The sequence below is a fragment of the Neobacillus novalis NBRC 102450 genome, from assembly GCF_001591805.1.
In the GTDB taxonomy this organism is placed as follows: Bacteria; Bacillota; Bacilli; order Bacillales; family Cytobacillaceae; genus Neobacillus; species Neobacillus novalis.
Genome location: NZ_BCVP01000012.1, coordinates 228,254 through 280,800 on the forward strand (window position 1 = coordinate 228,254; position 52,547 = coordinate 280,800).

General features: G+C 40.3%; 62 protein-coding genes and 1 other annotated feature (1 of these 63 cut by a window edge). Of the genes, 16 read left to right on the forward strand and 46 right to left on the reverse strand.

The annotated features are described in order from the left end of the window. The 12 genes from ccsB to BANVL01_RS11525 all read right to left on the reverse strand — a co-directional run. A protein-coding gene (ccsB, locus tag BANVL01_RS11470) for a c-type cytochrome biogenesis protein CcsB (protein WP_066089421.1) crosses the window boundary here: on the reverse strand, positions 1-900 show its 5' portion. Its footprint begins 288 nt before the window's first position; the window shows 900 of its 1,188 coding nt (coding positions 1-900); its start codon is at positions 898-900; its stop codon lies beyond the left edge, outside the window. Then, a complete protein-coding gene (resB, locus tag BANVL01_RS11475; RefSeq protein ID WP_066089423.1) occupies positions 901-2,523 on the reverse strand; it encodes a cytochrome c biogenesis protein ResB in 1,623 nt (540 codons plus the stop codon). Between the two features lie 21 nt (positions 2,524-2,544). Continuing rightward, positions 2,545-3,069: a thiol-disulfide oxidoreductase ResA gene (gene resA, locus BANVL01_RS11480; protein WP_066089426.1), complete on the reverse strand. Its 525-nt coding sequence runs from the start codon at positions 3,067-3,069 to the stop codon at positions 2,545-2,547. A 98-nt stretch (positions 3,070-3,167) separates the two neighbouring features. Continuing rightward, on the reverse strand, positions 3,168-3,905 hold the full coding sequence (rluB, locus tag BANVL01_RS11485) for a 23S rRNA pseudouridine(2605) synthase RluB (protein ID WP_066089429.1): 738 nt from the start codon (positions 3,903-3,905) through the stop codon (positions 3,168-3,170). A 216-nt stretch (positions 3,906-4,121) separates the two neighbouring features. Continuing rightward, positions 4,122-4,658, reverse strand: coding sequence for a spore maturation protein (locus BANVL01_RS11490; RefSeq protein ID WP_066089433.1), 537 nt, complete (start codon positions 4,656-4,658; stop codon positions 4,122-4,124). Between the two features lie 6 nt (positions 4,659-4,664). Continuing rightward, positions 4,665-5,252 carry a nucleoside recognition domain-containing protein gene (locus BANVL01_RS11495; RefSeq protein WP_066089436.1) on the reverse strand — a complete coding sequence of 196 codons (588 nt, stop codon included), beginning with the start codon at positions 5,250-5,252 and terminating at the stop codon, positions 4,665-4,667. Then, complete coding sequence (locus BANVL01_RS11500) at positions 5,245-6,390, reverse strand: D-alanyl-D-alanine carboxypeptidase family protein (protein WP_156482262.1); 1,146 nt, start codon at positions 6,388-6,390, stop codon at positions 5,245-5,247. Before BANVL01_RS11500 ends, BANVL01_RS11495 begins: the two co-directional genes overlap by 8 nt. Before the next feature lie 162 nt (positions 6,391-6,552). Further along, entirely contained in the window at positions 6,553-7,449 is an 897-nt protein-coding gene (locus BANVL01_RS11505; RefSeq protein WP_066089439.1) for a superoxide dismutase, read from the reverse strand. A gap of 128 nt (positions 7,450-7,577) precedes the next feature. Next, the gene (locus tag BANVL01_RS11510; protein WP_066089443.1) at positions 7,578-8,066 is read right to left on the reverse strand and encodes a YpuI family protein; all 489 of its coding nucleotides are present in this window, start codon (positions 8,064-8,066) and stop codon (positions 7,578-7,580) included. Positions 8,067-8,125: 59 nt separating this feature from the next. Beyond that, positions 8,126-8,545 carry a hypothetical protein gene (locus tag BANVL01_RS11515; protein ID WP_066089446.1) on the reverse strand — a complete coding sequence of 140 codons (420 nt, stop codon included), beginning with the start codon at positions 8,543-8,545 and terminating at the stop codon, positions 8,126-8,128. A gap of 104 nt (positions 8,546-8,649) precedes the next feature. Next, entirely contained in the window at positions 8,650-9,237 is a 588-nt protein-coding gene (scpB, locus tag BANVL01_RS11520) for an SMC-Scp complex subunit ScpB (protein WP_066089449.1), read from the reverse strand. 18 nt (positions 9,238-9,255) lie between these two features. Continuing rightward, positions 9,256-9,996 (reverse strand): segregation/condensation protein A, encoded by a 741-nt coding sequence (locus BANVL01_RS11525; protein WP_066089452.1) that lies wholly within the window; start codon positions 9,994-9,996, stop codon positions 9,256-9,258. A 208-nt stretch (positions 9,997-10,204) separates the two neighbouring features. Here BANVL01_RS11525 and BANVL01_RS26735 point away from each other — a divergent pair, with 208 nt between their 5' ends. Further along, positions 10,205-10,291 (forward strand): YjcZ family sporulation protein, encoded by an 87-nt coding sequence (locus BANVL01_RS26735; protein WP_101650965.1) that lies wholly within the window; start codon positions 10,205-10,207, stop codon positions 10,289-10,291. A 174-nt stretch (positions 10,292-10,465) separates the two neighbouring features. Beyond that, the gene (locus BANVL01_RS11530; RefSeq protein ID WP_066089455.1) at positions 10,466-10,975 is read left to right on the forward strand and encodes a DUF309 domain-containing protein; all 510 of its coding nucleotides are present in this window, start codon (positions 10,466-10,468) and stop codon (positions 10,973-10,975) included. A 126-nt stretch (positions 10,976-11,101) separates the two neighbouring features. On the opposite strand, the gene BANVL01_RS11535 is transcribed toward BANVL01_RS11530, so the two are convergent. Then, a complete protein-coding gene (locus BANVL01_RS11535) occupies positions 11,102-11,452 on the reverse strand; it encodes a GNAT family N-acetyltransferase (protein ID WP_066089459.1) in 351 nt (116 codons plus the stop codon). A 483-nt stretch (positions 11,453-11,935) separates the two neighbouring features. On the opposite strand from BANVL01_RS11535, the gene BANVL01_RS11540 reads away from it, so the two are divergent. Next, positions 11,936-12,799 carry a DUF1002 domain-containing protein gene (locus BANVL01_RS11540; RefSeq protein WP_066089462.1) on the forward strand — a complete coding sequence of 288 codons (864 nt, stop codon included), beginning with the start codon at positions 11,936-11,938 and terminating at the stop codon, positions 12,797-12,799. 38 nt (positions 12,800-12,837) lie between these two features. On the opposite strand, the gene lysA is transcribed toward BANVL01_RS11540, so the two are convergent. From lysA to BANVL01_RS11630, 18 genes are all read right to left on the reverse strand, one after another. Next, positions 12,838-14,142, reverse strand: coding sequence for a diaminopimelate decarboxylase (lysA, locus tag BANVL01_RS11545; RefSeq protein WP_066089465.1), 1,305 nt, complete (start codon positions 14,140-14,142; stop codon positions 12,838-12,840). A 153-nt stretch (positions 14,143-14,295) separates the two neighbouring features. Then, complete coding sequence (locus BANVL01_RS11550; protein WP_066089468.1) at positions 14,296-15,777, reverse strand: spore germination protein; 1,482 nt, start codon at positions 15,775-15,777, stop codon at positions 14,296-14,298. Then, on the reverse strand, positions 15,728-16,339 hold the full coding sequence (gene spoVAEA, locus BANVL01_RS11555) for a stage V sporulation protein SpoVABEA (RefSeq protein ID WP_066089471.1): 612 nt from the start codon (positions 16,337-16,339) through the stop codon (positions 15,728-15,730). The genes BANVL01_RS11550 and spoVAEA overlap by 50 nt, the downstream gene beginning before the upstream one ends. Before the next feature lie 90 nt (positions 16,340-16,429). Next, positions 16,430-16,855 (reverse strand): stage V sporulation protein AB, encoded by a 426-nt coding sequence (locus BANVL01_RS11560; RefSeq protein WP_066089473.1) that lies wholly within the window; start codon positions 16,853-16,855, stop codon positions 16,430-16,432. Further along, complete coding sequence (locus BANVL01_RS11565; RefSeq protein ID WP_066096727.1) at positions 16,842-17,465, reverse strand: stage V sporulation protein AA; 624 nt, start codon at positions 17,463-17,465, stop codon at positions 16,842-16,844. Before BANVL01_RS11565 ends, BANVL01_RS11560 begins: the two co-directional genes overlap by 14 nt. Positions 17,466-17,558: 93 nt before the next feature. Then, positions 17,559-18,317 carry an RNA polymerase sporulation sigma factor SigF gene (sigF, locus tag BANVL01_RS11570; protein ID WP_066089476.1) on the reverse strand — a complete coding sequence of 253 codons (759 nt, stop codon included), beginning with the start codon at positions 18,315-18,317 and terminating at the stop codon, positions 17,559-17,561. 12 nt (positions 18,318-18,329) lie between these two features. Beyond that, positions 18,330-18,770 (reverse strand): anti-sigma F factor, encoded by a 441-nt coding sequence (spoIIAB, locus tag BANVL01_RS11575; protein ID WP_066089479.1) that lies wholly within the window; start codon positions 18,768-18,770, stop codon positions 18,330-18,332. After that, positions 18,771-19,121, reverse strand: a complete 351-nt coding sequence (spoIIAA, locus tag BANVL01_RS11580) for an anti-sigma F factor antagonist (RefSeq protein WP_066089483.1) — start codon at positions 19,119-19,121, stop codon at positions 18,771-18,773. It lies immediately after the preceding gene. A gap of 136 nt (positions 19,122-19,257) precedes the next feature. Further along, a complete protein-coding gene (locus BANVL01_RS11585) occupies positions 19,258-20,433 on the reverse strand; it encodes a D-alanyl-D-alanine carboxypeptidase family protein (RefSeq protein ID WP_066089486.1) in 1,176 nt (391 codons plus the stop codon). A 147-nt stretch (positions 20,434-20,580) separates the two neighbouring features. Then, entirely contained in the window at positions 20,581-21,885 is a 1,305-nt protein-coding gene (locus tag BANVL01_RS11590) for a pyrimidine-nucleoside phosphorylase (RefSeq protein ID WP_066089488.1), read from the reverse strand. A 33-nt stretch (positions 21,886-21,918) separates the two neighbouring features. Then, complete coding sequence (locus tag BANVL01_RS11595) at positions 21,919-22,740, reverse strand: purine-nucleoside phosphorylase (protein ID WP_066089491.1); 822 nt, start codon at positions 22,738-22,740, stop codon at positions 21,919-21,921. Between the two features lie 2 nt (positions 22,741-22,742). Beyond that, complete coding sequence (deoB, locus tag BANVL01_RS11600; protein ID WP_066089494.1) at positions 22,743-23,933, reverse strand: phosphopentomutase; 1,191 nt, start codon at positions 23,931-23,933, stop codon at positions 22,743-22,745. Positions 23,934-24,216: 283 nt separating this feature from the next. After that, positions 24,217-25,110, reverse strand: coding sequence for a site-specific tyrosine recombinase XerD (xerD, locus tag BANVL01_RS11605; protein WP_066089497.1), 894 nt, complete (start codon positions 25,108-25,110; stop codon positions 24,217-24,219). A gap of 5 nt (positions 25,111-25,115) precedes the next feature. Next, positions 25,116-25,343 carry a YqzK family protein gene (locus BANVL01_RS11610; protein WP_066089500.1) on the reverse strand — a complete coding sequence of 76 codons (228 nt, stop codon included), beginning with the start codon at positions 25,341-25,343 and terminating at the stop codon, positions 25,116-25,118. Positions 25,344-25,479: 136 nt separating this feature from the next. Further along, positions 25,480-25,944 carry a ferric iron uptake transcriptional regulator gene (gene fur / locus BANVL01_RS11615; RefSeq protein ID WP_066089503.1) on the reverse strand — a complete coding sequence of 155 codons (465 nt, stop codon included), beginning with the start codon at positions 25,942-25,944 and terminating at the stop codon, positions 25,480-25,482. Positions 25,945-26,052: 108 nt separating this feature from the next. Then, a complete protein-coding gene (gene spoIIM / locus BANVL01_RS11620; protein WP_066089507.1) occupies positions 26,053-26,700 on the reverse strand; it encodes a stage II sporulation protein M in 648 nt (215 codons plus the stop codon). 130 nt (positions 26,701-26,830) lie between these two features. Beyond that, a complete protein-coding gene (locus BANVL01_RS11625; RefSeq protein WP_066089510.1) occupies positions 26,831-27,994 on the reverse strand; it encodes an endonuclease Q family protein in 1,164 nt (387 codons plus the stop codon). Then, positions 27,991-28,545: an NUDIX hydrolase gene (locus BANVL01_RS11630; protein ID WP_066089513.1), complete on the reverse strand. Its 555-nt coding sequence runs from the start codon at positions 28,543-28,545 to the stop codon at positions 27,991-27,993. Before BANVL01_RS11630 ends, BANVL01_RS11625 begins: the two co-directional genes overlap by 4 nt. 71 nt (positions 28,546-28,616) lie before the next feature. On the opposite strand from BANVL01_RS11630, the gene mciZ reads away from it, so the two are divergent. Then, entirely contained in the window at positions 28,617-28,748 is a 132-nt protein-coding gene (mciZ, locus tag BANVL01_RS26740; RefSeq protein WP_082804957.1) for a Z-ring formation inhibitor MciZ, read from the forward strand. Positions 28,749-28,812: 64 nt separating this feature from the next. Next, positions 28,813-29,724 (forward strand): aldo/keto reductase, encoded by a 912-nt coding sequence (locus BANVL01_RS11635; RefSeq protein WP_066089516.1) that lies wholly within the window; start codon positions 28,813-28,815, stop codon positions 29,722-29,724. 25 nt (positions 29,725-29,749) lie between these two features. Here BANVL01_RS11635 and BANVL01_RS11640 read toward each other — a convergent pair whose 3' ends face one another. The 4 genes from BANVL01_RS11640 to BANVL01_RS11655 form a co-directional block, all read right to left on the reverse strand. After that, complete coding sequence (locus BANVL01_RS11640) at positions 29,750-30,004, reverse strand: YqkE family protein (protein WP_024030424.1); 255 nt, start codon at positions 30,002-30,004, stop codon at positions 29,750-29,752. Positions 30,005-30,106: 102 nt separating this feature from the next. Next, positions 30,107-30,775, reverse strand: coding sequence for a CoA transferase subunit B (locus BANVL01_RS11645; RefSeq protein WP_066089519.1), 669 nt, complete (start codon positions 30,773-30,775; stop codon positions 30,107-30,109). A 23-nt stretch (positions 30,776-30,798) separates the two neighbouring features. Further along, a complete protein-coding gene (locus BANVL01_RS11650) occupies positions 30,799-31,488 on the reverse strand; it encodes a CoA transferase subunit A (RefSeq protein WP_066089522.1) in 690 nt (229 codons plus the stop codon). A 29-nt stretch (positions 31,489-31,517) separates the two neighbouring features. Then, entirely contained in the window at positions 31,518-32,705 is a 1,188-nt protein-coding gene (locus tag BANVL01_RS11655; RefSeq protein ID WP_066089524.1) for an acetyl-CoA C-acetyltransferase, read from the reverse strand. A 147-nt stretch (positions 32,706-32,852) separates the two neighbouring features. Here BANVL01_RS11655 and BANVL01_RS11660 point away from each other — a divergent pair, with 147 nt between their 5' ends. The 3 genes from BANVL01_RS11660 (at position 32,853) to BANVL01_RS11665 (ending at position 35,018) form a co-directional block, all read left to right on the forward strand. After that, a complete protein-coding gene (locus BANVL01_RS11660) occupies positions 32,853-33,746 on the forward strand; it encodes a hydroxymethylglutaryl-CoA lyase (RefSeq protein ID WP_425311833.1) in 894 nt (297 codons plus the stop codon). A gap of 87 nt (positions 33,747-33,833) precedes the next feature. After that, positions 33,834-33,974: a hypothetical protein gene (locus BANVL01_RS27770; protein WP_169803169.1), complete on the forward strand. Its 141-nt coding sequence runs from the start codon at positions 33,834-33,836 to the stop codon at positions 33,972-33,974. Between the two features lie 123 nt (positions 33,975-34,097). Continuing rightward, a complete protein-coding gene (locus BANVL01_RS11665; protein ID WP_066089530.1) occupies positions 34,098-35,018 on the forward strand; it encodes an alpha/beta hydrolase in 921 nt (306 codons plus the stop codon). Between the two features lie 22 nt (positions 35,019-35,040). Here the strand turns inward: BANVL01_RS11665 and BANVL01_RS11670 are convergent, their stop codons facing one another. Next, entirely contained in the window at positions 35,041-35,373 is a 333-nt protein-coding gene (locus BANVL01_RS11670) for an iron-sulfur cluster biosynthesis family protein (protein WP_066089533.1), read from the reverse strand. A gap of 149 nt (positions 35,374-35,522) precedes the next feature. Between BANVL01_RS11670 and BANVL01_RS11675 the strand changes: the two genes are divergently transcribed. Further along, positions 35,523-35,729, forward strand: coding sequence for a CDGSH iron-sulfur domain-containing protein (locus BANVL01_RS11675; RefSeq protein WP_066089536.1), 207 nt, complete (start codon positions 35,523-35,525; stop codon positions 35,727-35,729). An 88-nt stretch (positions 35,730-35,817) separates the two neighbouring features. Here the strand turns inward: BANVL01_RS11675 and BANVL01_RS11680 are convergent, their stop codons facing one another. Then, positions 35,818-36,153 carry a YolD-like family protein gene (locus tag BANVL01_RS11680; protein ID WP_066089539.1) on the reverse strand — a complete coding sequence of 112 codons (336 nt, stop codon included), beginning with the start codon at positions 36,151-36,153 and terminating at the stop codon, positions 35,818-35,820. A 14-nt stretch (positions 36,154-36,167) separates the two neighbouring features. After that, entirely contained in the window at positions 36,168-37,427 is a 1,260-nt protein-coding gene (locus BANVL01_RS11685; RefSeq protein ID WP_066089542.1) for a Y-family DNA polymerase, read from the reverse strand. 149 nt (positions 37,428-37,576) lie between these two features. Between BANVL01_RS11685 and BANVL01_RS11690 the strand changes: the two genes are divergently transcribed. Further along, positions 37,577-37,768 (forward strand): YqzH family protein, encoded by a 192-nt coding sequence (locus BANVL01_RS11690; RefSeq protein ID WP_066096732.1) that lies wholly within the window; start codon positions 37,577-37,579, stop codon positions 37,766-37,768. Between the two features lie 68 nt (positions 37,769-37,836). Here the strand turns inward: BANVL01_RS11690 and BANVL01_RS11695 are convergent, their stop codons facing one another. Both BANVL01_RS11695 and BANVL01_RS11700 read right to left on the reverse strand, forming a co-directional pair. Further along, positions 37,837-38,634, reverse strand: a complete 798-nt coding sequence (locus tag BANVL01_RS11695; RefSeq protein WP_066089545.1) for an SDR family NAD(P)-dependent oxidoreductase — start codon at positions 38,632-38,634, stop codon at positions 37,837-37,839. 33 nt (positions 38,635-38,667) lie between these two features. Next, positions 38,668-39,630, reverse strand: a complete 963-nt coding sequence (locus BANVL01_RS11700; protein ID WP_066089548.1) for an MBL fold metallo-hydrolase — start codon at positions 39,628-39,630, stop codon at positions 38,668-38,670. 203 nt (positions 39,631-39,833) lie between these two features. Then, positions 39,834-40,060, forward strand: a binding site (T-box leader). 46 nt (positions 40,061-40,106) lie between these two features. Here BANVL01_RS11700 and proC point away from each other — a divergent pair. Both proC and BANVL01_RS11710 read left to right on the forward strand, forming a co-directional pair. Continuing rightward, on the forward strand, positions 40,107-40,949 hold the full coding sequence (gene proC, locus BANVL01_RS11705) for a pyrroline-5-carboxylate reductase (protein WP_066089551.1): 843 nt from the start codon (positions 40,107-40,109) through the stop codon (positions 40,947-40,949). Positions 40,950-41,024: 75 nt separating this feature from the next. Beyond that, complete coding sequence (locus BANVL01_RS11710; protein WP_066089554.1) at positions 41,025-42,173, forward strand: glycosyltransferase family 2 protein; 1,149 nt, start codon at positions 41,025-41,027, stop codon at positions 42,171-42,173. A 162-nt stretch (positions 42,174-42,335) separates the two neighbouring features. Here BANVL01_RS11710 and BANVL01_RS11715 read toward each other — a convergent pair whose 3' ends face one another. Beyond that, a complete protein-coding gene (locus BANVL01_RS11715; RefSeq protein ID WP_066089557.1) occupies positions 42,336-42,983 on the reverse strand; it encodes a DUF1232 domain-containing protein in 648 nt (215 codons plus the stop codon). Between the two features lie 674 nt (positions 42,984-43,657). Beyond that, the gene (gene ytaF / locus BANVL01_RS11720) at positions 43,658-44,290 is read right to left on the reverse strand and encodes a sporulation membrane protein YtaF (RefSeq protein ID WP_066089560.1); all 633 of its coding nucleotides are present in this window, start codon (positions 44,288-44,290) and stop codon (positions 43,658-43,660) included. Positions 44,291-44,410: 120 nt separating this feature from the next. Between ytaF and BANVL01_RS11725 the strand changes: the two genes are divergently transcribed. The 3 genes from BANVL01_RS11725 to namA all read left to right on the forward strand — a co-directional run bounded on the left by BANVL01_RS11725 (position 44,411) and on the right by namA (position 46,611). Continuing rightward, positions 44,411-45,073 (forward strand): DUF1232 domain-containing protein, encoded by a 663-nt coding sequence (locus BANVL01_RS11725; RefSeq protein WP_066089563.1) that lies wholly within the window; start codon positions 44,411-44,413, stop codon positions 45,071-45,073. Between the two features lie 199 nt (positions 45,074-45,272). Beyond that, a complete protein-coding gene (locus tag BANVL01_RS26745) occupies positions 45,273-45,443 on the forward strand; it encodes a DUF3973 domain-containing protein (RefSeq protein WP_082804958.1) in 171 nt (56 codons plus the stop codon). Between the two features lie 148 nt (positions 45,444-45,591). Then, positions 45,592-46,611 (forward strand): NADPH dehydrogenase NamA, encoded by a 1,020-nt coding sequence (gene namA, locus BANVL01_RS11730; RefSeq protein ID WP_066089566.1) that lies wholly within the window; start codon positions 45,592-45,594, stop codon positions 46,609-46,611. Between the two features lie 75 nt (positions 46,612-46,686). Here namA and BANVL01_RS11735 read toward each other — a convergent pair whose 3' ends face one another. Together BANVL01_RS11735 and rnz are read right to left on the reverse strand one after the other, a co-directional pair. Next, positions 46,687-46,992 carry a coiled-coil domain-containing protein gene (locus BANVL01_RS11735; protein ID WP_066089570.1) on the reverse strand — a complete coding sequence of 102 codons (306 nt, stop codon included), beginning with the start codon at positions 46,990-46,992 and terminating at the stop codon, positions 46,687-46,689. Positions 46,993-47,081: 89 nt separating this feature from the next. Beyond that, positions 47,082-48,005, reverse strand: coding sequence for a ribonuclease Z (rnz, locus tag BANVL01_RS11740; RefSeq protein ID WP_066096733.1), 924 nt, complete (start codon positions 48,003-48,005; stop codon positions 47,082-47,084). A 210-nt stretch (positions 48,006-48,215) separates the two neighbouring features. Between rnz and zwf the strand changes: the two genes are divergently transcribed. Beyond that, a complete protein-coding gene (zwf, locus tag BANVL01_RS11745; RefSeq protein ID WP_169803170.1) occupies positions 48,216-49,697 on the forward strand; it encodes a glucose-6-phosphate dehydrogenase in 1,482 nt (493 codons plus the stop codon). Between the two features lie 44 nt (positions 49,698-49,741). On the opposite strand, the gene BANVL01_RS11750 is transcribed toward zwf, so the two are convergent. Further along, positions 49,742-51,019, reverse strand: a complete 1,278-nt coding sequence (locus tag BANVL01_RS11750; RefSeq protein WP_066089573.1) for a DNA polymerase IV — start codon at positions 51,017-51,019, stop codon at positions 49,742-49,744. A 118-nt stretch (positions 51,020-51,137) separates the two neighbouring features. Further along, a complete protein-coding gene (locus BANVL01_RS11755; RefSeq protein WP_066089576.1) occupies positions 51,138-51,518 on the reverse strand; it encodes a hypothetical protein in 381 nt (126 codons plus the stop codon). Positions 51,519-52,547: the final 1,029 nt, after the last annotated feature.

The following is a 52,547-nucleotide window of genomic DNA, read 5'->3' on the forward strand; positions in this document are numbered from 1 at the left end:
ACTAATTTCATCAACAAAGTCGAGATTAATGTTTTTCACGAGCGGTTTTAGTCCTGCGGCAATTCGCTTCCGTAAGACTAATCTAATTAAGCCGTATAGGACTAAACCGGCCATTAATGACCAAATAACGGTATTTAATTTTTTGGCATTTATGATTGCCGGCATTTCGACTAGGGGTTTAAAGCCCTCTTTAGTCAGTAATTCTCCCTCATGTGGTCCGGTTATGGCAGGCATGGTGTATTCCATAACATTTACCTTCCCATGTTTATCTGTCCAATTAAATGTTTCATGATATCCTGATGCTGAAAATATTGTTGAAACAGCAACAAATCCTAGTACGGCTATTAACGAAAACATCACTGCTTCCAGCCAAAAGGTTCGCTTGCTCGATTTTGTTTGATCAATCGCCTTGACGAGATAAATCACACCGGCTGCAAAACTAATTGCCAAGATGGCTTCTCCAATTGCTACCGTTGTAACATGAATATGGAGCCAATAACTTTGTAACGCTGGAATCAATGGAGAAATATCTTTTGGGAACATACTAGCATAGGCGATAACTAAAAGGGCCACAGGCATTGTAAATAATCCAAGCAAAGAAGTCCGATAAATAAAATAAATAACAATGAACGCACCTACAAGCGCCATCCCAAAAAACGTTGTAAACTCAAACATATTACTTACTGGAGCGTGTCCTGATGCAATCCATCTAGTAACAAAATACCCTAGCTGCGCAATAAAACCAACAATTGTTAAAGCTACAGCAATAACACCCCATTTGTTAGTTCCTTTATTTTCATTAAGCTCCTTCTTTGATTTTATCGCTCCCCCATAGAATGGGGTTGCAACTAAATAAAGAATAAAAGCAATAAACAGTAAATTACTACTTAATGATGCCAACTAAATCCCCTCCTTGTCCGTCTTTTCACTTTGCTGCTGATCTTCTGGGATGTTTAGTTTTGTATCCCTTAGAACCTTTTCAATCTCTTGTTTAAGGCCATACCAATTTTTGTTCGTGTGTGCCGAAATCCAGACCTGCCCATCTTTTTGTTGGATCCAAATCCGGCGATGGTTCCAGTAGGCGCCTTGGATAACACCAATCATGAACAGGATTCCACCCAAAATAATCGCCCATAACGTTGAATCCTTGCGAACGATAAATCCTGAGGTATTTTTGGTTTCAATCCCCTTAAATGCCATCTTATACGTATTATCGCCAAACGGCTCAATTGTCTGCTTGATGGCAACAAAACTCGTTTCACCCTCTGGCTTTTCCGGTGAAATCATCTGAAAGACAAAAGCTGGATTATTGGGTACTCGCGTTTTCGTTGTCGGCTCGCCGTCCTTGGCGAATTCAAAGTCTGGAAAATAATTAAGAATTTTCACTGCATAGCCATTTCCAAGATCATACGTTTCTTTTGGATCTTGAAGATCAATTTCCAGTTCACCAACAGATTGGTTGGTGTTTTTATTCGCCAAGAAAAAGCTCATTGATTTTAGCTCACTTCTAAATGAGGCTTGAAAGATCGAATAGCCTTCAAAGTCGAGCGGGTGATTTACACGAACCTTATATTCCTTTACCTTCTCAAGCTTTGGCTTTTCCCCAGGCAGGTTATCGCTAACCCGTTTATAAAGGACAACATTTGATTGGTAATTTTTCACCACATCACCGGCACGTTCTAGGGCTTTTTCAAAGGTTTTATTTTGGTCTTTATCATAGTGCTGCAAAATAAATTGATTGTTTTGCAGATAAAATGTTTCTCCCGTTTCTGGGACAGCAGCGGTTTCCCCCTCTTTCACCCATAAGTTCTCATTAACAAACATTCCCGGTATAAAACGAAGCATGCCCCCGAACAAGAAAATGATTAAACCAACATGGTTTATGTACGGGCCCCAGCGGGAAAATCGGCCTTTTTCCGCCAATAAATCGCCATTTTCTTCGCGAACATGGTAACGTCTTTCCTTTAAATGTTCCTTCACTAAATGTAAGTCTTTATCATTTATTTCGGTATTGATTCCAAATAGACGCTGGCGCTTGAGGAATCCAACATGCCTGGTTACTCTTTGTACTTTTAACGCCTTATATAAAGGGACAACGCGGTCAAGACTACAAATGACGAGCGAAATTCCAATCATTGCTATTAATAATAAATACCACCATGAGCCATATAAATCATGAAATCCCAGCCGGTAATATAATTCCCCAAACCAACCGTACTCTTGTTTGTAGTACACTTCCGGCGGCAGATCAATATACATTTTCTGCGGAAGGACGGTTCCTAGGATTGATGCAAGTAAAGTAAGGACAATCAGCCAGACCCCAACCTTTACAGACGAAAAGAAATTCCAGATTTTATCAACAATCGTTTTATTATAGGTTTGTGAGCGGCGTGCACTGCCTTCATAGCGCATATCCAGTAATTGATCTTTGTTTTCCCGCTCATCCAATATCTTACCGCACGCTTCGCATAACACGGTTCCATGTGGATTCACGTGCCCGCATTCACATTTCACATCTTTCATTCCAAAAAACTCCCTGCACCCTTATGGTTTTATTTTCTCCATAAATTCCCTAATTGTGTTTTCAGTCAGCTCGCCTTTATGATATTTAACCACTTTGCCATTTTTATCAATTAAAAATGTTGCTGGCAACGGTTCAATACCATACACATTCATGACATCCTTATTGGTATCAATCATAATTGGGAAATCAAGCTTGAGGCGGTCTGAAAATTGATTCACGGCGAGTGCGGATTCATCGATATCAACCGTTAATACCTGAACTCCTTTGTCTTTATATTGATGGTATTGATTATTGATATAGGGCATTTCCTTTTTACAAGGAGGACACCATGTTCCCCAAAAATTCAAGAATACGCCCTGTCCCCGGTAGTCTGAAAGACGATGCTTGTTTCCCTGCATATCAACCAGGGCAAAATCAGGCGCCATTTCACCAATTGCCACTTTTTGTTTATTATCTTTTGTAAAATTCGCATAAAGCGTATAGGCAACGGCAGCACCTAATACAAGCAAAATGATTGTTCTTATTACTAATCGCCGTTTTTTCATACAGAACCCCCCAGTAAATCAGCTGTCACAGTTTGTCTAAATTATATCATTTTACAATATCTATATAGTGTTTATGAGAGAAACTAATTGTGACGATTCTATGAATTTTTTTTAGATCTATCTATTGCTAACGCCCTAAGCTGCTTAACCTCATGCGGAGTTAGTTCCCTTGCCTCGCCAGCTTTTAAACCGCTCAATGTCAAAAATCCATATCGTTCACGCTTTAATTTCACCACTTCATGACCTATCGCTTCAAACATCCTTCTAACCTGCCGATTCCTGCCCTCATGAATACTAATCTCAACAATTGCCGTTTGTTTTTTCTTATCTCCTGAAAGCATTTTCACTTTGGCTGGTGCTGTTTTCCCGTCCTCCAGCCGAATTCCTTTTTCTAGTTTTCTTAGGCTCTCCCGTAAAGGAATTCCCTTGACTTTGGCAACATAGAGTTTTTCAACTTCATTGCTAGGGTGCGTCAGTAAATTGGCAAATTCCCCATCATTCGTTAACAGCAATAATCCTGATGTATCATAATCCAGGCGTCCAACAGGGAAAATTCTTTCTTGATAGTTTGAAAAGAAATCTGTAACGACCTTCCGCCCTTTATCGTCGCTGACACTTGAAATGACCCCTCTTGGTTTATATAAAAGAAAATAGACCGGTTCTTCTTTCTCAATTTGGATTTCATTTACTTCAATCTTATCGGAAGAAGTAACCTTCACACCCAGTTCCGTAACGACCTTGCCATTAACCTTTACTCTGCCTTCTTTTATCAGTTCCTCAGCTTTTCTTCTGGATGCAATCCCAGCTTGAGCAATCACTTTTTGCAATCTTTCCATTTAGTTCACCTCAAAATTTTTCCGAATATGCAAGTTGACTTTTTTTCACGCTGCTTTATAAATAGGAATATCCCCTATTTACCCTCAAAGCCTTTTCATCTTACTATTCTAATGAATTATGACACAAATTCTCCACTTTTCAAAGTAACGGGATTTTTATTCATAAAGAAAAAAGTAAGCTCTCTAATTTAAAGAACTTACTTTCTTGTTTTCTATTTATTTTGTTCCAAATACTAGTGCCACCACGACAATGGCGGCAACTATTCCGACTAAATCAGCAAGCAGCCCGACTTTAAGGGCGTCGCCCATTTTTTTGATTCCAACTGCTCCAAAGTAGACGGTTAATACATAAAAGGTCGTATCCGTACTTCCTTGTAATACCGATGCCAGCCGGCCAATAAACGAGTCCGGATGATGGACGGCAATTAAATCACTTGTCATTCCAAGTGCGGCTGTTCCAGAAATTGGCCTAATGATTAACAATGGGACAATTTCTGCCGGCACTGATAGCGAATTCATTAGGGGGCGAATCCAATTCATTAAGGCGTCCAATGCACCAGAGGCACGAAAGATGGAGATTGCAACCATCATTCCCACTAGAAACGGAATGATCGATACCGCTATTTTTATTCCCTCTTTTCCACCTTCAACAAAGCTTTCATAGGTTGGGACTTGTTTAAATGTTCCATATAATAGAATAAATCCGATTAATAAAGGGATAAAAGTTAATGAAATTACCGAGATTAGCTGCATACTTTATCATCCTTTACGGCTTCTGCGATAATAAAAATAACGGTCTATCAGAATCGCCCCTATTGCCGATATAATCGTGGCAATGATGGTTGGGACGACAATTTCGGTAGGCGAAGCTGAATTATAGTTCATGCGAATCGCAATGACAGTAGTAGGAATAATCGTTATGCTCGCAGTATTTATTGCCAAAAAGGTGACCATCGACCTGCTCGCAGAATTTTTTCCGCCATTTAGTTTCTTCAGTTCCTCCATTGCTTTAATACCAAGTGGTGTAGCCGCATTTCCCAATCCAAACATATTTGAAATCATATTCGATAAAATATAGCCCATCGCCGGGTGGTTTGTTGGGACTTCAGGAAAGATGATTTTTACTAGCGGGCGAAATAATTTAGACAGTCGTTCAAGCAGGCCTGACTCCTCAGCAATCCGCATCATTCCCAGCCAGAAGACAAGAACACTAATTAAACCGATACAAAGTGTGACTGCTTCCTTCGCGCCATCAAATATGGCCTTGTTCACTTCCTCCATTGTTCCATTGAACAGCCCAAAGATAATCCCCACTATCGCCAAAAACGCCCAGATATAATTAACCATTGACGTTCACACCGATAACTGCTAGGAAAATGTTCTTAAAAAAATGAAACAATCCTTTCTTCTTTTCAGGCTCGTTTTCATAGTAAATCGGGGTTTCCTCGACCACCCTGCCATCTAAATAAACGGCTGCCTTGCCAACAATTGTTTCGGCTTTCTTAGAAGAAGACCACTTTTTCTCGGCCTTAGATACCTTATATTTTACTGAAAACAAGTCTGTTTCAGCGCTTGTCGCAGGGTAGACAATTGATTTTTTCACGTACAAATGATTTTCATAGTCATTGTTTTTGCCTATATCAATTTTCCCCTTCGAGACTACTTCAAACATGTCGAAGCCTTTAAACCCATTTTCGTACATGGAAATATGATCATTCCAGTCATCAGGCCCATTTAAGGTTACCGCAATCAGACTCATATCTCCTTTTGTCGCGGTTGTGACTAGCGTTCTTTTCGCACGTTTGGTAAACCCTGTCTTCCCTCCAGTGCAATATTTGTATTTTGACAGCAGGCGATTTTTGTTTTTCCACTCGCGGTCCCAATTTTCCGTTGGATTCGGTGCATGATATTCCTTAGTGCCGGAAATCTTTTGAAAGGTCTTATCTTTCATGGCATAGCGCATCAGGATGGCCATATCATAGGCGGTTGAATAATGATTTTCATGATCATCAAGTCCATGAGGATTAGCAAAATGGGTATTGTACATCCCAATTTCCTTTGCCTTTTGATTCATTAAATAGGCAAAGCCATCGACACTTCCGCCGACGGATTCGGCAATCGCTACAGCCGTATCATTTCCAGACCTTAGCATCAAGCCATATACGAGATCGTTTAGCTTGATTTTTTCCCCTGGTTTTAAATAAACGGATGACCCTTCTGCACGAGTTGCTTTTTCACTTACCTTAACAGTTTGATTCATTTTCCCCGATTCAATTGCGAGAATGGCGGTCATGATTTTTGTTATACTGGCAATTCTCCTTTTTGTGTGGGCATCTTTCTCAAACAAGACGCGGCCAGATTGCTGTTCGATTAGGACAGCACTAGCAGCACTTACTCCAAGGGAAGCATCCACCTTTTGAGGAATGTTTGCAATGAATAGTGAGACCATGAGGAAAAAAATTATTGACTTTGAAATCATTCTCATCAGATTTACCTCGTCCCCTTCTTTACTGATTTATCCTTGTACAATTTTATGCGGGACAAGGTCTAATATGCCTAAAAATAAAAGCGGAAGCGCCCGTTTAGCGGCAAGAAAAATGAAAGCATCCGACGGCTGTCGCATGCTTAAATTAGGAGCTATCCATTATTAAAGTGCCGGCCATTTAATGTCGGCTGCTTTTTCAAACCTCATTTCAACATCATGCCAATTAACAATATTCCACCATTTGTCCACGTATTCAGCCCTGTTATTTTTGTATTGGAGATAATAGGCATGCTCCCAAACATCGAGGACAAGAAGCGGGATCGTGTCCCACTGGGTCAGGAGCATATGCCGTTCCGATTGTAATACCTCTAAATGTCTTGCCCTTGATGACCAAACTAAAAGGGCCCAGCCGACACCTTCAACTTGTTTAGCCGCTTCTGAAAATTGGTTTCTAAAAGCGGAGAAGCTGCCAAAATATTGGTCTATTTCTTCTTTAAGGAGGCCACTAGGCATTCCACCGCCATTTGGGCTCATGTTTTTCCAAAAAATCGTATGAAGATAATGCCCTGACCCGTGAAAGGCAAGCTCTCTAGACCAATGCTTTATCAATGAAAAATCATTTGTCTCCCTTGCTTTCTTTAGCTTAAGTTCAGCTTTATTTAACCCATCAACATAGGCCTGGTGGTGCTTCTCGTGATGCAGTTTCATTATTTCTTCTGATATATAGGGCTCTAATCCATTAGAGGAGTAAGGAAGCTCTGGGAGCGAATGACCACCTGGTGGAATATGTTTTTCAACTACCCAAATGGCTCCAATCCCTTTTTCTTGTTTTCTTTTAAAATAATCTTCCAAATGTTCATGGATATGCTCAGCTTTTGTTTGAAGGAATAGGAGCTCCTCATTTGATAAGTCGCGGTCTGTGCTTTCAATCAGTTCGGCAAAATCATCAAGCTTTTCCCAAAGCTCAGAGTCTTGGCTAACCTTCTCAGAATTTAAAAACTGTTTCATTTGCTCATTCCATTCAAATAGATCATGGACATATCGACTAAACCGATCCATCTTACCCCCCCATACCGTTGCTGTTTTACCGCTTGAATTTGGTAGTCTACCTAAATGGTATGATAGCTAAGATTTTTTAAGAACGGATAAAAGGCTGCCCCGTTAAAAAGGACAGCCATTTCGAAAGATTATTTTGTTTGAATCATTTTTGTCCGGTAATCTGTTTCATAATACTCAAGTTCTTCTCTAATCCGCTGGAATTCACCTTCAAGACTATTTAGCAGACGGGCTATGCTAGCCGGGACATTTCGATAAAACTTAATGGAATTCCTGCCTGTGTAGGCGGACCTACTGTCTTCAAACCAGGCATCATTCTTTGGTGAGAAAAACTCTTCAATACATTGATGATAAATTTTGTACAGCGTCTTTTCCGCTGCCGCTTTTTGAAAAGGTTCACATTGCAAAATAATCGAGCAGGCATCCAAGCCTTCCTCACTATACACGATAAGTCTACGTAAATTTGCAAAGATTAACTTCGTATAGGTCCGGTCATCCTCGATATCTTCAATCAACTTTGTTATTGTTGTTTCATTAAGGAAGTCCTCTAAAGTTGTAATAGTCTTACTTAGAAACTCTTTTACATCGTTTAGTTGTGAATTTACTAACCTATTCCCCATCGTTACCCCCCTCGTCTAGCTCCACTTCATACGCTGCTAAACGTCCGCTTCCGCTTTTCTTATTTCGGCTGCATGATAAACTCAAGCGGCGAACGAAGCTGATAACCTTTATTTTGTTTAAGAGCTAGAAATATTTCAGGCAGTTTATCAAAATTAATATCTTGAAAATAGGATGCAAACTCATACTTGGAATTGATATAGAGGCGCTTCCGTCTGCGCAAACCAGGATTTTTCAACAGGCAGACAAGTGCCACGATATCCTTGAACTGGACCTCATTTCCGTCTTGAAGCATGATTGAGTTTTGTTCGTACGGAGTAAATTCCTGAATAATTTCATCAAAATAACGAACATAAAGAACGTGAAGTGTTTTTTCCTCGCCGTCCTCGGTAAACGTAACCTCACTCCGGTTAAAAAAGTCCTCCGAAGTATTTGATTGTTCCTTTTCTAATTCAAACCCTCTACACTCTTTAATTAGCAACTTAATCCCGCTCCTTATCGAAATGCTCATTCCATTTATGACAGTAAAAACCATTTTAAAAACATATACTTATTTTAACATAAATTTTGATTGTCGTTTGAAGATTAAGAATTAATCGTTTCCTGAAACTTAGAAAAGAATAAATCGGCTTCCTCTTGAATATATTCATCTTCCACTTTTTCGGGGAGCTGTGGAAGCTCCTTCAAGCTTTTTAGACCAAAATAATCGAGAAACTCTTTCGTTGTACCGTATAAATAAGCTCTGCCGGTGCCTTCCGCCCGGCCGACATCTGATATTAACACTTTTGATATTAGTGTATGTAAGGGCCGCTCTGTTTTCACACCGCGAATTTCTTCAATTTCCGCTCTAGTAATCGGCTGTTTATAGGCAATGATTGCCAACGTCTCTAAAGCTGCTTGAGACAAAGTCGATGTATGCGGGGAATCTACCAGCTTCTTTAAATAGACCGCATTTTCTTTCTTGGTTGCAAGCTGATAGGTACCAGCCAGCTGGACAACCATGATTCCTCTTTTGTCATCTCGGTCATATTCTTTTTTTAAATCCTCAATGATTTCACTAGCCTTTAGCTCGTCTACATCTAGGACCTCTGCTAATTGCTTTAACGAAAGCCCTTCATCACCAGCTGCAAATAAAAGGCTTTCGATAATGCTCGACCAATTAATAATATCCAACCAAATCTATCCTTTCCTTTAAAAAGCTTCTACATAAATATCTCCAAAATTTTCTTGCTGCCAGACGTCAATTTCTTTCCTTTTGATCAGCTCCAAAACGGCCAAAAAAGTAACGACTTTATGACCCTTGGCTGGAAAGGGAAATAAATCATTAAAATTCTTTCGCCCTTTAAGCTGTTTTAATTCATCCATTATTTCCGTCATTCTTGTTTCAATTGATATTTCATGGCGGGTAATTTTGGCCGCCATGGGGCGCTGAAGTTTCTTTCGTCGTAATAATTTTTGAAAAGCAGCCAGCATATCATAAAGAGAGACATTTAACTCTGACTTTCCAGGCTGAAGCCCCTTTGCAAAATCCGATAGGTCGCTTGGTGGTTTTGTATACATTAAGCCGCGCTCTTCTTCCATTGATTTTAAATCATGCGCAGCCTCTTTGTATTTCCGATACTCTATTAAACGCTCAACAAGTTCATCCCTAGGATCGTCCTCAAAGGACACTTCCAGGTCCTCGTCAGCGAACACCTCTTCATTCTTTGGTAAAAGCATTTTACTCTTAATCGCAAGCAACGTAGCAGCCATTACCAAAAACTCACTTGCGACATCAAGTTTTAGCTCCGTCATTGTTTTAATATAGATTAAATATTGTTCCGTAATTTGAGAAACTGGAATATCATATATATCAATTTCGAGCCGGTTAATTAAATGGAGCAGCAGATCTAGCGGCCCTTCAAACGCATCAATTTTCACCTGATACGGCATTATCTCTCACCAAAATTCTAAAAAAATTTTAATTGATTACTTATTTACTGCGACTATAAATAGTATAGAGGATTCAATTAGGTTATCCAATAGAAAAATAACCCTAGAGGGGCTTTATTACGAAAACGTGATGTTTGCCCATAACAATGGACAATTTTCTTACATATGATGACAAGGAAAAGAACAAAACATTTTAGGAGGAATAAATATGGATGGCGGTTTCGGAGCGGGTTTTGCATTAATCGTTGTTCTATTCATTTTGTTAATTATCGTTGGGGCTTCCTGGGTCTATTAATATAAAAAATACGGAAGTACCTGCATAGTTAGCACAGTCCCACCTGAGGACTGACAATATTGATTAGAATAAGAGGAAACCCGTCTATCCTGACGGGTTTTTTTATGCCTTTTAACCAATGAATTGGCCCGTGTGTGATAAACTGGATATAAACCACTTTATTAGGGGGATTATATGTATCCGCAAGAATACATTCAATTTTTAACCCATTTTCATGGTGACAGAGATTATTTTGAGTGTCATGAAGTACTTGAAGAATTATGGAAAAAGACAGATTCCGGCAACAAAGATTCCAGCTGGGTCGGACTTATTCTATTAGCCGTTTCTACTTATCATCACCGCAGAGGTAATTTTAATGGGGCGAAACGAACATTAGAAAAAGCGTTAAAGATTTTTGAAACGCCGGCCAATCTTGGTTTAGATACACAGCAGCTTAACAAATTGTTATCAGAACGATTATCGCTAATTGATACAGAAGCTGCCTATACCAGCTTTGAATTACCAATCTGTGACCCAGTCTTGTTAGAAGTATGTAAAAAATCCTCTGCCAGCGCTGGATTGGTTTGGGGGCAAGGAAGTGACATTACGAATATGAGCCTCATTCATCGCCATAAACTAAGGGACAGAACAGACGTTATTCGAGAGCGAGATCAGTCATTAAAGAGGCGAAAAGGCAGCGAATAAAATTTACTCGCTGCCTTTTGGTAAAGGGGCGGAGCGCCACATAAACGAATCAGTAGAGCCCAGCTTAACCTTGATATACAATTTTGGACAATGAATGATGTGAAGCAAAGCTCTGCTCACACCGCCTTAGCAAATATCACATTTTTCGATAAATCCAGCTGTATTTTCGTTTGCGATAATTTCTTTATCGGCATACATTTCCTTCAGTGCTTTAACCATCCGTTTCCCAACCCCCTGAAAACGATGGGAAGGATTTACTGAAATATGCTGAATCTCAAGGGAATTTGTATCTTTATGATACAAGACCCCAAGGAGACCAATAATGTCTTCCTCTTTCCAGAGAAAAAGCTGCCAATCCTCTTCAGTTTCATATTCCCTCATGGTTTGCTGGAGCTTCTTTAAGTCCTTTTCGTTCGGCATAAAGGACAATAGACCCATCGCAATTTTTTCCAATGTTTTCTTATAACGAATTAACATTTAGATCCCTCATTATATCAAATAAACCGATGAAATCCCTGGTTTAGCAATAGTATATTTTTTCCAAATAAATCATTAATAAACCTTATTCATTATATGTAGTTGAATTTATAATGTTTCTCTTAATCACAATCATACAGAATAAATGGCAAATCATCAATGAATAATCTAGCTATGATTAGGTCCAATAAAAATCCAGTAGATCATTCCCCAAATTACGGATAGCCCGATAAGTATGCTAAATAAGATCCAGTTGTTCCTTTTCATTAAAAACTTTCCTCCAACAAGAGTTCTTCTGTCCTTCATTCTACACCATCTAACAGAAATAATCTATTTTCTCTTACAAAATTTGCATTTCAACCAGTAAAGTTTTAAAATCTATGAAACTTCTAAGTTAAATTATACGTTTATATTATTGGTTTCGGTTATATTAATAAATGAATACTCTCTTGACTAACATGAGATTACCCAAGGAGGCAAACAATGAAAAAAGTACTTATTATGCTAATTACCACTTTTATGCTCGCAGTTCCTCTCCGGGGCTTAGCCGACATGGCTGAGGGCGACATGATTGTCACATTAGGCGAAAATTTAACAACAGAGCAAAAAAACAAGTTATTATCAGAAATGGGTGCACCGGAGGATGTTCAAATCGTTCCAGTCTCAAATCAGGAAGAACATCAATATTTAGGGAAATATGTAGCCAAATCTTTAATTGGCACTAAGGCAATCTCTTCCTCAGCGATTACCATGGCACCAAAGGGTTCCGGGATTACCGTTAAAACCAAGAATATCAATTGGGTTACTGATGAAATGTATGTGAATGCGCTGATTACGGCGGGAGTCAAGGATGCGGATATTTATATTACGGCACCAATTGCCGTTTCTGGAACCGCTGCGTTAACAGGCATTATTAAAGCCTACGAAATTTCAGCAGATAAAACCATTCCTGAGGAAGTTAAACAGGCGGCAAACCAAGAGATGGTTGAAACTGCCAAATTGGGCGACTCCATCGGTGATAAGAATGCCGCGGCATTAATTGCCAAAGTAAAAGAAGAAATCGCCAAGAAAAAACCGAAAAACGATGAGGAATTACGAAAAATCATCGATCAAGCGGCTAAGGATTTAAACGTTAAGCTTAGCGATAAGGAAATGCAAAGACTCCTTGACTTTTTTAATAAGCTAAAGGATTTGAATATCGACTGGAAACAAGTAAGCGATCAGCTGAATAAAGCAAAAGACCGCATTTCTAAATTTCTTCAATCCGAAGAGGGACAAGGTTTCTTTGAAAAAATCAAGCAATTCTTTATTTGGCTGATTGATGCGATTAAATCTCTCTTCTCTTAATTTGTTGAAAAAGCTGCCGGATTACACGGCAGCTTTTCTTATTTTAATGGTAAGTCAAGTCTTACTAAGTCCTCATAGGTCTCTCTTTTTACTACTTGAGTGGCTTTTCCGTTCTCTACAAATACAACCGCTGGACGAGGGATCCGGTTATAGTTGTTTGACATGGAATAACCATAGGCACCCGTACAAAACACCGCAAGAATTTCATCTTCCCCTGTTTCTGGCAAAGGTAAATCCCAAATCAGCATATCGCCTGATTCGCAGCACTTTCCAGCAATCGAAACCGTCTCATTCGCCCGTGCTAATGGTTTTTTCGCCAGAACCGCTTCATATTTTGCTTGGTAAAGAGCAGGTCTAATATTATCACTCATTCCGCCATCAACAGCTAAATATTTCCTCACACCAGGAACATCTTTTGAAGAACCTACTTGATATAACGTAATACCCGCATCCCCAACAAGCGAGCGGCCTGGTTCAATCCATATTTCCGGCATTTTCAAAGAAGATTGACTAGTCAATTTTTTAACCTCTTTGATTATTTCGCTCACATAATGTGAGGGAGGGATCGGTTCATCCTCTTTTGTATAACGGATACCAAATCCTCCTCCCAAGTTTAATACCTTTGCTTCGAAGCCAAGCTCATTTTTCCAGACTGCCATTTGTTCAACAATTTTCTTTGCCGCAAGTAAGAAACCAGTGGTTTCAAATATTTGCGAACCAATGTGGCAATGAAGTCCAAGAACCTCAAAATGTTCAAATTGAAGGGCTGTGATTAACGCCGTTCCTGCTTGACCATTTTGAAGGTCAAAACCAAATTTTGAATCTTCCTGCCCGGTTAAAATGTAATCATGTGTATGGGCTTCAATTCCCGGGGTTACCCGTAATAGGATGTTAACTTTAACGTTTTTCTCTTGGCAAATAGATTTTAATAGTTCCATTTCGAAAAAATTATCGACTACAATACAGCCGATTCTGTTGTCCAATGCCATTTCCAATTCTTCTTTGCTTTTATTGTTTCCGTGAAAGTGAATTCTCTCAGGCGGAAATCCGGCAGCTAAAGCTGTATATAATTCCCCTCCGGAAACAACATCAAGTGATAAGCCTTCCTCTTCTGCTAGCTGCACCATTGCCACAGTCGAAAAGGCCTTGCTTGCATATGCTACTTGAGAGTTTATGTTTTGCTCTTCAAAGGCATGCTTAAACCCCCGTGCTCGTTCCCTCATTAATGCAACATCATAAACATATAGTGGTGTTCCAAAATCTCGAGTTAATTCTATCGTATCAACTCCGCCTATTTCCAAATTCCCAGCTTTATTTACGCCAGTTGTTCCGTAATAATACATTTCCTTCCCTCTCTCCACAACGACTCACAGTCTAAAAAGATAATAAATAAATAATAGACAGAATCCGCTAAAGAAACTGCCTATTTAAAATCCTTTATTTAATTAAAATACTTTAGCATAACAGCGGAAAAACCGCAATTATTTCTTACGTTTTTATCCTTTTGGCGGCTGTCGGAAGCGGTTCCTTGGATGCACAATACTCGGTCTCAGGTAAGAGCCTGGGATTGCCCTGCGGAAGACGATTTGTAAGAATCCCTTTGGCTCAAACGGAAGAAATGGCCAAAAATAAGGAGTATTAAGGGCCCGCATGTGAACAAGAAATAGAAATAGTAATGTGCCGCCAATGACAAAACCTGGCAGATGAAATGCTGCTGTCACAATCAAAAGCACCATTCTCGATATCTTATTTGCCACTCCTAACTCATAGCTTGGAGTGGTAAATGTACCGATACCGGCAACTGCAACATAGAGGATAACCTCGGGTACAAATAAACCAACATCAATCGCAATTTGTCCAATCAATACCGCAGCAATTAAACCCATTGCTGTTGATAATGGTGTTGGCGTATGAATGGCAGCCATCCGTAAGAATTCTATCCCAAAATCAGCTAATATTAGTTGAACTACAACCGGGATATTTGTTTGTTCATTTGGCCCAATAAAAGAGAGCTTTTCCGGTAACATACTAGGCTCTAACACAAATAACATCCATAACGGAAGCAGAAATATCGACGTTAACACACCTAAAAAACGAGTCCAGCGTACAAAAGTACCAGCCGCAGGCGCTTCCCGAAATTCTTCAGCATGCTGGACATGATGAAAGAATGTTGCCGGGGTGATGATCACACTTGGAGAAGTATCACAAAATATAACGACATGCCCCTCTAAGATATGCGCAGCTGCTACATCCGCCCGCTCCGTATATCTTACAATCGGAAATGGATTCCATCCCTGCTTCACGATAAACTCTTCAAGCGTTTTATCCCCCATTGGGATTCCATCAACATCGATGGCTTGTAATTCTTTTCGAAGAATATTGAGTAAATCTGCATCTGCAACATCGGCCAAATAACCAAGTGCAACATCCGTTTTTGAACGTTTCCCCACCTTTAACATTTCAAAGCGGAGCCGGCCATCACGAATTCGCCTTCTTGTTAACGCCGTATTCAAGACAATATTTTCGACAAAGCCATCACGGGCACCTCTGACAACCTTTTCTGTATCCGGCTCTTGAGGAGATCGCCCTGGATAGCTCCTTACGTCAATAATAAAAGCGGTTCTTTCCCCTTCCATTACGACGGCGATTAATCCAGACAGGACCTGATCAACCACTGTATCAAGCATTTTCGTTTGTTCAACAGATTGATTCAAAAGCCGATTTTCAATCACCTTAAATAAATCTGTGGACAGTTTTTCATGATCATTGATTTCTACTAATTCTTCAATCAGTTGAATAATATAGAGGGTATCACATAAACCATTTACATAGTAAATGTGTACATCCTTTTTTAGAATCTTTAATTTCCTGATCCCTATATCAAAACTGACGCCAAGACCTGCACGTTGTTTCATATAGTGTTCAATTTCATGGACTGATTCGGGGATTGGCCATTTCTGGTCCTGCATTTGTGTCATAAAAACCACTCCTTTCAAGTATTAGCTGGACCGCTTTTTTCGTAATTGGGGAACCGACTTTGTAGGAGTCGCGCCTTGCCATTTTTCCGATATCACCAATTCCCACGATGAGTGGAACATCCAATTCATCAAGACAATAAACGGTATCTCCATTTATTCTCCCGGGTTCAAGTTCTGGTATACCAAATTTATCTACTCCATTTGAGGTTAACTCCCCGTCCCGGTCGATACTTACGTCAATCCTTGTCCATTCCTCATGCCTTGATTTTGCAGCAACTGCTATGACGCCTAAGACCTCGATTTCATTATGTAAAGCTACATATTTCAATGCGTTTTCACCTGCACCTTCACCGACAATCCCACTATCGTCAAACATCACCAATACCGGATCGTGTCGAGCTTTTTTAATTAAATGGACAATTTCCGGACCAGTTAATTTGGACGGATTCCCTTGAGAACTTGAAATACAGCGTCCGCCAATTTCATGCGCCACATGCTCAATCGCCTTTTTGGCATATTCATCACCGTCAGTAACTAAAATGACCCGCCTCCGAATACTCATCCTTTGATGTCCTTTCTTAGAAAAGCGTTAGCGCCCGCTCAGCTCACGTCTACTAGTCGCTGGGCGCTTACGCTAGACAATTTCAAAGTCTTAATGATGAACAAAATATAGCCATTGAAAAATCGAACCGAAAATTTTTCCTAAAACAATGGCCATAATGAGGATAACAATCTCGCCATCCAGCCGAATCCTTTTGGCAAGGATCGGCAGAACGTTTAATACTTCTGTAAGAGCGGCTGCCAGCATCCCAACAAAAACCCCCCCAATGATTCCTAAAGGGATTAGTAAAATTGGTGAGATATGTAAAACTGGGTCTCTTAGACTGGCGAATACCCCTGTAAGTGCACCGAAGACCACTGCCCATTCATACTGTTGAATCATTTTCATTGTTTTGGTCAGCTGTGTCAGTCTGGGAATAATTCCAAGTACGGTGAGAAAAGCAACAAACCCGGAGCCTACGGCCAATCCACTTGCAAATCCAAAAAAGCTAACGGCTAGAATTTTAATCGTCGTCATTCGTTTTTTTCATACTTTCCTTGTTTTCATGGATAATGACGTAATTATCTAAGTCCATTTGATAATTAAACATTTCTACTTCTAAAGGGCTAGGTTCCTCGTTTAACCTTTTCTTGAATACATGATTAAAAAACAGAATCATTCCAAGACCTAAACCAAGAGAATAAGGGATTTGAAAAAGTAATGGTTTTGCCTCTTTCTTACCGGTAATAATTGTATATATTTTTTCCTGCACACTTCTCATACTGACATCGTCATGAAAATTCATAATCGCCATCGCTGAACCAAAAAATAAGAGAAACCATATTAACAGAAAAAAAGGAATAGAAACTCCTTTTTTCTTAAATGTTACTTCGATGATGGTTTGCGCAGGTCCGATTGTTTGAATCTCCAGTTCTCCAAACCTAGTGGTAATCATATTAATAACCTTCATGACATCAATAATGACAATATTCCGATCCGTTTGGGTTAACTGATGGACCATCATCGATTTTAAATTTGAGAGCACAGCTTCTGGGGCAATAATTTGGGCAACATCCTTTAATAGTACTTTTTCATCCGGCTTAGATTGAACACGATTCCGCATGCGAATGTAGATTGTTTTTTCCAATACATTCACTTCCCACACAATTATTTCCTCGTATAAGTAGTATGGATAATTAGCCTATTTTTCATGTAAATTAAATAAAGAAAACCGTATGGATTAGAGATCCATACGGTCCTTCATTTGCTGTAAAATCTTTTTTTCAAGCCTTGATACCTGAACCTGAGAAATCCCAAGCCTTAGAGCAACCTCAGACTGGGTCTGGTCCTTATAATATCTTAAATAAACGATTAGTCTTTCTCGTTCATCCAAATCACGAATAGCTTCTTTTAAAGCAATTTTGTCAAACCATTTTCCTTCATTGCCATCATCAATTTGGTCTAATAATGTAATCGGATCACCATCATTTTCATAAACCGTTTCATGAATGGATGAAGGTGTTCTACTTGCTTCCTGTGCAAGGATAACATCCTCTGGCGACAGCTCCAAATACTCTGAGATTTCGTTAACAGTCGGAGTTCTGCCGAAATTTTTTGATAACTCATCCTTCGCTTTGCGGATTTTGTTTCCCATTTCTTTCAGTGAGCGGCTGACCTTTACGGTTCCATCATCACGAATAAAGCGCTGGATTTCCCCAATAATCATTGGTACCGCATAAGTAGAAAACTTTACATCGTAGGAAAGATCAAATTTATCCACTGATTTTAACAACCCGATACAGCCGATTTGGAACAAATCATCAGGGTCATATCCCCTGTTAAGAAAGCGCTGAACAACGGACCAGACGAGACGCATATTTTTTTCAACTATTAAATCTCTTGCATCTTGGTCGCCAGCTTGACTTTTTTTAATGAGTTCTTTAACCTCATGATCCTTTAGAAACGGTTGACTTTTTTCGTTCTTGACCTCCACATCCATCGGCAAGTCTCCTTAATTGCAAAGCATTTTGCTGGAATTTAAATGCTTCCGTAATTTAACCTCGGTTCCTCGACCTGGCTGTGTGAGAACCTCTACTTCATCCATGAAATTCTCCATGATGGTAAAACCCATACCGGAGCGTTCTAAATCCGGCTTCGTTGTAAATAATGGCTGACGAGCTTCTTCCACATCGACAATTCCTTTTCCACTATCTTTAATTGTTATATCAATCAAACTGTCCTCAATCGAAACTTGGATATAGACAATTCCATTTGGATTATTCTCATAACCATGAATGATTGCATTCGTCACGGCTTCGGAAACCACCGTTTTAATTTCGGTTAACTCATCCATAGTCGGATCAAGCTGGGCAATAAAGGCTGCAACGGTTACACGGGCAAATGATTCATTTTGACTTAAAGCACTGAACTCGAGGCTCATTTCATTCTTCATTCAGGCGACCCCCAATCTTTGCAATGCAAATTCCTCAGTCGGTTCCATTTTAATAATCTTAAATAAACCGGACATATCGAATAATCTTTGTATTGCAGGGGAAATCGCACAAACGACCATTTCACCGTGCACCTGTTTGATTTGTTTGTATCTTCCTAAAATAACTCCTAATCCTGAGCTATCCATGAAAGAAAGGTGTTCCAGATTCAAGACAATATGACGGATATCATTTTTTTCAATAATGGCTGTCGCTTTTTCACGAAGGGTATCCGCTGTATGATGGTCTAATTCACCACTTAAGCGAATAAGTAAAACGTCTTTTTTCGTTTCCAATTCAATGTTAAGACTCACTATCCATAGGCCTCCTTAATCTGGTATAGTGAGTCAATTCGCCTCTAGTGCGAGTATTTCCTTCTATAAATACAAAACTAGTTGTAATTCGCTAAAAGAAGTGGACTTTTTCTCAGTTTCGACAAACCGGAATGGTTTATTTCCCCCCAGCCTTGGTAAACATGCCAAATGAACGTTTATAAAGGTTCCACCAGCCTGCTTCCTTTACTTCTTTTTTCGCGACTAAAGGACTTTCGAGAATTACCTTGCCGTCCTTCATTAGCTTAATTGTTCCTACTTTGTCCCCTTTTGAAATGGGGGCTTTAAGATTTTTTTGCAGTTCAATTTTTTGTTCAACATCTTTTGTTTTTTCACCTTTTTTGGTCAGTAATGAAAGTGGTTCACTTGTTACGGCTTCGACAGACTTTTCTTTCCCTTTACTTACTTTTGCTTGACCAATGATTTGATTCCGCTTAAACATTGGGTGTGTCTGGTATTGGCTAAAGGCATAATTAAGCATTTTCGTTACTTGGGCATTTCGTTCCTTTGAAGTCGGCGAGCCAAAAACAACCGCAATTACACGCATGCCATCTTTTTGGGCCGTTGCTGTTAAACAATATTTTGCTTCAGCGGTAAACCCAGTTTTTAACCCGTCCACCCCTGGGTAAAAACGCACTAATTTATTGGTATTCACTAGCCAGAATTTTTTATCCGTATTTTCACGGAGGTAGGATTCATACATACCTGTAAATTTGGTAATCTCCTCATATTTCAGTAATTCTTTTGCCATCACAGCCATATCAGCTGCTGAGCTAAAATGTCCGCTTACCGGAAGGCCAGTTGTATTTTTAAAGAAGGTTTGCTTGAGGCCAAGTTCTTTTGCTTTATCATTCATCTTGTCCACAAAGGCTTCTTCAGACCCCGCAATTCTCTCGGCCATGGCAACAGACGCATCATTTCCTGAGCCGATGGCAATTCCTCGCAACATTTCCTTGGTCGTCATTTCTTCACCAGGTTCAAGGAAAATTTGTGAACCGCCCATCGAGGCTGCATACTCACTTGTACGGATTTTTTCATCCCAAGTAAGCTTTCCTTTATCGATTTCTTCCATGATCAAAAGCATGGTCATAATCTTTGTCATACTCGCCGGCGGCAGTTCTTCCTTACTATTTTTCTCGTAGAGGATTTTTCCGGTGTCACGCTCAATTAATATTGCAGATTTCACATTGCTGACAATATCAGCCGTCTTCTTTTCTTCAGCAGCAAAAGCCGATGGCCCCGCTAAACTTGTAAATAATATAAAAGTCATTAATAAAGAGACAAATCGTTTCATTCGCATAACCCTCCATTCTTTATAGCCTCCATTTTTTCCAAAACAAACATTCTTATACAATTATTTCCTCTATTTTTAAGAAAAAAAGGGTGTCAGGCACTATGTGAAAAATTCACATGGTGCCTGACACCCTAATTGACTATTTTTTTATTCGGTTATTTCTCCGTGAACAAGGATTGGTGCTTCTACTTTGGATGTGGAAATCTTGATATTTTCGTATAGCTTTTGTTTTACTTCATCCACGTTTTCAAAATTGCTGTAAATGGTTACTAATGATTCACCTTTTTTGACATGGTCGCCAATTTTCTTTCTTAGGACGAGGCCGACGGCTAAATCAATCACCGATTCCTTCGTTGCTCTTCCTGCTCCAAGGATCATCGCGGCTGTGCCAACTTCGTCTGCGATGATTTCAGATACATAGCCGTCTTCTTTTGCCTCAAGTTCAAAAACATATTTTGCTTGCGGCATTTTTGCAGGATCGTCAACAATCGAGGCATCCCCGCCTTGAGAGCTCAAAAATACCTTTAATTTTTCAAGTGCGGAACCATCTTTTATCACATTTTCAAGCATTGTCCGTGCTTCTGCAAGGGAACCAGCCTTTTCAGCCAGGTAAACCATATGGCTGCCAAGCGTTAAACAAAGCTCTGTTAAATCCTCAGGACCTTCCCCTTTTAAGGTATCAATCGCTTCCTTCACTTCAAGTGCATTTCCAATTGCATAACCAAGCGGCTGGCTCATGTCAGAAATAACGGCCATTGTTCTTCTGCCGACATTGTTCCCAATCCGTACCATTGCCTTGGCCAATTCTTTGGAATCATCTAGTGTCTTCATAAAGGCACCAGCACCTGTTTTAACATCAAGAACAATCGCATCAGCGCCAGCGGCAATCTTTTTACTCATAATCGAGCTGGCAATCAACGGAATACTATCGACAGTTGCCGTTACATCCCTTAGTGAATATAGCTTTTTATCGGCAGGGGTTAAGTTCCCGCTTTGCCCAATGACTGCAATTTTATTCGTATTTACAAGTTCAATAAATTCATCATTTTCAATTTCAACATGGAAGCCTTTGACCGCTTCTAATTTATCAATCGTTCCACCCGTATGGCCTAAGCCGCGGCCGGACATCTTGGCAATCGGAACATCTAATGCAGCAACAAGTGGTCCAAGAACAAGGGTTGTTGTGTCGCCAACCCCGCCTGTTGAATGTTTATCGACTTTGATGCCTTCAATTTGCGATAAATCTATTTGATCTCCAGACTCAACCATTGCCATTGTTAAATCGGCTCTTTCTTTTTCGGTCATCCCTTTAAAAAAGATGGCCATTGTTAGGGCACTTACTTGATAATCTGGGATTGATCCATCTGTATAACCTGTAATAATAAAATTAATTTCTTCAGTTGATAGTTCGTGACCGTCGCGTTTTTTCTCAATTAAGTCAACCATTCTCATCTTTATCACCACTTCATTATATTATTAGTCCATTTATTTTGCGATATCTTTTACAATTTCTTTTACGTATGAAAGGAAATCTGCTTTTACTTTTTCAGTTGTTTCAATTACTTCATCATGTGTTAACGGCTGATCTAGAATGCCTGCTGCCATATTGGAAATACAAGAAATACCAAGAACTTTCATTCCGCTGTGGCGGGCAACGATTACCTCCGGCACAGTAGACATTCCCACGGCATCACCGCCCATTCCGCGAATCATCCGAATTTCTGCCGGTGTTTCATATACAGGTCCAGGATTCCCGAAATAGACGCCTTCTTTAACATTAATATTTAAGCGGGCTGCAATCTCTCTAGCAGCTATCCGTAAATCTTTGGTATACGCCTCTGACATATCAGGGAAGCGGACACCGTAACGAGAATCATTCGGACCAATTAACGGATTCGTTCCCATATTATTAATATGGTCGGTAATTAGCATTAAATCACCAGGTTCGAAGCTTTCATTTACGCCGCCGGCTGCATTGGTAACAATCAGCATGCCAACGCCCAGCTCTTTCATGACACGAACTGGGAATGTTACTTTATCCATACTATATCCTTCATAGAAATGGAAACGACCTTGCATGGCAACAACCTCTACCCCATTTAGTACTCCAAATACGAGCTGTCCTGCATGACCTTCAACTGTTGATATTGGGAAATCTGGTATCTCGTTGTATGGTATTTTAACAGGATTCTCAATTTCATCCGCTAAAACGCCTAAACCAGATCCTAAGATTAAGCCAATTTTTGGCGTATTAGCATACCTGGCTTTTAAAAAACCAGCAGCATTTTCGATTTTCTCTGTGTTCAAGGTTATTCCCCCTTAAGTTCTTTTAAAAAGCTTTTACCGTAGTTCGGCATTTTCACATTAAAGTTTTCCGCGACGGTTGCCCCAAGGTCGGCAAAGGTTTCTCGTAAAGGAAGCTCTTTTCCTTTCGCCATACTCTTAGAGTAAACAAGCAATGGAACATATTCACGTGTATGGTCTGTGCCAGGCGCAACTGGATCATTTCCGTGGTCTGCGGTAATCATTAACAGATCGTCTTCTTTCATTTTCGCAAACACTTCAGGCAGACGGGCATCATATTCTTCCAGGGCATGTCCGTATCCTTCCGGGTCACGGCGATGGCCATATAACGCATCAAAATCAACAAGGTTGACAAAGCTGATCCCTGTGAAATCCATATCAAAGGTTTCAACAAGCTTATCCATACCATCCATATTAGAAACCGTGCGTAAAGACTGGGTAACGCCTTCACCATCATAAATATCAGAAATTTTCCCGATGGCAATGACATCGAATCCTGAATCTTTCAATTCACTCATAACCGTTCGGTCAAACGGTTTTAAAGCATAATCGTGACGGTTTGGAGTCCGTTTAAAGTTCCCTGGTTCACCCAAGAATGGCCGGGCAATGATTCGGCCTACCATATATTTTTCATCAAGTGTTAATTCACGAGCTATTTTACAAATATTATAAAGCTCATCAAGTGGAACAATTTCCTCATGGGCAGCGATTTGAAGTACGGAGTCAGCTGACGTATAGACAATCAACGCGCCTGTTTTCATATGCTCTTCTCCAAGCTCAACAAGGATTTCTGTTCCGCTTGCAGGTTTATTGCCAATTATTTTTCGGCCGGTGCGTTTTTCTAATTCTGAAAGCAGCTCTTCCGGAAAACCATCTGGGAATACGCGGAAAGGCGTTTGAATGTTTAAGCCCATGATTTCCCAGTGCCCAGTCATCGTATCTTTCCCGTTAGAAGCCTCCATCATTTTTGTATAAAAAGCTAACGGCTTTGCTGCTTTTTCAATTCCCTTGATTTCACGAATATTGCTTAAGCCTAGCTTACCCATATTTGGCATGTTAAGACCGTTCATTCTTTCAGCAATATGTCCATAGGTATCCGCACCCTTGTCGCCAAACTTTTCTGCATCCGGTGCCTCCCCAATACCGACTGAATCCATTACGATGATAAAAATACGTTTATATGTACTTGCAGCCATCAATTCTTCCTCCTTTGAATAGAAAACGTTTGCAAATAAGACCACCATGCCAATGTCCTGAGCTGGAAAATTCTCAAAGTACAAACCTTCTTACATTAAAAAAACAATGCGCAACCATATGTTGCCCTGTTGAAATGAGATTAACCAAAAAAAGTGAATTTATTTGTCAGAAGTCTGACATCTCTATTTTACTAAATCTCTGCGAAATTACAAGAAAAAAGCCGCCAAAATTTTCAGCTGCTTTTTAACATTTTTGTGAATGTACTCAAAAACTAGCATTCTCTTAAGCTCGCGGATGAAATTTACGATAGACATCCTTTAATCTGGTTTTTGTCACATTGGTATATATTTGTGTTGTTGAGATATCTGCGTGACCTAACATTTCTTGAACAGCTCTTAGATCAGCGCCATTTTCTAATAAATGTGTGGCAAAGGAATGCCGAAGGGTATGGGGTGTAAGCTCTTTTTCAATTCCGGCTTCGTTTGTTACCTTTTTTAAAATTTTCCAAAATCCTTGCCGGGTTAGGCGCCTACCTTGGTGGTTTAAAAACAAAGCGTTATCGTGATGCTGTTTCGCAACAAAATGCGGCCTTCCACTTTCGAGAAATTGCTTGATGGCATCGGATGCTGTTTGTCCCAATGGAATGATACGCTCTTTGTTTCCATTGCTGATACAACGGACAAAACCCATGGTAAGGTGGACATGTTCAATATCAAGGCCAATTAATTCGCTGACACGCATTCCTGTCGCATAAAGGAGTTCAAGCATCGCCTTATCCCTCATGCCATAATGGTCATTTTGCTTTGGTGCATTCAAAAGCTTCTCCACTTCCTGTAAACTCAATACTTTCGGAATCGACCTTTCATGTCTTGGCGGTTCGATAAGGACGGACGGGTCTTGCTCTGCTGCTTTATCCCGTAATAAAAATTGATGAAACGCCCGAATAGAGGCAACGTGTCTTGCTATTGTTTTTGAGGATTTTCCCTGTTCTTTTAAGAAACTTAAAAAATGAACAATATGAACACGCTGTACATTATTTAGAGACAGGATGGACTCCCTATTTTTTAAATAATGAAGATAGTTTTTTAAATCCCGCTCATAGGACGTGATTGTATTGTTAGCTAAACCTCTTTCAGCTAGCAGGTATTGCAAAAAATTCCTTAATTGATCTTCCATCGCATTTACTCCCCATTTAAATAAAACAACATCAGCCGATCCAACAAGGAAGAACTTTTTTCATTTACTGCATTCGAGACCTTTACCGCAGATCCTTCCGGTTCATCATAGCGATGATAATTTTGATATTCTTCAGATACCCACATGATACCATAATAAAAGAGAATCGTGCATCCAGTGAATATAATAAAAACCTTTAAGGTTTTTAGTGCAGCTTTGATAAAAGAAATCATCATACTTCCCCCATATATTCGTTTATCTATTTAAAGGTATGCCAAAATGTACAAGTTTTATACCTTTTCATAGGGAAAAGAGGGAATTTACTTGTAAAATAAAAAGCCCTTTATCATTAAAAGGACTTGGTATTCGTTATTCGGTTTTTTCTTCCTCATTATCTTTATCCTGACAACGGTAACAAATCCCATGAAAGGTTAGGCGATGATCTTTTATTTTAAAATTCCATCTTCGTTCAACTACTTCTTCCACATCTTCAAGTAAATCTTCCTGAATTTCATCAACGGCACCACATTCAATGCAAACAAGATGGTGATGGAAATGGGCGGCGCCCTCCTGGCGAAGATCGTAGCGGGAAACTCCATCCCCAAAATTAATTTTATCGACAATTTTTAATTCTGTTAGTAATTCCAGTGTTCGATAAACAGTTGCTAAACCAATTTCTGGCGATTTTTCTTTTACAAGGAGGTACACATCTTCCGCACTTAAATGATCCTCTTCATTTTCTAGCAACACTCGAACGGTTGCTTCACGCTGAGGTGTTAGTTTATAACTTGCTGAATGCAGCTGTTTCTTAATTCTATCAATTCTAGTTTCCATTCTGAGGTCCCTCCCTCGCCACTGTTAATTCTCATTATAACAGATGAGAAAAGAGATTCAAAATAAAATTATTACAAACAAGTGTTTATATTTTATATTATATAATAATCACTTTAAACTCGCTGTACTAATGATCGTTTTCATTAACCATGGTGATAGATATGCTTCAATCCCAGATGCTGCCGATATAAATATCACTGCTACAATTATGGTGAGAATATATCCTTTAAAAAACGGCAGGATTGGTTGTGCGTATTTTTTCATAAATTGCTGTTTAATCATTCTCATGGAGAAGATGACTGAGAATGCTGCCATTAGAATAAACACGGGAATGATAATTAAATTTTGCGGCAGGATAGAGACAAATGCTAGCATAAAGCCATTCCAGCCCATTTGGCTAACTAGAAAACCCACCGTAAACCCGACTACCATTCCTTTAATAAATAGGAGAATAAGAATAACAGGCAGCCCGATGATGGAGATTCCCAATACCCAGATAAGACCAATAAATTTACTATTATGGAGAAAGCTCTGTAAAAACAAGTCATTGTCTTCTGTTACTTTCCCATCAGAAACTTGGCCAAAGAATTGCGATAAATAGTAGAATAAATCTTCTTTTTGGGTAATGCTCATGCTATTTACTACGATAGCCCCAAAGATGACTCCCATTAAAAATAAAACAACAATAAACAAAAAAATTGAGGAATGCTCACGGAAATAACTAGCGGCATTGGACTGGTACAAGCGTTTTTTCATCTGCGTATCCTCCTATTTTTCCAAATCAGTTATTACATTCTATGCCAGTCTAGTTATTCTATGACCATATTTTGATAGAGTTCATATAAAAAAACCGACAGCCTAAGGTTGTCGGTTAAAAATTTTTATGTTAATCCGCGATTTTTCCATATTTCCCGCCGCCGCCTGCTGCGAGATTGACTTTTCCTTCTCTCGCTTTCATAATAAGGTCAGCAATTTTATCGGGAACAACTTCTTTTAATGCTGCAAACGGCACTTCGTGAAGAATCGCCATTTCACTGCCAAAATGATTGACTAGTTTCTCCAGCAATTTCGGCCCCAAGCCTGGGATAAACTCGAGCGGCACTTGGTGAACATAGGGCGGGCGCCCTTCTGGACTTGAGTCCGCCGTCTTTAGTTCAAGAATTCGGTCGGCTACCCCTTTAATAATTTTTTTATTTCCACAGAGAGTACATATTTGATCGTCATTAGTTGCAGGATTTAAACATTGCGCACAAACGGTTTTGTGATATTTGCCAAGGTATGGATCAAGTCCATAATTGGCAACAATTTTTCGTCCATCTTCACCTTTTAATGCTTTTTGCAATTCAAGGAATGTTGGTTCCTGCATCGCCATCACCTGATATTCCCGGGCTATTTTCGCAAGCGAATGGGCATCCGAATTGGTTACAAAGGAATAATCGTGTAATTCTTTAATCTGGTCTGCCATTTCGGTATCTGAGCTTAATCCAAGTTCAATCCCATCGATCAAATCCGGGTCCAACACTTCTGTCAGCGACCGATTGACCCCTTTTCCATATAAACTTTTAAACGGTGTAAAAACATGAGCAGGAATGAAGATGCCGCCAAGTTCTTTTACTTTTTTTTGTAAAATAAGACCTGTTACATAAATCCGTTGTGAACTCAATTGAATATTTTTCAAATGACCTGATAGCCAGGAGGAAAATTCCCTCATAACGGTAAGATTCGGAAAAAACATTAGCAGGTGAATCGGACCGTTGCATCCTTCATCATATATCTCTAGTTCTGAACCAGGGATAACCGTTAAATCACCATAAACTAAACCGCCATCAGGATGTTCGACGATTTCGCCGCTTTCAATCAGGCTTTCCATTTCGAGGATGACTTCCGGTGAATGGCTGTCGATAATCCCCACCATATTAAGCCCTTTTTCATGGCGGGCATGTTCAATGATATTCGTAAACGTCAGCGATTTGGCACCGGTGATTTTGACCGGCTTGCCTGTCCAGGTTCGGCCAATATGAATATGTAAATCTACATAGTAACGATTCATTTGTTTTTCAACGCCTCTTGTAATTGTAAGTATTGAACGGCAAAAATAGTTTTCGCATCAAAAATCTTTTGTTCCTTTACATATTGTTCCGCTTCATCAAGTGTTAATTCCTCTAGATTGACAAACTCATCTTCGTCTAGAGCGGCAGCATTTTCTTTCTTTGTAAGTCCTGTTGCTAAATAGACATGGACGATTTCATCGGCAAATCCCGGTGAAGTATAAAAGGAAGTAAGTAATTCTAGATTCTCACACTCGTAGCCGGTCTCTTCCTCCAATTCTCTGCGGGCACAAAGAGCAGGCTCTTCGCCTTTTTCCAGCTTTCCTGCAGGTATTTCCACAATCGTTCTTTCCAGCGCTTTACGATATTGTTCAACCATTAAAACTTTGTTGTCAGCTGTAACAGCCAAAATAGCGACAGCCCCCGGATGTTTAATGATTTCACGTTTCCCCTGTTTGCCATTTGGCAGTTCAACATCCTGTAAATGAAGACTGATTATTTTTCCTGAAAAAATTTCTTCACTTCGGATTGTTTTTTCCTCAAGTTTGGTCATAATGATCTCTCCTGTTCTTTCCATTTAGTTCTTGTCATACATTTTATCATACTTTATTTGGAGGGGTATGGATGAAGGTGTATGTGCATGAGAAGGGAATTATCCTTGTCGGAAAAGGTTGGGAGATCCTGCAAAAGCTTAAGGAATACAACAAGGATTATGAATTCGTCTCCGATTGGGTTCAAAATGTAACGGAAAAATAATGCCTGTTATTTGTAGTCTGCCCTGTTCTTTAATAAAATTATAGAAAAAGGACGGGGTGATGTTTTGAAGAAGAGAAGGTTGGGGAATTCAGATTTGTATGTAACCGAGTTAGGACTTGGCTGTATGTCTATTGGTACGGAAGAGAAATCGGCACAGCGAATCATCGAGGCAGCTCTTGAGGAAGGCATCAATTATTTTGATACGGCCGATTTATATGATTTTGGTAAAAATGAAAAATTCGTAGGACAGGCGTTAAAGGATGTCCGGGAGCAGGTAATTATTGCGACGAAAGTTGGAAATCGCTGGAACCAAGATCGGAGCGGCTGGGCATGGGACCCTTCCAAGGCATACATAAAGGAAGCAGTGAAAAACAGCTTAAACCGGTTAGGGACTGACTATATTGACCTTTATCAATTACATGGGGGCACAATTGAAGATCCAATTGATGAAACCATTGAAGCTTTTGAAGAATTGAAGGCTGAAGGTTTTATTCGCTATTATGGGCTTTCGTCGATTCGACCGAATGTAATAAGGGAATTTGTTGAGAAATCTAGTATTGTTTCTGTGATGATGCAATATAGCATTTTAGACCGACGCCCAGAAGAGGAAGCGCTGCCGATGCTTCAGGGACATAGTATTAGCGTTGTCACGCGCGGACCGCTTGCCAAGGGGCTATTAAGTGATAAACTGTTAGAAAAGGCTTCTGAAAAGGGCTATCTAGATTACAATTATGAGGAGCTGCGCACCATTTTACCTATGTTAAAAGAAAAAGTAGCGAGAACTCGTTCATTTACTGAAGTTCCCCTTCAATATAATTTAGCCAATCCTGTGGTGGCCTCAGTTATAGCCGGCGCAAGCAGTCCAGAACAAATTAGGAGTAATGCAGAGGCAGTTCGAAGCCAGCCTCTATCGGATGAAGAGGTTGCTGTGATTAAAGAGTTAACGAAGGCAAGTATTTATAAAGAGCATCGTTAAAAAGGAGGGCTGCAGCTCTCCTTTTCTATTTAAATTCCTTCCAATTCATCCCACTCTCGTTTAATAGCTCTTCAAACGATTTGTTTTTTTCCTTTAATCGGCGTTCTTCCCGTTTTCGCTGCTCTTCCGTTTCTTTTCTTCTCTCTTCCTCAGCCTTAAGCTGATCTTGCTGCTCTTTTAATTGCTTCATTAAGTTTGGATCAATTAAATCTTTAAGCGTTACCGCTGAATCGTCCTTTTTAGGTTTAGATTGATTTTGTTGTCTTTTTTGTTTTTTCATTCTAAACACCTCCATTATAGAAATCACGTTTCTATTATACCATTTCACTTAATCATCCTAATATAAAAAGGCAGACTGTCATAGTGCAGCCTGCCTTTACTATTAGAAAGATTCTAATTTAACCTCTTCGTCAACGAACAATGCTGCTTCTGTCGAATTGACAACTTCCTCGACTGTATAGCCACTAGCCACTTCCACAAGCCTTAACCCGGAATCGGTAACATCCATGACCGCGCGCTCCGTGATAATCCGGTTGACTACCCCTTTTCCCGTCAATGGCAGGGTGCATTGCTTTAAGATTTTTGATTCGCCTTTTTTATTTACATGCTCCATAATGACAATGATTTTCTGGGCTCCATGGACAAGATCCATCGCACCGCCCATCCCTTTTATCATCTTTCCCGGGATCATCCAGTTTGCCAGGTCGCCGGTTTCGGATACTTCCATGCCGCCAAGAATCGCTAGATTGACATGTCCGCCGCGAATCATCGCAAACGATTCAGCACTATCAAAATAAGCCGCTCCTCTTATTGCTGTCACTGTCTCTTTCCCGGCATTAATTAAATCGGGATCAACCTCATCCTTCTCAGGATACGGACCAATCCCGAGGAGTCCATTTTCTGATTGCAGGACAACCTGCTTATTTTCAGTTATATAATTGGCAACGAGGGTTGGCATCCCGATGCCTAGGTTTACATAAAAGCCATCTTCTATCTCTTTCTCTGCTCTAATTGCAATTCTTTCTCTGACTAAGGCCTTATCATTTGCCATTAAATTTTTCTCCTTCCCCCACTCTATTTTTTTACTGTTAATCTCTCAATTCGCTTTTCCTGTTTTCCTTCGATAAGTATCTGAACATAAATACTCGGTGTATGAATAAAATTCACATCCAGTTCGCCAACTTCATAAAGTGTTTCCACTTCGGCAATCGTCACTTTTCCGGCTGCCGCAATCATCGGATTGAAGTTCCGCGCTGTTTTGTGATAAACGAGATTTCCCATTTTGTCGCCCTTCCATGCCCTTACCAAACTAAAATCCGCCGTTAAGGCTTCCTCCAAAAGGTATTCCCGTCCGTTAAAAATTTTCGCTTCTTTTCCATCGGCAATCGGTGTTCCTACTCCTGCCGGGGTATAAAATGCCGGGATCCCAGCTCCACCCGCCCGAATTTTTTCAGCCAGTGTGCCTTGCGGCGTTAATTCTACTTCGAGTTCCCCCGTTAACACCTGTCTCTCAAACTCTTTATTTTCACCCACATAGGAGCCAATCATCTTTTTGATTTGTTTATTATTTAATAGAAGCCCAAGACCCCATTCATCAATCCCGCAGTTATTGGAAATAACCGTTAAATCCTTCACGCCTTTTTCCGCTAAGGCTAGAATGAGGTTTTCTGGTATACCGCATAACCCGAATCCGCCAACCATTAATGTAGCCCCATCCTGAATATCAGCAACCGCATCCTGGAAGGATGTACAAATTTTCTTCATTCTACTTTCTCCCCCTTAAATTAAAGGTATTACGCAAGCTCAACAATCGTTGCTACCCCTTGTCCCCCGCCAATACAAAGTGTTGCCAGGCCAACGTTCGCTTTTCTTCGATTCATTTCATGAATTAACGTGACAAGAATTCTCGCGCCGCTGGCTCCGATTGGATGGCCGAGTGCAATCGCGCCGCCATTCACGTTTAGGATGTCCTTATTAAAATGGAGCTCACGGTCAACTGCCAGCGATTGTGCCGCAAAAGCTTCGTTCGCCTCGATTAATTGCAAATCCTCGATTGAAAGGGATGCCTTTTCTAATGCTTTTCTCACAGCCGGCACAGGCCCGATGCCCATGATACTTGGATCTACACCGGCACTTGCATTTGCTTTGATCGTTACTAACGGCTTAAGACCTAATTCTTCCGCCTTTTTCTTACTCATTACCACGAGAGCAGCTGCCCCATCGTTAATTCCAGAGGCATTACCTGCAGTCACACTGCCATCCTTTTTAAAAGCAGGACGCAATCCGGCCAATTTTTCCGCCGTTGTTCCTTTTTTCGGATATTCATCGGTTGCAAAAACGATTGACTCCCCTCTGCGCTGTGGAATCACAACAGGAACAATCTCTTCTTTAAATTTGCCTTCCTCCGTTGCTCTGACGGCCTTTTCCTGACTCCATGCTGAAAATTCGTCCTGCTCTTCTCTCGTAATTGAATATTTATCTGCTAGGTTTTCAGCGGTAATCCCCATGTGATAATCATTAAACACACATGTGAGTCCATCTGAAGTGAGCGTGTCGACTAATTTTTGATCGCCCATTTTAAAGCCGTCACGGGCATTTTTTAGCAGATACGGTGCCTGGCTCATATTTTCCATCCCGCCAGCCACGACAATATCGGCGTCTCCTGCCAAAATCGCCTGTGTTGCAAGGTGCACAGCCTTTAACCCCGAACCGCAAACTTTATTAATCGTCATCGAGGAAACGCTTTCAGGAATCCCCGCGTGAAAAGCGGCCTGTCTTGCCGGGTTTTGCCCCAGTCCTGCTTGAAGAACATTCCCCATAATCACTTCATCAACTTGATCCGGCTTTACGCCTGCCTGTTCTAGGGCTCCTTTAATCACTGTCCCGCCTAATTCAGGTGCTGATACATTTTTTAGACTGCCGTTAAACGTTCCAAGTGCAGTTCGAACGGCACTGACTATAACTACTTCTGTTTGGCTCATTATGTCTCTCCCCTTCATCCGTCTTTACCTTTACTACTTCTAGGAAAAACACAGAAATCCTCTTATTTTGTCAAAATTTCTATAATTCTTGATTTTTTAAAATTAATACTACTACAATGAAAGTATGAACATTAGAGGGGGAAAATGATGTTTACTTTACCTAAAAAAGTGACGATTATCGAGGTTGGTCCGCGTGATGGGCTGCAAAATGAAAAGTTATTTGTTCCGACTGAGATAAAAAAGCAATTTATTGCTAGTTTAAGAAATGCCGGACTTCAAGAAATGGAGCTGACTTCATTCGTGTCACCGAAATGGGTGCCGCAAATGGGGGATGCTGCGGAAATTGTGGCCGATTGCCTTGATCAAAATTCACGTGACATTGTCTTAGCTCCAAACCGCAAAGGGATTGACCGGGTCTATTCCACCGATTGCCGGGCTGTTGCCGTATTTGTCGGTGTCAGCAACAGCTTTAATTTGAAAAATATCAACAAAACAACGCAGGACAGTCTAGAAGAACTGAAGCCTATTATCCATGAACTGAAAGAAAAGAATTATTTTGTCCGCGCCTGTATTTCGACAGCGTTTTATTGCCCTTATGAGGGGAAAATCAATGAAAGCGATACGGTAAAGCTTTGCCGTGAATTTGTCGAAGCGGGTGTTGATGAATTAAGCGTGGCCGATACGATTGGGATGGCAGCGCCGAATGAATCGTATTCCTTATTTTCCAAATTAAAAGCGGAATTCCCAGAAACCCTTTTAACCGCTCATTTTCATGATACCCGTAAGCTTGCCCTCGCAAATATTTTAGCTTCTTTGCAGGCAGGGATCGACCGGTTTGATACATCTGCCGGTGGGCTTGGCGGCTGCCCATTCGCGCCTGGGGCCAGTGGAAATGCTGCGACGGAGGATGTTGTTTACATGCTTGAGCGGATGGGTATCAATACCTCTGTTGACCTTAATAAGTTAATGGATGCCGTTGAAATCATTCGCCCTCATCTTTCAAGGCAAATTGAAACCGGCTATTATCGGCTTCATAGTTAAACGGTTTAGATTTATTTTTTCTTGAATAATCAATCTTCTAGTAATCCATCTTATTAAATGAGACCAGCTTGAAGGGAGATTATGTTCATGAGCCAAAAGCGTGATAAAGGAAACAGCCAAAGCGGAAAAAACTACGCCGATCATTCAGGCGGCGGAAAGCGGATGATTGCCGCTGAAGAACTCGAAAAGGCACTCCACCCAACGAAACGACAGAATTCAGAGCAGTAAACTTATCCTCGAAACTCGGAAGCCGCTCATTGGTGTCAGCGGCTTTTTCCATGCTAAAACATGGGCGGATTGAACTTGTCTTTCATATCCTATATAACTATTACCTCGGGAGGTGTCCTTTAATTGAAGAAGGCATTTCGAGCCCTGTTCATTTTGTTATTCTTTTGGTTATTGCTTGCATTGTACTTTACAAACCGTGTTATGTATATGAAAAAGAAGGATGAGGAATTTATTTTAAGGCGGGAAAAGGAAGCTGGCAGGTATAATCCCGATGAGTTTGAATCCCTTCCAAAGCGAGAGGCTGATATCCCTTCCCCATTTGGTTATACGATTAAAGCTGTTCTTGTGGAACCGCACGATTCCAACCGCTATATCATAATTTCACATGGTGTGACGGAAACGAAAATTAATTCAATTAAATATGCGAACCTGTTCTTAGAGCGCGGATTTAATGCCCTGATCTATGATCATCGACGTCACGGGGAATCCGGCGGAAAAACGACCAGCTTTGGTCACTATGAAAAATTCGATTTAAAGACGGTCGTTGACTGGCTCAAAAACGAGAAAGGACCCGAACTTGAATTGGGGATACATGGCGAATCAATGGGGGCGGCCACGATGCTTCTATATGCCGGGCTCCTTGAAGACGGAGCAGATTTTTATATTGCGGATTGCCCGTTTTCTGATTTTAAGGAACAGCTTGCTTATTTGATAAAAAAAGACTTCAAGCTCATCCCTGGTCTTTTACTTCCGATTGGTGATGCTCTCTTGCGCTTGCGCGATAAATATTCGATTCGAAATGTCTCGCCGATTTCGGTCATTGAAAATATCAAACATCCGGTTCTGTTTATTCACAGCCAAAAGGATGATTTTATTCTCCCCTCCATGACAAAAGACTTATTTGAGCACAAAAAAGGCCCTAAAATGCTCTATCTTGCAGCTAACGGCCTGCATGCCCAGTCTTTTAACGAAAACAGGGGTGATTATGAACGGGTTATTGATGAATTTTTGCAGAAATATGTTGATCATGCTTTACCTAGTTAAAAAACAGACTGTCCGATTGAGGTCAGTCTGTTTTTTCTTTTATTATTAAGCTCATGTGTCCATTTAAGATTTGCTGCGGACTTTTTAATTGAAAGCAATTTGTTGTTTGCGAAAAATCAATTTTCATTTGCTCATCGAAAAAAACCATTTTTGATTTTTCAAGATAAACCGTTTTGTCATTTGTTTCAATCGCGATTTCATCATCGTCTACTTCCTGAACAAACCACAAGGCCACTACCCCGTTTACGGCACAGCCGCAGCCGTCTGTATCATATTTAAGCTTTAAATAGCCTTCCCGGCCTTCCGTTCTTTCGGTGATTTTCTTTACCGCTTCCGCTGTTATGTTAATTTCCATGTTTAAAGCTCCCCTCATTCAGCATATGATGATTGTATCATATGTTTTTTAGACTGCTTATTATTATGCCTATAGCCTTTTGTTTGCATTTTCCTGCTATACCAGTTTATCTCAAAGTTAATACAAACATTTTAAAAGGGGTGCTAGTTATGTCAAAGGTTCAAATCAAAGTAAATGATAACGGTTCATTAAGAATTACAGGTGATGTGGAGCTGCTTGATGGCGAGGGTAATGTCTATACAACAAAACCAACCTTTTCCCTCTGCCGCTGCGGAAGGTCTAATAATAAACCGTTTTGCGATGGCTCGCATAAAGGGAATTTTGAATCTCAAGTTCGGGTTCCTAAAGAAAAATAGGGTAAACGTGAGCGGCTTTCCGACTTGGGGCCGCTCTTTTTACACATCTGTGGGCGTAAAACCACGATACCTTTAGGCTCGTGGTAGTTTATACATCTGTCAGCCGGATGTCGGCAATCGCATTAATCGGAATTTGGTGCACTTCTTCAAAGCGATCAACGACATGAAGCCTTTGCGTTAGTCCATCCCAGTAATGAATTTTTCCAATCACGATTTCATAATTCCGGTTTCGGTAATGGGTAATCGTGACGAACTGATTAAATTCAATCGCTTCAGATAAGGTTTCGTTCATGAGCTCTAACTGCTGTTCATCCATTTCCTTTTTCTGTTCGTAGCCGTCTTCTTTTACCCAATCCCTGAGCAATTTCACATGCTCAGGAAGCATCATTGACGTCCATTTGATTCTGCCGCGGTCGCGAATCATACGTTCTGCCTCCCTTATCTTTTATGTCCGCCAACGAGTGTTGCCCGGTGCTTAGCCGTTCCTGCAGCGGTATAAGATACAGCGCGCAGAAGGGAACCTGAGCCAAAGCGCCTGCGGACAGAATCAACCACATAGCCAAGCTCCCTCCTCTTATAGGCACCCATATCAAACAAATCGAGCTGAAGCTCGCGGTCATCAACAATATTACTGATGGCAATCGAAATCTGCCGTACTGTCTTTCCCGTATAATGTTCATGAAACAATTCAAGGCAGACGCGGTAAAGCTCCATTGTCACATTTGTTGGCTGCTGGATGGATCTGGAGCGATGAAAACCGCCGCCAAATTCATCTTGGCTGTAGCCGACCCCGAGACTAATCGTTCTTCCAGCCTTTCGATGTGTCCGTGCTCTTCGGGCAACCTCTTCACACATTTCTAAAATAACTGCCTTAATTTCTTCTACCTTTTTATAGTCCCTTAACAGAATTTGGCTTTTTCCGAAGCTGATTTGTCCTTGGATGATTGGTGCCCCCAAATCGGAGAGGTCCACGCCCCAGGCATGATGATAAAGCTGGTTTCCCATGATGCCGAATTTTTTCTCCAGCTTTTCTAAATCATAGCGGGCCAGCTGACCAACCGTGAAAATGCCCATCCCGTTTAATGTTTTTTCAACACGTCTGCCGATTCCCCACATTTCTCGAAGCGGCGACACGTTCCAAAGCTTTGTCTGCACATCTTCGTACGTCCACTCTTCCACTCCTATTTTCTTAGCATCGAGGTCAAGACAAAGCTTCGAAAGTAACATATTAGGGCCAATTCCAACCGCGCACGGGAGCTGAAATTCCCGCTCAATATCATCCTTCATTTTTCGGGCAATCGTATGGGCATCCCCCCACAAATCAATTGCACCATCCACTTTAATAAAGCTTTCGTCGACGCTATAGACATGAATAGCTTCTTTTGGCACATAGCGGTTAAACACACGAGAAATTTCGGTTGCAATCCGCAAATACGTTGCCATTTTCGGCTCAACCACTTGAATTCTTGGATCATTGGGAATCTCAAACAGCCGCGAGCCGGTTTTGATGCCGAATTCTTTTTTTAGCCGCGGTGAAGCGGCAAGAACGACGCTTCCCTGCCTCTCCTTGTTACCGGCAACTGCTAAATAGCAATTCAAAGGATCGAGACCTTCCATGACAGCGGAACAGCTTGCATAAAAGCTCTTCATGTCCACACATAAAATTTTGTTTTTCGGTAACAGATTGTAATCAACCATGACTTTTCACCCACAAGGTTTTAATATCGAACATTCGTTCCTTATCATTATATACATATCTTAAGCGAATATTCGTTCGTATTCAATGGAAATTTTTTGATGGGTTTTCAATCATAAAAATAGATATAATGATTGGAGAGGTGCATATGATGGAGAAAAAACTTGTGATCAAAATGATTAGGAATTGTCTTAAACAGTACTACGAGGCGGATTCAATGCCGATTGGTGATAAAGATTTGGAGAACCTGTCCAAGAGGATTTTCCAAATAAAAGAAGAAGATCCACCTGCAGATTTATTTGAGGTTGTAAATGATGTCGTATATGAGTTTTTGGCAGATTGACCTGATCGCGACGGGGGCAGACACCAAATTTCCATACAAAAAGCTGCCATGGCAAGGCAGCTTTCCATTTATTTAGAATTAAGCATTCGTTTCCCTATCCGCTCAAACAGCCGTGGAAACAGCACGTAAACTACGCTCCCCAAGTTCATCCAGCGCGGCAAATTGATTTCCCGCGTTTTCGTCAGCATGCTGTCTGTGACCTTGCGTGCGACGAATTCAGGCTGGAGCATGTACCGCTGTACATTTTTTACATAAGTGCCTTGTTCATCAGCAATAGTAAAAAAATTGGTGGCAATTGGCCCAGGGTTCACGGATGTCACTTGCACATTGAAATCAGCAAGCTCCATCCGCAGCGAATTCGTATAACCAAGAACGGCATGCTTCGTGGCGGAATAAACACTCGATTTCGGCGTAGCAATTTTCCCTGCCTGGGAAGCAATATTAATAATATGACCAAAGCGCCGTGCGCGCATCTTAGGCAAAACCATACTTGTGCATGCCATCAATCCAACTACATTCACTTCAAACATCCCTTTGATTTCGTCGATTGAAGCTTCATGGGCTTCACGGAATACCCCAAAGCCGGCATTATTCACCAGGATATCAATGTCCCCGATCGTATCAAAAATCCGCTGAAAAACTACCTCAACCTGATTCGTATCTGACACATCGAGCTGAAAAACATCCACATTGACCTGATACTTTTGCTGCAAGTCGGACTGAAGCTGCTCCAGCTTGTCGATGCTCCGTGCCAGCAAAACAAGATTAGCTCCGCGTGCCGCACAAAGCTTGGCGATTTCCGCACCAATTCCACCGGATGCGCCAGTAATTACAATATTCTTAGCTTTTAAACGGTCCTTAACCATATGAACACCCCATCTAAGTCGGCCCCGTTCTCCTTAATGCATTGCATAATAAAACACGGGCTGACTATGCTTACTACTAATTTCCCCGATTGAGGTTAAATAGTCAAGCTGCGCCACTGTTTCTGATATCGTTAATAACGGTTCTCGTTGATAGACAGACGGAAATAGGCGTTTGCAAATCTCAAAAATGGTGAGCTGCTCTTCTTTCAGCCAATTTTTGACCTTCATCGCCCGTTCATGCTGGTGCAAGAGCCTTAGTTCTATCAGCTCTTTTAACTGAAAAACTTCCTTGCCATGTCCTGTATAGACTAACCGAACCGGGTACGACAACAGCTTCTTTATCGAATCATTATGCTGCAGCTGCGGCTTTGGTCTTTCCGATTCACCAGGTGCCGGCGGCTCGAGTAATGGATTGGGTGAAATATGGGCTAAGATTAGGTCACCGCCAATCAAAATTCCATCCTCCTCGCGGAAAAGAGCAATTTGACTTTGGGCGTGGCCCGGTGTTTCAAGTACCTGCCACTCACTTAACCCAGGTGGGTTCATCCCCTCAACAAGATGTCCTGTCAATGATCGGTTACAGGAATACTTCAGTGTGTTTCGTAACTTAGAAAGGAACGGGAAATATTCCGCAGGCAGGCCAAACTCCAGAAACTGCTCATTGAAAAAAGCTTCTTGTTCCTGGAAGAAGGCTTCCGTGGGATGGATCCAGCGTTCATTTAGCGGATGACCATACACCTCCAATGAATCTGGGAAAAAATCGAGCATTCCAGCATGGTCAGGGTGATGGTGAGTAAGGATCACTTGCTCGATATCGTTAGGGCTTAAATCTAATTCAGCCAGCTGCTCGGTAAGTGAGTTCCAGGACTCTTCCGTTTTCACCCCTGCATCAACAAGTGTTAACCGCTCTCCTTTAATTAAATAGGCATTTACATCCCCAACAGGAAAAGGTGTCGGTAAGGTAATCTTAGCTATTCCGTCTTTCCATTCTGCCATTCAAAAAACTCCTAACATTATTGTTATATAAAGTAATCCTATGAACAATTTTTGACAGTAACTATATAAATTAAAGTGTAGCGATTTTTTCACCAATTGTCATTATTCCTGCATAACTTTTTGGAAAAAATAAAAAAATCATACTATTTAGTACTTGACAGACAAGCTGTTTTTCAAGCATAATCACAATTAAAATTTAATTCGTTAAAGCGATGAATAAGACTAGTAAATGAGAAATGGCGAAAGAGAGTGAAGTTCAGGCGGCTGAAAGACTTCACCGCCCTCTTAATCATTGAACCTACCTTATGAGCACTTAGGAAAACCTAACGTAATCCCACGTTATCGGGAGTCGAGTGAACCCAGATTATTTTTTTAAAAAATCAGGGTAAATGAAGGTGGTACCGCGGAAGTTAGACCTTTCGTCCTTTTTGGATGAAGGGTCTTTGTGTTTTCTTGGAAAAAAAGGAGGAATAGCAATGAAAAAAATCGCGATAGTTGGTGCGGGTTCGATGGCGGAAGCATTCATTTCTGGAATTCTAGAAAATGGTTTAATTGCTCGAAATAATATTTGGGTAACCAATCATTCAAATGAAACAAGATTAGCGGGTCTTAAAGAACGTTATGGTATTCGCAGCACCTATGATTTAAAAATACTTTTTGAAGATGCTGATATTGTTATGCTGGCAATGAAACCAAAGGACGCAGACTCAGCCATCGATAGGATTCGCGAGCACCTGACCGAGCAAATGCTAGTCGTTTCCGTATTAGCAGGTGTTTCCATGAATACCATCGAAACATTAGCAAGAAAATCACTTTCGATTGCAAGGGCGATGCCTAATACCTCTGCTGCGGTCGGAAAATCGGCGACTGCCATTGCCGTAAATAGCCGCATCACCAATCATCAGTTGGAAACAACGAAGCAGCTCTTTGGAACCGTAGGATTAGCAAGGTTTGTAGAAGAAGGACAGCTTGATGCCGTAACAGGACTATCCGGGAGCGGACCTGCCTATATTTATTATCTCATCGAAGCAATGGAAAATAGCGCAGCTGAGATTGGGCTAGAAAAGGAGATGGCGAAGGAACTCATTGTACAGACACTGATTGGAGCGGCGGAAATGGTGAGAAACTCCTCCAAATCATCTGAGCAATTACGTCTAGATGTAACAAGTCCAGGCGGAACCACTGAGGCCGGCATTCGAGTGCTGGAAAAACATGGGGTTCAGCAAGCATTCATTTCTTGTATTCAAGCAGCAACAGCCCAATCGAAAAAGATGGGAAACACCTTAGAAGCGCAGCTAAAGGTTGGAACGTCTACTTAAAAAGTGGTATGTTTGCCCCCCTTTACCTTAAACTAAAGATAAGCTATTTAATTACAGGTAAAAAGGGCTGAGAAAATGGACATTTTTCTAATAGTTTTATTCACATTAGGCATTCTTGTTTGGCTCGTTTTTCTTTTAGATGCGCTAATTGGGTTACGACATTTAGACGCTCTTGAAAAAGAGCCAGAACTCGAAACAGGGCCGTTATTATCGGTAATCGTGGCAGCGCGAAATGAAGAAAACCAAATCAATGCAAGTGTCCATAGTCAGTTGAAGCAAACCTATCGACATGTCGAATGGATCCTCGTCAATGACCGTTCCACCGATGACACCGGGAAAAAAATGGACGAATTGCAAGGAGAAGACCAACGGATAAAAGTACTTCATATCGATGAATTACCTGAAGGATGGCTAGGTAAGAATCACGCCTTGTATAAAGGAACACTTCAAGCTTTAGGCAAATGGCTATTATTTACGGATGCGGATGTGAGATTCGAAGAAGAAGCATTTGCGAAGGCGCTCCATTACTTTGAAAGACACGAGATAGACCTTTTAACCGCAGCCCCCAATTTAAACGCGAACCGTTTTTGGCTGAAATCGTTTGTTGCCTTTTTTCTTTTTGGATTTTCTTATTTTAAGCGTCCATGGATGGCAAACAATCCAAAATCGAAGATTGGAACAGGAATTGGCGCATTCAATCTTGTTTCCAAGGAGGCTTATGAATCCTTTGGCACGCATGAAAAAATCAAAATGAGACCGGATGATGACCTGCAGCTGGGAATGAAAATGAAAAAGGCAGGCTACCGTCAACGAATTGTTACAGCACTCCAATTAATTGAGCTTGAATGGTACGGTAGTTTGAAAGAGGCATTTGTTGGGCTTGAAAAAAATACATTCGCTGGATTAAACTATCGAATTAGTATGGTATTATTTTCAATTTTCGGGGTGTTTGTCACCAATGTCCTCCCGTTTCTGACCATTTTTTCCGCAAACAAAACGATTGTCCTTCTAAGCATAGGGAATATTGTGACGAGCGGAATTCTTTACGTTGTCATCATTAAAAGAATGACGCTTTTCTCCCCTGCCTTGTTTCTTGTTTTACCGATTACAGCATTACTATTTATTTATTCGATTATCCGAGCAAGCTATCTTACCTTTAAGCGCGGAGGAATTGTGTGGAGAGGCACGAAATACTCGTTAAGAGAGCTTAGAGAAAAAGAATAAAAAAAGTGGATGTGATTCATACAAATCAGATCCACTTTCTATTATGAAACCTAAATCACATTGCTAAATCTTTACCATCTTTATCATCTGATGACAAAAAGCCCTTATAATGAGCAATCATAAACGTATCTGATTGTGCGTGTTATTCATCCCTAGATGATATTACGACTCTTTTAATAATAACTTCATAACCAGCTGTACAGCGATTGCATCATCTAAATAGCCAATCGGAAAAATGTAATCAGGAATGACATCTACGGGTAAAATGAAATATAGAAGCGCAGCGCCAATTAAGGCAAGTTCACGTGGTGTACCCTTTCTCAAGCGGAATCTTTCAAACATATCCTTTAAGTTGCTTATAAATGGACCAATGCTGCCAACTTTCTGAAGCTTATCCTCAAAACCCTTAAGGATCGTTTCTTTCCCCTCTTCTGTTTCTGTATATTGTTGATAATTAGCTAACTGCTGTTCAACACTTGCGATAGAAAACTTTTTATCATATAGATTTGAGGATTTGAGTAAATTTTGAATACTATCAACCGACATGTGAATGTCTGAATTCGGCTTTTCCTGTTTCTGGTCAATGGGAAAGCCCGCAGCAATAAACAAGTCAGCAATCGGAAGTCCAAGACATTCAGCAAATTTTTGCAATTGGTCTGGGCTTGCTTTTCGTTTACCATTTATGATCTTTGAAATTGTAGCAGTATCAATTTCAGTAAGCTCGCTAAGTTTCCGCATCGATAATGAGCGTTCCTTCAATAATTCCTTTAATTTCAAACCAAGATTATTTTTGTCACTGCCTTCCGACATATTCGGCTCTCCTTCCCTTAGAATTATTACAGTTGCCAAAATGAAAAAATACAATTCCTAAAAATCCCTTTTATAATAAGAATAATACCCTCATATTGATAAATATTCAACACCTTATTGATATATTAACAATTTTTTTGTTAATATTTTTGGATTTGTTGTCAAAACAGACACAGTTATTGTGGATTCTAATATACTATAAAAAACTGTCAAGGAGTGTTTATGATGGGTTTTATGAAATGGGGTTTATTACTATGAATAAAGATACGAGACGCGGAATCATTTTTGCTGCGAGTCATACGTTCTTTTTTCTGAACATAACATTGTATTTTACAATGATTCATTGATTTCGGAATTGACATAGTCTATCTTTGAATGAACCTTACTATGCCTTACTTATCAAAAGTTAAGCTCTCCTATAAGGCTAGGAGGGCTTTTGTACTATCAAATTTTTAATAGGAAAACTAAAAGAAAAAGGACAATTATTCATAATCCTAATTCAGGTTAATGAACAATTGACCTTTAATGATTTTGACTTATTATTTCCTTTTAGCATACTAGCTTTCTTTTTGTCGTATTATATAGAAGAGCATGCGAGTGTTCATTAGATTGTCAATGCTCACCAAGACAACCTTTTTTCAAACTTTTCACCCCTATTTAACCAAACTTCTAATCTAGAAAAATGCGGTAAATGCTATTACTAAAATGAGCACGCCACTAATAATTGTTCCAAATTGACCGACAGTAAATGACCCAATCCGAACACCGGCTAATTTAGCTCCTAAATTCACACCTGCCCAAACACTGACGATACTGCCAATTGCAGCTGTTAAAGAAATAGCAAGCGGTGAAAGACCGAGTAATCCAGCACCTAGTCCATTCGTAAGCGCATTCGCGGATAATGCAATGCCAAGAATGATCGCTTCCCCCCAACCAATTTCTCCAGACTTATCAGTATCGGCTATCTCTGGATTTCTTAAAATACCTTTAATACTATTGGGCTGCTCTCCGTCCTCATTTTTCACTTTTAAAGCATTACTTTTACGCGGCTTCGCCAATAGAATAATTCGAATACCGATAATAAATAATAACACTGCTCCGAAGATCACAGGGAGTATTCCGGGAAGAATCTTGGAAAGCCAAAGTCCAAACGAAATTCCCGCTATACTCATGAGAAAGCAAATGATACCGATCAAAATATTCGGGCCTAACCGAATGTGTATCTTTCGAATACCATAAGAAATTCCTACCCCTAAATTATCTATACTTGATGAAACAGCAAAAGCCAAAATGATTAACCAAGCCAATGTCAACACTCCTTATTTTTTTTACATTGTATTGATTTCTTTGACTAATAGTGCATGTCCACTTCAAGTTTGTTGATAAAACGTCAACACTTAATGTAAACCCATAAAGGAGCGAGTGTGATGTCAACTAAAAGAGGCGAGGATCAAAACCTTGGACAATTAATAAAAAAATTGTTAAAGGAACGTTCACTTTCCATGCGAAAGCTTAGTACACTTACAGGAATTGATACAGCGACGATTTCACGAATAGCAAATAATAAACAACAGGCTAAGCCCTCACACCTAAAGCTAATTGCCCATCATTTGAGCGTTCCAGTAGCAAGATTACTACAGGCTGCAGGGTACAATATTGATGTAATTGAACAAAACACTCCATCTGATATTTTTAATTCCATCGAGACAATACAAGAAATTCTTGTCACTTCCAATCTATTGGATGAACAATTCAACATGGATCAAATATATCAGGAATTGGCCAAGTATGAACAATTTGCCCACACAAAAGAAGGTGAGCAGAAGATATTTGAGGAGTTTGAAACAAAAGTGGAACAAGTTAGGGGTATGGGACCTTTTATTATTGAATTGAAAAAAATGTACAAGAGTTTCTGTGAAGAAAATAATTCGGCAGAAAAGCGCACAATCCTCGGCAGTGTACTTTTATACTTTATTTTATCAACAGATATTATCCCTGATTATGTGTTTCCTTTCGGATATTTGGACGATTGCTTAGCTGTTCAAATTGGTTTGGAACGACTTGCAAAATTGGATGGCAACAATAATTAGAGATGTCTGAACGCCGATGCGTTCACACATGCCCCAAACTGTACCAATTGCTCGTGCCTGATGCGTTGAATGGATTAATAGCATTGCAAAGTGTTGAGTTTTTGTCAATTTAATTAATAAATACAAACACTCTTTTCAACACCAATTCATAACATACATCAAAAGTAGTCAGGAAAGAGAAGAAAGGAAGTGAATATATATGTTTTATTGCATCGTTTGTTCTAAACTGCACAAGCAAAAACTTGTCGACAGCAGGGTATTTAAGAATGGCTTTTATATAGATCCTTTTAGAGGACAAAAATTTCCTTTAGGTATATGTGAAGTGAACAAAAACCTTGAATGGTATTGGGACGACTTTAAAATTAGCTGAAAACCATAACGAGATTAGCCTGCCCCCATTACATTCACAGTGAGGGGTCAGGCTATTTTTCTCTCTAAACAAGTGATAATTTTTTCAAAAACCGGGAGCGTTTGCTATACTTTGAATAGGGTAATATTTCGAACAGGAGGACTAGTTAATGACAGCTAAATTATTTTCTCCCCTTACCATTAAGGGAGTCACGCTAAAAAACAGAATTGTCATGTCACCGATGTGCATGTATTCCTGCCATAACGAAGACGGGCATGTACAAAACTGGCATCGCACCCATTACACATCAAGAGCAGTCGGTCAGGTTGGTCTCATTATTGTTGAAGCAACAGCGGTAACACCCCAGGGCAGGATTTCCCCTCAGGATTTAGGCATTTGGAGTGATGAGCATGTAAAAGGTTTCCAGGAGCTTGTCGGTCTAATGAAGGAGCATGGAGCTAGAACAGGGATTCAACTCGCCCATGCCGGCCGGAAAGCGGTATTAGAAGGCGAAATTATCGCCCCTTCTGCAATCGCCTTTAATGAAAAAATGAAAACGCCTAAGGAAATGACAACGGTGGATATTGCAGAAACGGTTGAAGCTTTTAAAAAAGGTGCTGAACGGGCAGCAAAAGCTGGTTTTGATGTAATTGAGATTCATGGTGCCCACGGATATTTAATAAACGAATTCCTCTCACCTCTTTCCAATAATAGAAGCGATGAATACTGCGGGTCCGCTGAAAACCGTTACCGCTTACTTCGCGAAGTGATTGATGCCGTCAAAACCGTTTGGAATGGGCCATTATTTGTAAGGGTTTCCGCTCATGATTATCATCAAGAAGGATTAAACGCAGAAGATTACATAACTTTCGCAGAGTGGATGAAGGAGCAAGGCGTCGATTTAATTGATGTAAGCTCAGGTGCTGTTATCCCGGCACATATTCATGTCTATCCGGGTTATCAAGTGAAATATTCAGAGACGATTAAGAATGGAGCTGACATTTCAACAGGTGCAGTAGGTTTGATTACTTCAGCGATACAGGCTGAGGAAATTTTAGAAAATGACAGAGCAGATTTAGTCTTTTTAGCCCGTGAATTACTACGTGACCCATACTGGCCGCGAACAGCAGCTAAAGAACTCGGCGTTACGATTGAAGCACCAAAACAATACGAGCGCGGCTGGATTTAATTAGATAAAAGCCACATTTTTGTGGCTTTTATTAATTAGAAAAGTAATATTTAAAAGAAAAAAGAAGCCTTTAATTCAATAGACTTCTAATTGTTTACTAATTCTATTTATTTTTAAATCCTGTTTTGCTTGTTTTTCGCTGATAAAATCAATATCATACTTGAATGTCATAAGGATTTCATTTTGAACTTCTACCTTTTTATCTAACCTGTCAATATCTGTCCGTAACCCATCCATATCTGTCCGTAACTCATCCACATCTGTTCGCAACCCATCCACATCCGTCCGTAACCCATTCACATCTGTCCGTAACCCAGCAATATCCTTACGTACCTCTTTCAACTCTAGAAATATACCCTCTAATAATTCTCTATCTGTCATCGCCGGATCCTCTCCTTTTTATCATTATACCATATAACAATTAGTAAAAATCCCACACAATTGTTATCGAAATTTGACAACTAGAATTCCTATTTAAGTGGAATATTTATCTCTTTAAAATCCTCCGCTATCTCCGTATTCGGAAATACTTCCTGCGCCTCATCGACCAATTCACGCCAAGCGTTTCGGTCGTAACGCGAGCTTATATGGGTTAGGCATAACTTCTTACTACCAGCCCGTAATGCAATGTCTGCCGCCTGATGGGTTGTCGAATGGAAATAATCATGGGCTAACTTCTCCTCCCCTTTTGAGAAGGTGGCTTCATGAATCAAAAGATCCGCACCTTGCGCCAACAATAGTGCATTCTCGCAATACCGAGTGTCCCCAAGAATCGCCACGACCCGTCCCTTTTGCTCAGGCCCAACAAACTCACCCGGTTCAAGTACCTGGCCATCCTCAAGTGTAACCGTTTCGCCATTTTTTATGTTGCGAAAGATTGGTCCCGGCTGAACCCCTGCCTCCTTCAACTTATCCGCAAGCAATGTACCCGGTCTGTCCTTTTCAACGATCCGATAGCCATAAGAAGGAATTCCATGTTCAAGTAAGCGGGCTTCAACCGTAAACTGCTCATCTTCAAAAATAACACCCTCGTCAATTTCAATAACCGTCAACGGATATTTTAAATAAGTCTGACTTAAGGAAAGACTAACATGAATATATTCTTTTATCCCTTTCGGACCATATACCGTAACCTCTGATTCCCCGCCCTGAAACGAACGGCTCGATAACAATCCAGGCAGTCCGTAAATATGATCACCGTGCAGGTGGGTAATAAAAATTTTTTCAATCCGCCGCGGTTTGATCGATGTATGTAATATTTGATGCTGGGTAGCTTCACCGGCATCAAATAGCCAAACAGCCCCACGCTCCTCAAGTAATTTGAGGGCAATCGACGTCACATTGCGCAGCTTTGCTGGCATGCCTGCACCCGTTCCTAAGAAAAATATCTCCACAATCAAAACTCCTCTCTCTACCGTTCCTTTTTCCAATATGGTTAATATAGCACAAACTTCTTTCGATTTCTCCTCAGCCAAATTAATTTGTTACATGGAAATCAATATATTTGCGAAACCTAATCAAAACCGCTAAATTTAAGGTTGATTAAGCAAAAACTACATAAGCAACTAGGCTTTAGAAAAGAGGTTTCAAACGTGGAGCAAAATATGACTTCATTAATCATGATATTTGGGGCAACTGGGGATTTAGCGAAACGGAAGCTGTTCCCTTCCCTTTATCGCTTATTTTCTCGGAATAAATTAGAGAAATTTGCCGTAATCGGTGTTGCAAGAAGGACCCTTTCTACTGATGAATTCCAACAATCCGTGAAAGATTCTGTTTTATCCGCCTTAGGGAATAAAGATAATCTTGATGAATTTGTCTCCCACTTTTACTATCAATCACATGATGTAGCGGATTCAAGCTCTTACGTTTCATTAAGGAAATTTGCCGATGAAATTGATACAACTTATGACCTTGAAGGCAACCGTATTTTTTATCTGGCAATGGCACCAGAATTTTTCGGTCCAATTGCCCTTCATCTCAAATCAGATGGGCTGACAGATGTTAAAGGATATAAACGTCTTGTCATTGAAAAGCCGTTCGGCCATGATTTACCATCTGCCAAAGAATTAAACACGCAAATTAGAACGGCCTTTTCCGAGGAAGAAGTTTATCGAATCGATCACTATTTAGGAAAAGAAATGGTTCGAAACATTGAGGTCATCCGTTTTGCCAATGCTATTTTTGAACCGCTCTGGAATAACCGTTATATCTCCAATATCCAAATTACCTCAAGTGAAACACTGGGTGTTGAAGAACGTGGACGCTATTACGAAACGAGCGGAGCACTGCGTGATATGCTGCAAAACCATATGATGCAAATGGTCGCACTGCTGGCAATGGAACCGCCAATTAAACTGACAACGGACGAAATCCGTTCCGAAAAAGTAAAAGTGTTTAGGGCATTAAGAACGGTCGAGGGTGATGATGTAAATAACTATTTTGTTCGCGGTCAGTATGGCGGAGGAACTATTGAAGATAAACAGGTGCCGAAATACCGTGATGAAACAATGGTGGACAAAGAATCGAATACCGAAACCTTCGTTGCCGGCAAAATCATGATTGATAATTTCCGCTGGGCTGGTGTTCCTTTTTATATCCGTACCGGAAAAAGAATGACCGCAAAATCGACGAAAATTGTTGTTCAATTTAAAGATATCCCGATGAATTTATATTATCAAACCGAAAAAATGCTTAATCCAAACCTACTCGTCATCCATATTCAACCGGAAGAAGGGATTACCCTGCATCTTAATGCCAAGAAGGCTGGCGGTCACTTGGATGCACAAGAGGTGAAACTAAGCTTCGCTAATACGGGCGTTCATGCGATGAACACTCCAGAGGGCTATGAGAAACTTCTTTATGACTGTATGCGCGGTGATGCCACCAATTTCACTCATTGGGATGAAGTCGCCTATTCTTGGGCGTTTGTCGATAAAATCTCGGCTGTATGGGAAAAAACAAAAGCCGCCTTTCCGAATTACGAGTCAGGGTCAATGGGTCCTAAAGAAGCGGATGAACTGTTAGAAAAAGACGGCAGCTTCTGGTGGCCTGTGACCAATTTAGAAGTAGATATTTGTAAATGATGTCCAAAAAGCTCCCCTTTGTTTAGTCGGCAAAGTGGAGCTTTTTAGTCTTCTTCATTCTTTTTATTAGGGGAGCTGCGCAGAAAATCCTTGTTAAAACTTGTCCCCGTTCCAACATTATGTGAGGGGTCAACTTTGTGAGTTCCTGCCTTCTCAATAATATTTTTCCCATACTTGTCTCGCAGATTCGAAAGGGTTTTAAGCAGCGGCTCTTTTTTCGCATCCTTTTCATAGGAAAACAAATCTAATTGTTTGTAAGCATGCTCATGGTCAACTAAATCATTTCCGGTAATCCCCAATAACCGAATGGCATCCCCATTCCAGGACTTTAGAAAAAGCTGTTTAGCAAACGCAGCAATATCTTCTTTGTGAAGAATAGGATTCGAAAGCTTCTTACTTCTCGTAATCGTCTTCCGATCTTTATATCGGATGGTAATGGCCAATGCAGACGCCAGGACATTCTTCCGCTTCAACCTCACCGAAACTGTTTCTGCCAATGAATCCAGCACCTGAAAAAGCTCTTGCTGATTGCTCACGTCCCTTGGCAGCGTAGTGGAGTTGCCAATACTCTTAAACTCCTCAATTGATTCCGGGTCAACTGGTCGAGAATCGATTCCATTTGCCCGCTCTTTTATTCGAATTCCGTTAATTCCAAGTAGCGTTTTAAGCTGAATTTCATTCCCTTTTGCTAAATCACCAATCGTTTGAATGCCAATCGTTGTCAGTTTTTCTGCTGTTTTTTTGCCAACCCCATGCATGTCGTTCGTGTTCAAAGGCCAAAGCACTTTCGGGATATCACGCTTACGAAGGACGGTAATCCCCATTGGCTTCTTCATATCAGAGGCCATTTTCGCTAAAAATTTATTTGGAGCAATGCCAATACTACATGGCAAATCGAGCTGTTCAAGAACTCTCTTTTGAATACTTTCGGCAATTTCAATTGGACTGCCAAATTCGAAGCTTTCAGTTATATCCATGTAGCCTTCATCAATTGAAACCGGCTCAACAAGGGTAGTATATTGCCGCAAAATTTCAAACATGCCCATTGATGCGGCACGGTATCGTTCAAAATTGGGCTTCCTCACAATTAACTGCGGGCAAAGCTTTTTCGCTTCCCAAAGCGGCATCGTAGTTTTCACGCCAAATTTCCTCGCTTCATAGCTGCAGGTGACAATAATTCCTCTGCGCTCCTCCACGTTTCCCGCGATGGCTAACGGTTTTCCCTTCAATGACGGGTCATAGGCCATTTCAACTGAGGCATAAAAACTATTCATATCCACATGTAAAATCACTCGTCCGTTTTTCGGATACATTTCCTTCAAGCGAACACACATCCTTAAAACATTTATTCCCCTTAAGTATAGCAAAAAGGAGAACCAATGGCTCTCCTTTGTAAAGCTTTCATAGGTCATCCATTTAAAGAAATAATTTTTGTTATTACTAACTTCTATTTCCACTATCAACAATTAGATTTTTGGCAATAAATTCATATGTGCCATATTCATCAAAAAATATCAAGTAATGTTTATACTCAAATTTTTGACTACCCCTATAACTCGCTTTAATTTCATTTAACCATTGTGAATATTTGACTTCTGAAATCGAATTATATGATTTTAGAACATCCTCTCCAACACAACTCATTTTTGAAACTCTATACGCAATTGTTTCAACAAAAATTATACTTTTCCAAGCATATTCGCCTGTATCTTGTTCATAATCGTAACTTAATATTACATCTCTTCCTCGTGTTTGAATTTTTGGTGATTCATTAAATTCTTGAGCCAATTCTTTAATCTTATAAATTCTTACAAGTTCCATACTATTGTCTTTTCCCCCTTATTTTACGTTACTCATAAATCCCCGATTCCCTGTTATTTCCAGAGTGTTGATTCCTATATTTTAACACACTCTCCGTTTTATTGTTGTTGATGTCGGTCGTAGCAAAGTTCTCTCCAAACCAAAATAAATTTACCTAATAACAAAAAACCTTAAGAGTATGTCTCTAAAGGGTTCCGTTTTCAAGTGCTTTCTTATTAAAAGACATAAGAAATGACGTATGAATTTGCATAAGTCTTTTTCTTTATTTATTAAGGTTTCTACGAAATTTCATTAACTTTGACATAGCAAATGACATCATTATTATGATGAACAATTAGTATTGTACAATTAAAAAAGATGGTCAAAACTTCTGTCATTTTCAGTGCCGTTTTGAGTACCAATTTTATTGATCTTTATAAGATGGTCGATAAAAAGCTGCTGATTCCTGCATCTAGAATCAAGAGGGTCCACACTTATCGGTTGTGTTGTACCCGAGCGGATAAATAGACGGAAAAATTCCGCTTAATTATTAATTATTATTAAAAAAAGCTTAAATAGACGGAGAGATTCCGCCTATTGCCTTGAAAAATTCAAAAACGGGAGATTTTGCTTTGCATAATCGGAAAACCTCCCCTTATATACCCCGAAACGAGCTCCATTCTGCATCTAACCGAAAAATCTCCGCTTATTTTACTTTTGCTGGTTACTCAATTACGGAATTAAGTTCAGTAGGGTTAGATTTATATTCTCTTTTACTTTCACCACGTTTATAGGTTGGAGAGCCTGGATCATCCTACAGACTCATAGTCCGAATATTTCCATGCCGATCTATTTAAATAGGCAGATATCCAGTTGGATCGATAAAGTTTACCGGGTTATTGGTTGTCTACGCATATAGATATTGGGGCCAAGGGGCTGTTGCTGTGCCTTTATAGGTATCTTGCGAAGTTTGTTTTTACCCTGTAATACCAAGCGTATGTTTCTCTATTCATTTAATGGATATTCCTTTTCAACTGGTAAAATATCCCC

Coding starts and splice junctions, on each gene's coding strand:
- BANVL01_RS11495 (WP_066089436.1), bottom strand. CDS start 5,252: ATGGTTAATTATATCTGGGCGTTTTTGGCGATAGTGGGGATTATCTTT.
- spoIIAB (WP_066089479.1), bottom strand. CDS start 18,770: ATGAAGAATGAAATGAGCCTCGAGTTCAGTGCTTTAAGTCAAAATGAA.
- BANVL01_RS11655 (WP_066089524.1), bottom strand. CDS start 32,705: ATGAGCCAAACAGAAGTAGTTATAGTCAGTGCCGTTCGAACTGCACTT.
- BANVL01_RS26745 (WP_082804958.1), top strand. CDS start 45,273: ATGTTTTATTGCATCGTTTGTTCTAAACTGCACAAGCAAAAACTTGTC.
- BANVL01_RS11590 (WP_066089488.1), bottom strand. CDS start 21,885: ATGAGAATGGTTGACTTAATTGAGAAAAAACGCGACGGTCACGAACTA.
- BANVL01_RS11610 (WP_066089500.1), bottom strand. CDS start 25,343: ATGATTTCTTTTATCAAAGCTGCACTAAAAACCTTAAAGGTTTTTATT.
- zwf (WP_169803170.1), top strand. CDS start 48,216: ATGACTTCATTAATCATGATATTTGGGGCAACTGGGGATTTAGCGAAA.
- BANVL01_RS11755 (WP_066089576.1), bottom strand. CDS start 51,518: ATGGAACTTGTAAGAATTTATAAGATTAAAGAATTGGCTCAAGAATTT.
- BANVL01_RS11585 (WP_066089486.1), bottom strand. CDS start 20,433: ATGAAACGATTTGTCTCTTTATTAATGACTTTTATATTATTTACAAGT.
- spoIIM (WP_066089507.1), bottom strand. CDS start 26,700: ATGAAAAAACGCTTGTACCAGTCCAATGCCGCTAGTTATTTCCGTGAG.
- BANVL01_RS11530 (WP_066089455.1), top strand. CDS start 10,466: ATGTATCCGCAAGAATACATTCAATTTTTAACCCATTTTCATGGTGAC.
- BANVL01_RS11715 (WP_066089557.1), bottom strand. CDS start 42,983: ATGTCGGAAGGCAGTGACAAAAATAATCTTGGTTTGAAATTAAAGGAA.
- BANVL01_RS11550 (WP_066089468.1), bottom strand. CDS start 15,777: ATGACACAAATGCAGGACCAGAAATGGCCAATCCCCGAATCAGTCCAT.
- BANVL01_RS11680 (WP_066089539.1), bottom strand. CDS start 36,153: ATGATTCGCGACCGCGGCAGAATCAAATGGACGTCAATGATGCTTCCT.
- BANVL01_RS11650 (WP_066089522.1), bottom strand. CDS start 31,488: ATGAAGAAAATTTGTACATCCTTCCAGGATGCGGTTGCTGATATTCAG.
- BANVL01_RS11505 (WP_066089439.1), bottom strand. CDS start 7,449: ATGGATCGGTTTAGTCGATATGTCCATGATCTATTTGAATGGAATGAG.
- BANVL01_RS11670 (WP_066089533.1), bottom strand. CDS start 35,373: ATGGAAATTAACATAACAGCGGAAGCGGTAAAGAAAATCACCGAAAGA.
- xerD (WP_066089497.1), bottom strand. CDS start 25,110: ATGGAAGATCAATTAAGGAATTTTTTGCAATACCTGCTAGCTGAAAGA.
- BANVL01_RS11540 (WP_066089462.1), top strand. CDS start 11,936: ATGAAAAAAGTACTTATTATGCTAATTACCACTTTTATGCTCGCAGTT.
- BANVL01_RS27770 (WP_169803169.1), top strand. CDS start 33,834: ATGAGCCAAAAGCGTGATAAAGGAAACAGCCAAAGCGGAAAAAACTAC.
- BANVL01_RS11560 (WP_066089473.1), bottom strand. CDS start 16,855: ATGACGACGATTAAAATTCTAGCCGTTAGCTTTTTTGGATTTGCAAGT.
- BANVL01_RS11660 (WP_425311833.1), top strand. CDS start 32,853: ATGTTTACTTTACCTAAAAAAGTGACGATTATCGAGGTTGGTCCGCGT.
- BANVL01_RS11735 (WP_066089570.1), bottom strand. CDS start 46,992: ATGACAGATAGAGAATTATTAGAGGGTATATTTCTAGAGTTGAAAGAG.
- BANVL01_RS11675 (WP_066089536.1), top strand. CDS start 35,523: ATGTCAAAGGTTCAAATCAAAGTAAATGATAACGGTTCATTAAGAATT.
- lysA (WP_066089465.1), bottom strand. CDS start 14,142: ATGTATTATTACGGAACAACTGGCGTAAATAAAGCTGGGAATTTGGAA.
- rluB (WP_066089429.1), bottom strand. CDS start 3,905: ATGGAAAGATTGCAAAAAGTGATTGCTCAAGCTGGGATTGCATCCAGA.
- sigF (WP_066089476.1), bottom strand. CDS start 18,317: ATGGATGTGGAGGTCAAGAACGAAAAAAGTCAACCGTTTCTAAAGGAT.
- BANVL01_RS11535 (WP_066089459.1), bottom strand. CDS start 11,452: ATGTTAATTCGTTATAAGAAAACATTGGAAAAAATTGCGATGGGTCTA.
- BANVL01_RS11645 (WP_066089519.1), bottom strand. CDS start 30,775: ATGGCAAATGATAAGGCCTTAGTCAGAGAAAGAATTGCAATTAGAGCA.
- BANVL01_RS26735 (WP_101650965.1), top strand. CDS start 10,205: ATGGATGGCGGTTTCGGAGCGGGTTTTGCATTAATCGTTGTTCTATTC.
- BANVL01_RS11625 (WP_066089510.1), bottom strand. CDS start 27,994: ATGAATCGTTACTATGTAGATTTACATATTCATATTGGCCGAACCTGG.
- spoVAEA (WP_066089471.1), bottom strand. CDS start 16,339: ATGAGTATTCGGAGGCGGGTCATTTTAGTTACTGACGGTGATGAATAT.
- BANVL01_RS11695 (WP_066089545.1), bottom strand. CDS start 38,634: ATGGTTAAGGACCGTTTAAAAGCTAAGAATATTGTAATTACTGGCGCA.
- deoB (WP_066089494.1), bottom strand. CDS start 23,933: ATGGCTGCAAGTACATATAAACGTATTTTTATCATCGTAATGGATTCA.
- BANVL01_RS11490 (WP_066089433.1), bottom strand. CDS start 4,658: ATGCAGCTAATCTCGGTAATTTCATTAACTTTTATCCCTTTATTAATC.
- fur (WP_066089503.1), bottom strand. CDS start 25,944: ATGGAAACTAGAATTGATAGAATTAAGAAACAGCTGCATTCAGCAAGT.
- namA (WP_066089566.1), top strand. CDS start 45,592: ATGACAGCTAAATTATTTTCTCCCCTTACCATTAAGGGAGTCACGCTA.
- BANVL01_RS11700 (WP_066089548.1), bottom strand. CDS start 39,630: ATGGCAGAATGGAAAGACGGAATAGCTAAGATTACCTTACCGACACCT.
- BANVL01_RS11630 (WP_066089513.1), bottom strand. CDS start 28,545: ATGACCAAACTTGAGGAAAAAACAATCCGAAGTGAAGAAATTTTTTCA.
- BANVL01_RS11500 (WP_156482262.1), bottom strand. CDS start 6,390: ATGAGAATGATTTCAAAGTCAATAATTTTTTTCCTCATGGTCTCACTA.
- BANVL01_RS11725 (WP_066089563.1), top strand. CDS start 44,411: ATGTCAACTAAAAGAGGCGAGGATCAAAACCTTGGACAATTAATAAAA.
- BANVL01_RS11710 (WP_066089554.1), top strand. CDS start 41,025: ATGGACATTTTTCTAATAGTTTTATTCACATTAGGCATTCTTGTTTGG.
- resA (WP_066089426.1), bottom strand. CDS start 3,069: ATGAAAAAACGGCGATTAGTAATAAGAACAATCATTTTGCTTGTATTA.
- proC (WP_066089551.1), top strand. CDS start 40,107: ATGAAAAAAATCGCGATAGTTGGTGCGGGTTCGATGGCGGAAGCATTC.
- mciZ (WP_082804957.1), top strand. CDS start 28,617: ATGAAGGTGTATGTGCATGAGAAGGGAATTATCCTTGTCGGAAAAGGT.
- BANVL01_RS11685 (WP_066089542.1), bottom strand. CDS start 37,427: ATGGTTGATTACAATCTGTTACCGAAAAACAAAATTTTATGTGTGGAC.
- BANVL01_RS11525 (WP_066089452.1), bottom strand. CDS start 9,996: ATGCCGTATCAGGTGAAAATTGATGCGTTTGAAGGGCCGCTAGATCTG.
- resB (WP_066089423.1), bottom strand. CDS start 2,523: ATGAAAGATGTGAAATGTGAATGCGGGCACGTGAATCCACATGGAACC.
- BANVL01_RS11510 (WP_066089443.1), bottom strand. CDS start 8,066: ATGGGGAATAGGTTAGTAAATTCACAACTAAACGATGTAAAAGAGTTT.
- BANVL01_RS11690 (WP_066096732.1), top strand. CDS start 37,577: ATGGAGAAAAAACTTGTGATCAAAATGATTAGGAATTGTCTTAAACAG.
- BANVL01_RS11640 (WP_024030424.1), bottom strand. CDS start 30,004: ATGAAAAAACAAAAAAGACAACAAAATCAATCTAAACCTAAAAAGGAC.